A 40,596-nucleotide genomic window follows, 5' to 3' on the forward strand; every position below is an offset into this window, starting at 1 on the left:
TCCCACGCACCGAACGCCACATTGGGTGCGCAGGACGCAACCAACGCCACATTGGGGCGCTCGGCGCAGGCTCGATGGCGGCCGGCTCACTCCACCCCCACCGGGTCGCAGTCGATGCCGTACGCCCGGGGCCGCACCACCGGCAGCCACCGCGGGTCCCGCCAAAACGGCGCCGCCGCCAGCCGGACCACGTCGACCTCCACTCCCGTTCGGATCGCGTCGCAGGACACCGGCACCCCCGTGCGGTGGTCCAGCACCGACAGCACGTCCGGGGTCGAAGCCACCGGTGACCCGTCGCGCAGCGCCAGCAGGTACTCGTTCTCCATCTCCAGCCGCAGGAGGGCGCCGTCGCGGTGGTCGGCCAGCGTGACGCTTCCGCGGCCGAACCCCGGGCTTCCGTGCTGCCCCGGGCCGAGGTGCCGCGCCACCTCCAGGACCCTCCCGCGAGCCAGCACCGACCCCGCCAACGCCGCTTCGAGCGCGTCTCGCGGCGGGCTCTCCCCCGCCGCCAGCACCCGGCGGCCCAGCTCCAAAGCGCCGCTCGTCGTCCCAGGGACCGAGCACCCGGCCAGCTCGCCGGCCGGGATCGGGGCCAGCGCGAACGCCGCCCAGCCGCCGGAGCCGGCCAGGAACGCCCGGGTGCCGCGTTCGATGACCACGTCGGATCCGGCCGCCAGTACCACCACCTGCCCGCCGGGCTCCGCCAGCGCCGCCGGGGCGACCCCGCGGCCGGTCGCCGCCACCGAGAACTGGTCCAGCCGGGGCAGCCCGCGGCCGGAGAGGTCGGCGTCGACGTACCCCAGCCCGAGCTGCTCGGCGACGACCAGCGGCAGCAGCCCGTTGAGGCCGCCGATTTCGATGGACATCAGCGCGTCGGCGCGTTCGCCGGTCCAGCGTTCGACGGCGGCCACCGCGGCCGCGAACTCGCCGCCGCCGGGCAGCTTCTCGGTGAACGCCGCCGTCGCGCCGACCACGCCGATCGGCACGACCCGCGCGTCCGGCGGCAACTGGCCGGCCGGACGCACGAAAAGCGACCGGCCGTCGGACAGCAACCGGCGCAGCAGCACGGCGGCGGTCACGGTGTCCCCGCCGCCGCCGGACCCGAGCAGGGCCACCCCGCGCTCGAGGGCGGCCACGTCACCAGCGGTGATGCGCATGACTGACCACAGTAGACGAGCTCAGCGCAGGGCGTACCCACCGTCGGGGTAGAGCGTCGACCCGGTCGTGTAGGTGCTGCCGAACAGGTACAGCACGGCGTCGGCCACTTCGGACTCCTTCCCGACGCGGTGCAGCAGCGTGTCCGCGCGGTACTGCGCGAAGCTCGCCTCCCGCACGTCCGCGGGCCGCCCGGCCCACAGGTTGCCGTCGATGGTCCCCGGCGCGACGACGTTCACCCGGACCGGGGCCAGCTCGACCGCGAGCCCGCGGCCGAGCCCTTCGACCGCCGCGTTGCAGGCGACGTACGCGGGTGCCGCACCCGGCGGCCGGACGCTCGCCGCCCCGGACATCAGCACGATGGACGCGTCGGGAGCCAACCGCGGCGCCGCGTGCTTGACGGCGTGGTACTGGCCCCAGAACTTCGTCACGAACGGGCTGGCGGCGTCGGAGTCGCTCAGCTCCCGCAGCGGCCCGACCGTGTACGACGCGCCGGGTGTGAAGAGGTGGTCGACACGGTCGAGAGCGCCGAAGAACGCGGCCAGCGAGTCCTGGTCGGTGCTGTCGACCACCTGCCAGGTGCCGCCCACCTCCTTCGCCGCCGTCGCCAGCTTCTCCGGCGTCCGCCCGCCGAGGTGGACCGAAGCACCCGCGGCGGCCGAGTGCCGGGCCACTTCCAGCCCGATGCCGGAACCGCCACCGATGATCACGACGTGCTTCCCGGCCAAGCTCATCCGATCTCCTCCACGGGGACGAAGTCGTGCGGCAGCCCGAAAGCGCCCGGCCCGAAGGTGTCCAGTGCCTCCGGCGTGCGCATCAGCGGCGGGGTCGAGATGCCGACGACGGTGACGCGCTGGCCGTACCGCAGCGTCTCGGTGGTGATCGGCTCGGCCGTCGCGGCCTCCAGCACGCAGATCAGGTCGGGCACCACGCACCGCACGGAACCGTCCACAGTGGCCAGCAGGTTCTCGTTCTGGAACAGGATCTCCAGCTTGTTCGAGCCGTCGAACGACACCGCCGCAGCGCGTCCGCGGGCGAAGCCTGCCTCCGTCCGGCGCTCCACATCGGACACCTTGCCGCGGAACAGCACGCGCAGGTGCTGGTACGGCGTCGAGCGCAACGCCGTGGCCAGCCGGTCGACCGGGTCCTCGTTGCGTTCACGCGCGAACCGGATCGTCCGGCCCACCGTCAAGGCCAGCGAAAGCGTTTGCGGCACGGCGGTCCGCTTGACGTCGGCGCCGCTCATCGCGTACTCGGCGATGTGCGCGACGCCGCCGAGCCGGATGGTGACGCCACGGGCCAGCCACTCCATCCGCTTGTTGTCCGCGCCGGTGTCGATCACCGTCGTCTCGCCGCGTTCACCGCCGATCGCCATCGGCGACCCCGTGACGCCGTAGACGCCGAACGTCTCCATCTGCAGCTCGGGGAAGGCCCGGCCCATCCCGTCGGCGTCGACGACGGGCAGCCCGAGCCGGGCACCGACGATCAGCGGGATCATCGAGTTGATGCCGCCGCACTCGATCGGCATCGTCGCGTCCGCGCGCCGGCCGAGGTGCTTCTCCAGCGTCCGCAGCGCCAGCACGGGTTCGGCGCCGTTGGGCAGCTTCTCGTGCACCACGGTCGGCGCGCCCATCTGCGCGGTCGGGATCACCAGCGCGTCGTCGTCCACTTCGGACGGGTCCAGGATCGTGATCGGCCCGTGCTCGCGGATCGCCTCGCGCACGAGCAGCCGCCCGACGTACGGGTCGCCGCCCCCGCCGGTGCCGAGCACGGCGGCGCCGCGGGCGAGGTCGGGCAGGTCGGCCTCGGTCAGGGTCCAGCTCACCCGGTCACCCCGATCGGGTCGATGTCGTAGCCGAAGTACCGCGGCCCGGCGAGCGCGATGCCCTCCGGCGTGTGCCAGCGCGGGTCGGCGGGTGCGGCGATGACCGTGACGCGCTGGCCGAAGCGCAGGCCTTCGGTCGTGACGGCTTCCCCGGTCTCCCGCTCCAGCGTGCAGATCAGGTCGGGGACTGACGCCTCGACGACGCCGTCGCGCTCGGCCACCAGGTGCTCGTTCTGGAACCGCAGCACCAGCTCGGCGCCGGTGTCACCGTCCATTCCGGACAGCCGGGCCTCGCCGCGGGCGAAGCCGGTGACCGTCCGCCGCGCGACGTCGACGACCTTGCCGGTGAACAGCCGGCGGCCACCCAAGCGGGAAACGACCCGCGCGACCGGATCGGCGTGCTCCTCACGCGCCGCCCGGACCAGCGCGCCCAGCTCGGCGCAGAGGCTGAGCGTGCCGGGCACCAGCGACTCCCGCGCCTGGGACCCGGACATCGCGTAGTTGCTGATCATGGCCGAACAGCCCATGTCGATGGTCGCCGAGCGGGCCAGCCGCTCGGCCCAGCGGTTGTCCACTGTGTCCAGTACCCCGCGGTTGCCCTTTTCGTCCGCGATGGACATCGGAGTCGCGCGGATGCCGTACAAAGTCGGCAAAACCATTTGCAGCTCGGGGAACGCGCGGCCCATGCCGTCGGCGTCGACCAGCGGCAACCCGAGCTGCGCGGCCGCGACGACCGGGATCAGCGAGTTGACCCCGCCGGCCTCGGCGCACGCGATGTGCGTCAGCTCCTTGCCGAGGTAGCCGGCGAGCGTGCGCGCGGCCAGCCCCACCTGCTCCGCCGACGGCAGTTTCTCGACCATCACCGTCGGCGCGCCCATCATCGCGACCGGCAGCACGACGGCGTCGTCCGGCACCTCCGCCAGGGGCACCAGCGGCACCGGCCCGTGCGAGCGGACCGCGGACAGCGCGAGCAGCCGCCCGATGTACGGGTCTCCCCCGCCCCCGGTGCCGAGGATCGCCGCGCCGCGCGCGATGTCGTGCAGGTCGTTCTCGGTGATCTCGCGCATCACGCCCCCAGCTGCAGGTCGCCGACGGCCTTGGCGCGGATGCGCGTGGCGTTGCCGGGCAGGTACGGGATGGGCACCTCGTCGAAGTCGACGATGCCGACCGACGCCGGCGACGCACCGGCGGCGACCGCGCGATCGATGGCCTCCTGCTTCGCCTCCTCGACGACGGCCTCGCGACGGCCGGGCTCGATCACGTAGACGCGGTCGACCTCACCGCCGATCTGGGCGATGGCCGCGCCGATCGCGTTGGCCACGGCGTAGTTCTCCGGCCGGTGCACCTCGCCGCACCCGGCCAGCTCGTCCGGCAGCAGCACCGAACCGCCGCCGACCGCCACCACCGGCAGCGGCTCCGCGGACGTCCGCATCCGTTCGACCACATCGGACACGTCGGCGGCGATCTTGTCCAGCGCCGCCCGGACCAGCCCGCGGTCGAGGTGGGCGACCAGTGAGGCGTCCCCGATGTCGGCTCGGCCCGCCGCGACCGCGATGTCGGTCGCGGTGAGCGTGTCCCCGCCGAAGACCAGCGCCTTCGACGTCAGTTCGTAGCCGACCGAATCCGGGCCCACCGTGACGTTCCCGCGCACCCGGCTGCCGCCGCCGATGCCGATCGAGAGGACGTCCGGCATCCGGAAGTTGGTGCGGATGCCCGCGACGCTGACGTCCGTGGTCGCCTCGCGCGGGAACCCTTGCCGCAGCACACCGACGTCCGAAGTCGTGCCGCCGACGTCGACCACCGCGCAGGTGTCCAAACCGGACAGCACGGCCGCGCCGCGCATCGAGTTCGTCGGCCCGGACGCGAAGGTGGCCACCGGGTACCGGCGGGCGAAGTCGACGTCCATCAGCGTGCCGTCGTTCTGGCTCAGGTACAGCGGCGCGGTGATGCCCGCGCCGGTGACCGACGCGGACAGCCCGTCGACGATGTGCGCGGCCAGCTCGCGCAGCGCCGCGTTGATCACCGTCGCGTTTTCCCGCTCCAGCAAGCCGATCCGGCCGATCTCGTGGGACAGCGAGATCGCGACGTCCGGCAGCTGCGCGCCGATGATCTCGGCCGCGCGGGCCTCGAACTCGGCGTTGACCGGGGAGAAGACCGAGGTGATCGCGACGCTGCGCACCCCGGCTTCCCCCATGTCGTCGGCGGCCTTGCGCAGCTCGCTCTCGTCGAGCTCCGCGATGTGGCGGCCGTCGAACTCGTGTCCACCGTGGACCAGGTAGCTGCGCCCCGACACCGCGTCGACGAGCCGCTGCGGCCAGTCGACCATCGGCGGCAGCGACGCCCCGGCCGGCAGGCTCAGCCGCACGGCCGCGGTCGGCGCGAGCCGGTGGGCCTCGACGAGGGCGTTGATGAAGTGCGTGGTGCCGATCATCACCGCCCGCACCGCCGCCGGGTCGAACGCGCGTTGCCGCTGCAGGCCGTCGATCGCGGCGACGATGCCCGAGGTGACGTCCGCGGTGGTGCTGGTTTTGACCGAGGCGAGCACCTGACGGCCGTCGAGCAGGACAGCGTCGGTGTTGGTGCCGCCGACGTCGATGCCGATGCGCACGAAGATTCTCCTTGGAGGACTCAGACGACGGGAGCGGGCTGGGCGTCGGCGGTCCGGCTGCTGCCGATCCCCCGCACCAGGCCGAGCTTCCCGGCGACGACGTACAGGACGAAGGCCACGACGAGCGAGTTGATGCTCGGCAGGCCCCACTCGACGAACTCGCCGAAGAGCGCGGCGGCGACCCAGACGACGAGCGTCGCGGGCACCCACACCGGGGCGTCTTCGGGCACCGTGCCGCGGGCGCGGGCGGATTCCAGGTCACCGCGCCACTTCTTCACGACGAAGTACTCCGCGACCATGATCCCGGCGATCGGCGGGAACGCGACGCCCAGCACGGTGAGGAAGTCGGTGAACTTCGCCAGGATCCCGGCCGCGGCGAGCACGCTGCCGGCCAGGCCGAGCACCGCCGTGACGAGCCCGCGGTGGGCCTTGCGGCCGGACACCGTGCCGATGAAGTTCACGACGCCGAGGCCCGAGGAGTACAGGTTCCAGTCGTTGATCTTGATCGTGCCGGCGATGACGATCAGCAGCCCGACCCAGCCGACCGACGACGTCACGATGGTGGTGATGCCGGCGCTGCCGACGGCGTGCGCGAGCAGGACGCCGGACAGGCCGATGACGTACTCGCCGAGCGTGATCCCGACGAGCGTCTGCTTGACGACGTCCGAAGTGGACCGGTTGAAGCGGGTCATGTCGGGCGTGATCACGGCGCCGACGATGAAGCCGCCGGCGACCAGCGTGGTGCCCTGCAGCAGGCTCAGCGACGGGCCGGGCGGGGCCGACGAGACGAGCGCACCGAGGTCGTGGCGGGTCAGCTCGGAGATGATCGACCAGCCGACCAGGATCAGGAACGCCGGCACGGTCAGGTACGCCGTCCAGGCCATGGAGTGGAAGCCCCGCACCACGATCGCGGTGACGAGCAGGCCGAACAGCAGCGCCCAGCCCCACTCCGGCAGGCCGCCGATGAGCGCGACGAGACCTTGGGCGGAGACCGCGGACTGGATGCCGAACCAGCCGATGAGGCTGATCCCGATGGCGAGCCCGATGAGCGCCGAGCCACCGCGGCCGAAGCCGGTCCAGCGGGCGATCATGGACGTGGACAGACCTTCGCGGACGCCGATGACGCCGACGAGGATCGTGATGAGCTCCAGGATGACCGAGCCGAGCGTGAAGGCCAGGACCGCGTTCCAGAAGCTCATCCCGAAGCCGACGGTGGCTCCGAGCAGGAACTGGGACAGCGCGGACACCTGGCCGAACCGCTGGACGGCGACCGACCACCACGAGTACCGGGCGTGGTCCGACACTCTGGTGAGGGCATAGTCATCGACACCGACTGTTGAGGCCACGCCGACCTCCTTATCCGGGAAGGGAAACAGTTCCCCGCACCGTAGGCAGCGGTCCCGGCGGCGTCACCGTGCGATGTGCACAGTCCCTGCCTGACGACTGTGCATTCAGCCCAGGGGGTCCAGCCCGGTCAGCGTGGCACTTTCCGCCCACAGGCGCCCGGCGGCGGCGTCGTCGGTCAGGTTCGCCCAGCGCTCTTCGAGGCGGGGACGGCCGCGCAGGCCGAACACGCGCGGGCCCCACAGCTGCCCGCCGGTGACGTCCGGGCCGAGCACCGCGCGGACGGCGGGCCGCGCGCCGGCGTCCTTGCCCTGCAGCAGCAGGCTCGCGGGCCGGCCGCGCAGCCACTGGCCGCCGGTGCGGACGTGCACCGGCGGGCGTGACGGCGTCAGCGAGTCGAGCGCGCCGCCGGGGTGGGCCACCACGCTCAGCCGCTTCGAACCCGCTGCGCGCAGCCGCCGGTCGAGTTCGAAGGCGAAGAGCATCTGCGCCAGCTTGGACCGTTCGTAGGCGCGCTTCGGCTGGTAGTCGCGCTCGCTCTGGAGGTCGGCGAAGTCGAGGCTCGCGGACTTCGCCGCGAAGCTGCCGGTGGTGACGATGCGCGCGTCCGGCGCCAGCCGCGGCATCAGGCGGGCGATCAGCGCGAAGTGGCCGAGGTGGTTGGTGCCGAACATCAGCTCGTGGCCGCTGGGAGTTTCGCGCCGCGGCGGGTGGTCCAGCATCACCCCGGCGTTGCAGACGACGGCGTCGAGCTCGCCGGGGTCGACCGCTTCGAGCGAGGCCAGGTCGGCGAGGTCGAGCGGGACGTGCTCGAGTTTCGCGCCGGCGACCTGCGAGCGGATCGCCGCGGCCGCCGTCTCGGCCTTCGCCGGGTCGCGGCTGCCGATCACCACCTCCGCGCCCGCGGAGGCCAGCTGCTCGGCGGTGAAGTAGCCGATCCCGGCGTTGCCCCCGGTCACCAGCACCCGCATCGGCGTCCCCTCCCCGTGCCAAGCTGTCCGCCATGGACAACGCTACCGGCTACCGGCGGTCGGCCGGCTCGGCCCGCGGCGAGGCCCGGCGCCGGGAGCTGCTGGCGAAGATCACCGACGACGTCGCCGAGAACGGTCTCGTCGACTTCTCGCTGCGCCGTGCGGCGCGGTCGGCCGGGACGACGCACAAGGTGCTGCTCTACCACTTCGACGGCGTCGAAGACCTGCTGCGGCAGGTGGTCTTCGCGTTGCGGGAACGACGGATCGGCAACGCGCTGACCGCGGTCGCCGCCTCGTCGTCGACACTGGCCGGCCGCGTCCGCGCCGCCTGGGAGAGCCTCCGCGACGAGGAGTCGGAGCTGCGGCGCGTCCTCGACCAGGCGATGGGCCTGGCGATGTACGACCCGGGCCGGTACGCCGCGCTCGGCCGTGGCGCGTCTCAGCAGTACCTGCCGACGCTGGTGTCGTTCTGCCCGCCCGGCTGGCCGGAGCAGCGGAAGTTCGAGGTCGCTTCGATGCTCCTCGCGACCCTGCGCGGATTCCTCGTCGACCTGCTGACCAGCGACGACGGCTCCGGCGCCGAGGCCGGGTTCGCGGCGTTGCTGCGCGCGGTCGAACGGGAGGAAGCGGCTCCCTGATCCTCGACAGTTTGCGAACCACGTGGTTCACTTCTGCTCGGGGGACTTCACTGGGAGGCCGGGATGCAGGTCGAGCTGTCCGCGGGAACCGTCGAGTACACCGACACGGGCGGGCCGGGCCCGGTCGTCGTCTTCGTCCACGGCCTGCTGATGGACGGCTCTCTGTGGGACGGCCCGGTCGCCGCCCTGGACGACCACCGCTGCGTGGTCCCGACCCTGCCACTGGGCGCGCACCGGGTGCCGATGCGTGCCGGCGCCGACCTTTCGCTGCCCGGCATCGCCGCTCTGCTGGCGGAATTCCTCGAGCGTCTCGACCTGCGGGACGTCACGCTCGCCGGCGTCGACACCGGGGGCGCGCTGGTGCAGCTGCTGATGGTCGCGGGCGAGCCCCGGATCGGCCGGGTGGTGCTGGCCTCGTGCGACGCGTTCGACAATTTCCCGCCCGGGCTCACCGGCAAGACGCTGTTCCTGACGGGGAAGCTGTCGCCGGGCCTGTTCGGGCTGTTCATGCAGCAGATGCGACTGCGTGCGGTCCGCCGGCTGCCGATCGCGTTCGGCTGGCTGACGAAGCGGGGTGACGCGGCGTCCGCCCGCTGGATCCGGCCGGTGCTCTCGCAAGCGGGTATCCGCCGCGACACGGTTCGCGTCCTGCGCGCGGCGGCCGCGTCGCCGGGGATCCTGCTGGACGTGGCCGAGCGGCTCCCGGCCTTCGACCGGCCGGCGCTGGTGGTGTGGGCGCGCGAAGACCGCGTGATGCCCCCGGAGCACGGTGAACGGCTGACGGCGTTGCTGCCGAAGGGAAAGCTCGTCGAGGTGGACGACAGCTACACGCTGGTTCCGCTGGATCAGCCGGCGGAGTTCGCGAGGCTGTTCCGGGAGTTCACAGCCGGCTGAGGCCGTGCAGGATGCGCTCCATCAGTTCGAGGCTCGGCCGGTTCCCCGATCCCTTCCGGGCGGTGTTGTGCACGGCGACGATCCCCCGGTCCGCCAGGTCGGACAGCAGCACCCGCGCCACCCCCAGCGGGATCCGCCGCCGCGCCGCGACCTCGGCGACCGACTGCGACGTCCGGAGCAGCGCGCAGATCTCCGTCTCCTCCTGCGTGCTCCCCCGCACGACGGCCCGCCCGCGCTGGGTGATCGACACGAGCGTCTCGATCGGCAGGTCCCGGGTCGGGCGTGTTCGGCCATGGGTGCGGAAGTACGGGCGGACCATCCCCGCCCCGCCTTCTTCGAGCACGGACCCCCAGTGCACAGCCAGCTCCTCACGGCGATTAATCCTTGTCGGCGATTATTTGACCTAAAGATCGAGTAGGCCGCAATCGACCGAACAGAGCAACGCCGGAAGATCAGCAGGTCAGCGCACCGACGGCGGGGCGGTACTGCCGCGAAGGACTAGTCGTGTCCCGAGAATCGACGGCGATGTCGCGATTTTTCCGCCGGACAACCTCGCCAGGAGCAGTCCGCCCGCCCAAGCGCCGAGCTCGGCCACGGGCTGCGCGACCGTGCTCAGCTCGAGCAGGTCGGCGAGGTCGTGATCGTCGAACCCGAGCACCGAGACATCCTCCGGCACCCGCAGCCCGGCCCGGCGCAGCGTCCGCAGCGCCCCGAACGCCATTTCGTCCGACGCGGCGAACACCGCGGTCGGCCGGCGGGGCAGGCCGAGGAGGGTACCCATCGCCTCTTCCCCGCCCGCGACGGTGAAGCCGCCGCCGGTCTCGAAGGCCGGCTCCGGCTCGCGGCCGTCCTCGCGGCACACCGCGTGGTAGACCTCGCGATAGGCGGCCAGGCGCCGCAGCGGCGTCGTGAACCCGAGCGGAATCGGCGGGCGCTCGCCGATGAACGCGATCTCGCGGTGGCCCAGCTGGACGAGGTGGCGCATCGCGGTCACCGCCGCCCCGTGGTCGTCGATCCCGACGGAGTCCCCGCCGGGTTCCTCGGTGCCGATCGTGACGAGCGGGACGTCGAGCGACCGCAGCAGCTCGCGTTCGGTCTCCTTCAGCGGCAGGGAAAGCACCAGCACGGCGTCGACCCGGCGGCGCAGCGGGAGGCCGGCGAAGAACCGCGCGCGGCCCGGCTCGTCGCCGAGGTTGTAGAGCAGCAGGCTGATCCCGGCGTCGCGCAGGACCCGCTCGACGCCGGAGATGAGGCGCGCGAAGTACCAGCGGTCGACGAAGGGCACGATCACGCCGACCGTCCCGGTCCGACCCGTGGCCAGGCTCGACGCGGCGGGCGAGATGGCGTACCCGAGCTCCGCGGCGGCCGCGAGCACCCGCGTCCGCGTGCTTTCCGCGACGCCGGGCACCCCGCGCAGGGCCCGTGACACGGTGGCCGCCGAGACGCCCGCCAGCCGCGCCACGTCGTCGAGCTTCTCCGGCATCCCCGACGCCCCTTCGTTGCAAGCGCTTGCAGCCATCCGAGGTCCTGCCATTGACAGTGCCCTTGATCAAGGCTAATCATCGATGCAAGCGCCTGCAATCCGCCGCTTGTCCGGCAAGGAGGCCGTCATGCGCCAGCTCCTCCCCTTCACCGGCGCGGCCCTGCTGGCCGCCACCGCGCTCAGCGCGTGTTCCTCCGCCGGCGGGCTGACGATCAACCTGTACATCTCGCCCGAGGACCACCTCCAGACCGTGGTCGACCGGTGCACGCAGGAAGCCGCGGGCCGCTACAAGATCGTCTACAACAAGCTGCCGCGCGGCGCGGACGGCCAGCGCGAGCAGATGGTCCGCCGGCTCGCCGCCGGCGACACCTCGCTGGACGTGCTCGGCCTCGACGTCACGTGGGTCCCGGAGTTCGCCGAAGCGGGCTGGGCGCAGGAGTGGACCGGCGCGAGCGCGGCGGCGGCCACGCAGGACGTGCTGCCCGGGCCGCTCGCGACCGCCAAGTGGAACGGAAAGCTCTACGGCGCGACGAAGAACACCAACGTCCAGCTGCTCTGGTACGACGACCGGATCACGCCGTCGCCGCCGAAGACGTTCGACGAGCTCATGACGCAGGCGCGGCAGCTGAAGGCCGCCGGGAAGCCGTACCAGGTGGTGTTCACCGGCGCGCAGTACGAAGGGCTGGTCGTCTTCTACAACACGCTGGTCGCCTCCGCGGGCGGCCACATCCTCTCCGACGACGGCAAGTCCGTGGTGATGGACGACGGCGCGGTGCGCGCGCTTTCGCTGTTGAAGACGCTCACCACGGCGGGGATCACCGACCCGTCGCTGACGAACCAGAAGGAGGACGACATCCGCCAGGCGTTCCAGCGCGGCCAGGCGGCGACCGAGCTCAACTGGCCGTTCGTGTATGCCTCCTACGCCAAGGAGAAGCCGCAGGACCTGGCCCACTTCAAGTGGACGCGCTACCCGTCGGTGGTCGCCGGTCAGCCCAGCCGCGTCACGATCGGCGGGTTCAACCTGGCGGTTTCCACGTATTCCCAGCACAAGCCGGAGGCGTTCGAAGCGGCGCTGTGCCTGCGCAACGCGACTTCGCAGAAGTACCAGGCCCTGGTCGACGGCATCCCGCCGAGCATCGCCTCGATTTACCGCGACAACGCGCCGTTGGACCCCGCGAAACCGGCGGACCCTCAGTCGAACCCCACGATGGCCGACCAGTACCCGATGAAGGGCGACATCCAGGCGGCCCTGACGAACGCGGCGGTCCGCCCGCTCACCCCGGCCTACCAGAACCTGTCGACGGTGATCTCGAAGGTCCTGTCACCCCCGGCGGAGATCGACGTCGAAGCAACGGCAAGCGAACTGCGCGAGCGGTTGACGGACGCGCTGAACTCGCGGGGCATCATCCCGTAGGAATTCCCGCCGGGGCGGGGACGGCGCTCGGCCCCGTCCCCCACGCACCACTTCCTGTTCATGAACTATTCAGTGGGCCTGGGGACGTTCTCGGGCGCACCACCTCTGAACTGCTCTTTTGCGTCTATTGGGTCCGATCGCGTCCGGGCCTGTCTGGACATCTGACGGCCTGTAGACGGCCTGACTTCTCGCTGCCCGTGTGCTTGTCTGGCCTGGTGGCAGCCCTCCCCCGTCTTCCTCATCCCCCTGCCGTTAGCGCCGGAGGGCCGGTGTCAAGGGTGGACGCTTGCGTCCATCGCGCAGCAACGCCGTGGGCGTCCTTGATACCGGTCGGCCGGTGTTAACGATCACCAACGAGGGATCGGTTCACCCGATCGTGGCGCTGAACGTCGTAACACTGATCGACTCGGCGGCGTCTCTGGGCGTATGCGCACGGATGGATCGACCATCTCCCGGCGGCGCGCGTACGCAGCCGACCCTCCGCGGGCCGCCCAGTGGCCGAAGCGGAACGGCAGGCCTTCCGTGTCACATGAGGGCGGGCCCGCCGCACGGGTGGTGACGTGCGCGCCCGTCGCAGGCAGCGCACCTATATCCCATAGAGCCAAATTCGACAACGCTACATATACAGAGAACACCGACGAACTGGAAGATCATTGCGAGCATATTTTTCGGGAAACTATCCACTAACCCACTCTGAACACCAGCGACTGTGGGAGTCAGCGACGGTTGTATTCGATGCGAACGCACTCCTAAACCTCTATCGATATTCCCCGGACCTGCGACAAGAATTCATAAGCATCCTAAATTCCGTTGCAGACCGACTCTGGACACCCTATCAGGTCGCTTCAGAGTTTCACGAGAACAGGGTCGACGTCATCAGGACTCAGAATAATCTAATAGCGGAGATACTCAGAACACTGGACAAGTCCTTTAGTTCATTCAATGGCAAGCTGAGAGAACACAAGAAGAACGCCTTTCTTGACATGACCAAGATCGAATTAAAGGTCGGAAACTTTATCGAGAAACTCAAAGCGGAAATCCAGAAAGAGTACTCTTCAAAGTTCGAAGCCCACGGTTTATCGCCTCAAAATGACAGCCTACTTCAATCCATCGGGATGCTATATCAAGACAAGGTGGGGGATCCATTCACAGAGGACAAACTCAAGGAAATATTCCAGGAGGGCGAAATAAGATATGCAAGCCAGGTTCCCCCCGGATTTCTTGATGCACCAAAAGGCGACGACCGCAAGTACGGCGATCTCATCTTATGGAAGGAGATGCTCCGCTACGCCGCAGCAACGAAGGTTGACATCTTGTTTGTAACCGATGACGCAAAGGAGGACTGGTGGTGGAAGTCTCAAGGAGAGACGATTGGCCCTCTTCCAGAATTGAGACATGAATTCACCCGAGAAACCGGTCAGATATTCTACTCATACAGTCCGGTTGCATTCATTGAGAAGATCGGGAAAAGTATCGATGCGAACATCGCCACAAGTCTTCTGGACGAGGTTGCCAATACAAGTCGCATGACCTCGGAAAATCGCTCACCGAAGTACGTCACCTCCGGCACAAAGGAGATTGACGGCATCGCCCGTGGGCGAGCCATCTCGAAGCGATACCTTCAGATAAGAGATCTTGAACGAAGCTTGGACGAGTACCGTTCCAGGCTCGCTCAAATTGACGGCAAATTGTCGGCCACGCATAGAAACTACGATCAAATCGAAGCCGACTTCAATAGTACTCTCTTGAACCTAGGTCGACTTGACCGCGAGATGGAAACACTGGAGCCGCATACTACTGAAGCTTACGATGCCATCGAATATCGCGAATCACTTACCTACAAACTAGACAAGCTTAGGACCGACAAGAAAACGCTTCAATCGATAATCGACGATCTTATCCAAGCAAGGGGGGCATACTTCAACGGTATGAGCAAGATCCAAAATGAGCTATCTTCAGAAGAGTTCAAGCATCTAACTTCAGAAAAGCCCAAGGGGCGAAAAACGGAGGATATCAACATGACATCGAGCAATAGCACCGAGCAGAACATTCCATTTTAGCCCTGGTGCAAGAAAACCCGAAATCGACGTCATATTCACACTCTTCCCGTGAAGGAACCAAGGCACTCGCCTTACGCACCGACCGCCTAGGTGGCCGTTAACGGCCTTCGCGAGCGCGGGCCTCGACTACGTCGAACGCCGGGACGGCATCCACGCCATGAGGCACTTCTTCGCCTCGACGATGCTCGCCAACGGCGTCTCGATCAAGGAAGTCGCCGAGTACCTGGGCCACCACGACCCGGGCTACACACTCCGGATCTACACCCACCTCGTCCCGTCGAGCCACAAGCGGGCTCGGGCCGCCACCAACCGGGTGTTCAAGCCCCGCCGGCCGCAGCAGACGGCCCAGGATTCCGTGACGGCCTGACGACGGCCTGGCGGGGCAAAAAGCAACAAAACAGCAGGTCAGAGGCGTATCGGTTTCTTGTTCATGAATTCTTCGATGCCCAGCGGCCCCAGCTCCCGCCCGATGCCCGACCGCTTGATGCCACCGAAAGGCAAATCCGCCTCGGACCCGCCCGACTTGTTCAGGTAGACCATCCCCGCCTCGATCCGCCGGGCCACCCGCACCGCCCGTTCGCGGTCCGTGCCGAACACGCTCGCACCCAGGCCGAACGGCGTGTCGTTGGCCAGCGCGATCGCCTCCTCCTCCGTCTCCGCGCGGAACACCAGCACCACCGGGCCGAAGATCTCCTCGTGGTAGGCCGCCATCTTCGGCGTCACGTCGGTGAGCACCGTCGCCTCCAGGTACGCGCCCGGGCCGGGGACGCGGCGGCCGCCCGCGCGCAGTGTCGCGCCCTCGTGGATCGCCTTCTCGACCTGGGCCGCCACCTCGTCGGCCGCCGCGATCGAGGCCAGGGGCGGCAGCGTCGTCGCCGGGTCGGCCGGGTCGCCCGGTACGTAGTACTCCGCGACGCGCTTGGCCAGCCGGTCGACGAACTCGTCGTAGAGCTCGCCCAGCACGATCATCCGCTTGGGCGCGTTGCACGACTGGCCGCAGTTGCGCATGCGGGCGGTCGCGGTGACCTTGACCGTCTCGTCCAGGTCGTCGGTGTCCAGCACGATCAGCGGGTCGGACCCGCCCAGCTCCAGGACGCACTTCTTGAGGTTCCGCCCGGCCTCGGCCGCAACGGAGATCCCGGCCTGTTCGCTGCCGGTCAGCGAGACGCCGACCAGGCGCGGGTCGGCGAGCATCCACGGGACCTGGCGGCTCGACGCGAACACGTTCACGTACGCGTCCGCGGGCACGCCGGCGTCCCGCAGCACGCTCTCGATCGCCGCCGCCGAACGCGGGCAGATCGACGCGTGCTTGAGCAGGATCGTGTTGCCCAGCACCAGGTTCGGCGCGACGAAGCGGGCGACCTGGTAGGCCGGGAAGTTCCACGGCATGACGCCGAGCAGCGCCCCGATCGGCTCCTTCGTCAGCACGGCTTCGCCGCCGCGGATCGGGAGGGGCTCGTCGGCCAGCAGATCCGGGCCGCGTTCGCCGTAGTACCGGAAGATGTCGGCGACGACGCCGACCTCGCCGCGGCCCTCGTTGATCCGCTTGCCCATTTCGAGGGTCATGACCGCGGCCAGCTCGCCGGCGCGTTCGGCGAACAGCTCCGCCGCGCGCAGCACGATCGCGGCCCGCTCGCCGACCGGCCGGGCGCGCCAGGCCGCGAACCCGCCGTGGACGCGGCCGATCGCGGCGCGGACCTCCTCGTCGGTCGCGTTCGGGATCTCCTCCACGAGTTCACCGGTGGCGGGGTTGGTGACGGAATACATGGCGGTCTCCTCTGCCCACGGTCGCCTACTGCATACTGTATACAGCATGGGACGGACAACCGACACCCGCGCGGCGGTACCACGCACGGCGTGATCGACTATCGTTTTCGCATGACGCTGGAGATCACCGGCGGAACCCCTTTCTCCGCCCTGGCAACGAATAGCTGGACCCGGCGCTACGCAGGTGGCGCGGTCACGTTCGGTTGCCCCGGGCGCATGTACGAACGCGCACCCCGGGTCTGGGGCGGCCGCGGTCTCGGCCTGCCCGAAGACGAGCTGCCGGCCTTCGCCGGCCAGCTCAAGCGCGTCATGAAGCACGAAACGTACTGGCTGGCGCGAGCGGAGTGCCCGGACCGCCGGGCGGGCGACGCCACGCGCTGGTCCCCAGGCCGCTACGACGACGAAGACGGCTTCGTCTACTTCGCCGGACCGTGCACCCACGGCGACCCGTGGCCGGGGTACCGGCCGGCGCGGAGCTTCACGATCGCCTTGCCCCAGGTCCGCGGCCTGCGCATCCGCGTCGCCGCCTACCTGGCCGCCGGCTGACCCTAGCGCCCATCAACCGGAGTGGCGCCCTGCCAAACGTCTTGAATGAGTCATTCAAGACCTCCGAAGACCTGAATAACTCATTCAAGACGTTCGAATCCGGCCGCGGCGGTCGGGCAGACGACATGAAAGGGTCGTTCATGTCGTCCCACGAGGTGAAAGACTCGTTCATGACATCGCCGCGCCGTGCCGCCCGAGCCGGAGCCCTCGCCGCAACCTTCAGCGGCATACCGTCGACCGCCCACGCACTCTTCACCGGCCGCGACCTGCTCGCCGCGACCCGCGCCGCCGGGACACTCCTCCCCGGCCGGCGCGACCGGCCCGGCGTCGCCGCCGGGCTGGTCGCGCACGTCGTCGTCTCGGCCGCCTGGACCGGGGTCCTCGCCGCGATCGCCCGCCGCCACCGTCTCGGACTGCTCCGGGGCGCGGCGGCCGGGCTCGTGATCGCGGCGCTGGACCTGGGCGTAGCCGGCCGGGCCTACCCGGCCGTGCGGGCGCTTCCCCGCGCCCCGCAGGTCCTGGACCACCTGGTCTTCGGCGCCGTCACCGGCGCCCTCCTCGACCGTCCACACAGGACGGATCAGGGCACCACCTGGACGACGTCACCGGGGTGCAGCGAGTTGTAGAACGTCACCGCTGCCGCGTGCGAAAGGTGCACGCACCCGTGCGACTTCACCTTCAGGCTGCCCTGGTGGAACGCCACGCCGGTGTTCGTGAAGAACACCGAGTACGGCATCGGCCCGTTGTACTGCTTGCTGTAGTGGTCGATGTCCTTGTACTGCACGTGGAACGTCCCGACCGGAGTCGGGTACTTCGCCAGCCCGACGGTGATCGGGACGCCGCCGTAGGTGACGTTCCCGGCGCCGTCCGTCAGCCACGCCGTATTCGAACTGCGCTGGACACAGGCCTTCGCGGCGGCGTCGCACGGCGTCGATGCCGCTTCGGCCGTCCCCGCGAACGCCAGGGTCCCCGCCATCGCGGCGACCCCGCCCAGTAGTGCGGTCATCCTCCGGTTCATCGTGTGCCTCCCGTTGTCGTTCGGCTACAGAAAGGAGGATGCCCCGTTTTCCGATCAACGAACCGGGGATCACTCCCGCGGTTGCGACAGCCGGAGGAATTCGTTCTGCTCGCGGTCGTAGCGCTGGGTCAGGCCGTTGCCGTAGCGGTCCCACCAGTTCGCCGTGTGGCCGCCCTGGCGGGTGGTCGTGTCCCCGTAGATCTGGCGGTCGTACTCGATGCGCGCGTCGTGGAACTCCTGCTGGAACTGCTCGGGCGTGAGGCCCTGCGCGTGCTGGACCGCCGCGTCGCTGATCGTGTTCGAGCTGCGGACGATGTCGTCGCCCGCCATGTGGTTGAGGATCGCGCGCACCCCGCCGGCGCCGCGCATGTGCGCGCCGGACATGACCGCGGCCTGCGTGCCGGGATCGGTGAAGTTGAGCGCGCCCGCGGTGCGCGCGTTGGCTGTCATCAGGTCGGCGACGACGGCGCGCTCTTCCGCGCTGCCGATGCCGTACTGCTCGCGCGCCGCGATGATCCGGTCGTAGCCGTTGTGCATGTTCTGCCGGAAGCCGTACGCCTCCGGTACGCCGCCCTGCTCCCCCGTCGCGCCTTCGGAGCGCATGATCGAGTCGACGACCCGCGGGTCGAGCTGCTGCGGCGCCGCCGCGGCCGCCGCTCCCCCGCCACCGCCCTGGGCGGCGTCTTGGCCACCGCCGTAGGCCTGCGCGACGTCGGAATCGGCCGCGTTGTACCCGTTCGCGGCCGTCTGGACGTTCTGGTTGACGTTCGTGATCAGGCTCAGGAACTTCTGCAGCGCGCTCCCCAGCGAAGAGTGCAACGCCGAGTTCGCAGCGGCGACCCCGCTGCCGATGCCGGCGAACGACAACGCGTCCAGCACCAGGCCCTCCAGGTCGCGGGTGGTCGACAGGAAGGACGACCCGACTTCTTCGACCGCCTTGGCGACCGTCCCCATTTCGGTGGTTTCGGCGCGGTAGGCCCCGGCACTCATGCTCTGCTCCCTCCGGACACCGGCTGTGCGCGTCGAGAATTCCCCACCGGACGATCCCGGCACACGGCCGAATTACCCACTGACCGAACCTCGCCTGTCGTTCATCTTCAGTTCACGCGGGGTTCTCCTGGCGCGGTATCAGACCTCCATGACTCCCCAGACGCTCGACACGATCGCGTCCGAACAGCTCGACCTCCAGCTGCACATCGTCGAGGACCGGCTGCGCCAGGACTACGCGGACCTGGACCGCACGGCCGCCCACACCCTCGTCGAACGGGAACGGACCCGGTTCGCCTCCGCGCGGATCCACGCGTTCGTCCCGATCCTCGTCGAACGGGCCGTCCGCGAGTCCCTCGAGGAACCGCCGGGCCGCCACCGGCGCTAAAGTCGGGAGATGGACAAGCCCCAGGACGACCCGGACGTCGTGGACGGTGAGATCGTCGACGAGACGCCGACCGCCGCACTGGCGATCCCTTCGCCGCCGCTGCCGGACCCGGACTACAGCGAGGGCGGGGTGCCCAGCTTCGACTTCGTCCGAGACAAGATCGAGAACCGCTACACGACGTCGGTGGGCGCCACCGAGCTGGCGGGGCTGGGCACCGAGAACACCGCCGAAACCCTGGACAAGCAGATCGCCGACCGCGACCAAGCCGCCAAGGACCGGCTGGCCGAGATCCGCCGCTCGATGCGCGGCGAGTGACTCAGCCGAAGATCGCGACCGGATCGCCGGTGTACCAAGCGTTTTCGATCCGCACCCGGCGCATGGCCCAGCGGTCGCCGTCGCGGACCAGCGTGACGTCGTAGCGGTTCTTCAGCAGCGCGTGCCGGCCGTGGTCGTCGCTCAGCAGGTGCTGGGCCTCGACCAAGGCCGTCAGCCGCGCGGTGTCGCCGTCCACCGTGACGCGCGGGTTGGTCACCTGGTGCGTCGTGTCGACGCGGCCCTCGAACAACGCGAGGATCGTGTCGACGATCGCGTCCCGGCCCGTCATCAGCGGCGGCTCCGCACCCCAGCGCGCGGCCGCCGGCCGGAAGTCCAGCTCCGCGTCGGCGGCGAACGACGACGCGAACAGCTCCCGGTCCTTGAGGTCCTGGCCGAGGCCGAAGCGGTACAGCGCGTCGATGATTTCGGCGCGGTCGCGCGGATCCGTGGTCATGTCCCCAGCCTCGCCACGCCCGCGAAGCCGATCAACGCGCTTCTGTGCCACGATCGTGAAGCAGGAGTTGACGATGGAGGGGCGGGATGGCCGAGACCCGCGAGGTCGAGTCGTTCCTCGCGCTGGCCGAGGAGCTGCACTTCGGCCGCACCGCGGAACGGCTGCGTGTGTCGACCGCCCAGGTCAGCCAGACGATCCGGAAGCTCGAACGGCGGATCGGCGCGCCCCTGTTCACCCGGACCAGCCGCCGCGTCGAGCTGACGCCGCTGGGGCGGCAGCTCCTCGCCGAGCTCGGGCCGGCGTGGTCGGCGGTCGGCGCGGCCCTGGACCGGGCGGCCGAGGCCGGCCGCGGGGTCACCGGCACGCTGCGCGTCGCGTTCGGCGACGCCGCGGGCGGGCAGCTGCTGGCCGGGGTGGCCGAGCTGTTCCGGCGGCGGGCGCCCGGCTGCGCGGTCGAGTTCCGCGAGGTGCGCCCGGCCGAGATCCTGCCGTGGCTGCGGGAGGGCGAGGTGGACGTCGTGCTCGCCGGGCTCCCGCTCGACGACCCCGGCCTGGTCACCGGGCCGGTCCTGGTGCGGGAGGCGCGCTTCCTCGCCGTGGCGGCGGGCCATCCGTTCGCGCGGCGCGACGCCGTCCCGGTCACGGACCTCGCGCGGGTCACGGTGCTGCGCTGCGCGCTGCCGGACCCGTGGCTGGACGACCACGCTCCCGGAGCGACGTCGCGGCCGCGCGCCGGGCTGCAGGAACTGCTCACGCTGGCCGGCGCCGGCGAAGGCGTGCTGCCGGTCGGCGCCCACATCCGGCGCTACTACCCGCGGCCCGACGTCGCGTACGTCCTGCTCGACGGCGCGCCCCGGCTCGAGTGGGCCCTCTTCTGGCGCGACGGGTCCGCGACGGCCCGCGTGCGCGCCTTCGCCGAAGCGGCGGCCGACCTGGTCCGCGAACCGGCCTGACGACCGTCCCCGACGGGACAGCACACGTATCCGGCGGGACGACACGGCGGAAGCCCCGTGCCCGGCCGTGTCGTCCGCCCGAGTACGCGTCTCGTCCGGCCGGGGCGGGAGCTGGTCAGCCCGGCAGCCAGCGCATCTCCACCGGCTGGCACGCGGCGATCGCCGTCAGCCGGTTCGGGAACACCCGTACCCGGCCGGCGAGTCCGGTCAGCCGCACGACCCGGTCGGCCACGGTCCCGGGCCTGACGATCAGGCAGCCGGCTATCCCGCGGTCCCGGCAGCTTTCCACCGCCGCGAGCAGTCCCCGGGCTCCCTGCGCCGACAAGAACTCCAGCGTCGTGAGGTCGAGCACCAGCAGGCGCGGTCCCGGCAGCTCGCAGATCGCGGCTTCGATCAGCGTCGTCCACCGCAGCACGGTGGCGATGTCCAGCTCACCGCGGAGCTCGACGACCAGCGCACCGCTGATCCGCTCCGCGACGGCTTCTTCCCGCTCGCGCATCGCGCGCCTCCCCGGAGCCGGATCGGGGCCGGCTCCCGGCCATCGTCCCACTCCCGCGCGGTCGCGGCCGTCCCGATGGCGGACGGCCCAACCGGCGCGGCCGTCCGGCTCAACGTCCACTGTGGAGACTCAGCCGCACCAGCCACTCCCGCAGCACCGTCACCTCGGCCGCCGTCAGCTCGCCCGGCACCGTCTCCGGCAACCGGGCGGCGAGGGTCGTCGCCGTCACCGCGAGGTCGCCGGGCTCCGGCGACGCGTCGGCCAGCACACCGGACAGCACGCTTTCCCGCACACGGACGGAAAACCCGGGGTCCGGGTAGAGCTCCGGCCGGGTGATCATCGACAGCGCGACGCCGGCGTTGGCCGCCATGACCATCTGCGCGGCGAGCGGCGGCGGCACCTTCAGCCGTCCGGCGGCCGCGCACCGCTCCAGGACCGCGAGCAGCAGGCCGTGCGCCTCGGCGGCCGCGCCGGGCGGCGTCGACAGGCCCGAGTACATCAGGCGGTAGTGGTTGGGGTTGCCGACCGCGAAGGCGACGTGGTTGTCCCAGCCGTCACGCAGGTCGCGCACCGGGTCGTCCGACGGCTCGGCGGCCCGCTTGCCGGCGAGGTACTTCTCGAACCCGAGGTCGACGACGGCGGCGAGCAGGCCCTCCTTGTCGCCGAACTGCCGGTACAGCGCCGGCGCGCCGACTCCGGCGGCCTCACAGACCGCCCGTGTGGAGAAGTCGGCCTCGGCGGAGTGCGCCAGCAGGTCGGCCGCCGCCTCCAGAATCCGCGTTCTCACGTCCACGACAGGGACGCTACCAGCGGATATCATCGATATCAAGCAGGAGGTAGCGTCGGTTCGCGGACTGTGTTAGCGTCGATTACACATTAACGACAACGCCGATACCGAAGGACTCGCCATGCCGTTCGCCAACTTCAAGGTCCCCGCCGGCACCCTCACCCCGGAGCAGAAGGAGCAGCTCGTCACCCGCACCACCGACCTGTACGCCGAGATCTACGGCGACCGCGCCCGCGCGAACACGATGGTGCTGGTCGAGGAGGTCGCCGACGGCGGCTGGGGCATCGGCGGCGACGTGCTCACCCTCGCGAAGCTGCAGGCCGGGTGACGTCAGGCTTCCGTAACCCTCGCGTGGAATCATCGGTACGCCGCCGAAGTTGCACAAGGGGCAGCACCACACGAGGAGAAGGAGTGACGCCGTGAGCACGTCAACCGAAAGGGCCGTCCTGGCCGGCGGCTGCTTCTGGGGAATGCAGGAGCTGTTCCGCCGTCAGCCTGGGGTGATCTCGACCCGGGTCGGTTACAGCGGCGGCGACGTCCCGAACGCCACCTACCGCAACCACGGCACGCACGCCGAGGCCATCGAGGTGGTCTACGACCCCGCGCGGACGACGTTCCGCGACCTGCTCGAGTTCTTCTTCCAGGTGCACGACCCGACGACGAAGAACCGCCAGGGCAACGACATCGGCCTGAGCTACCGTTCGGCGATCTTCTTCGAAAACGACGAGCAGAAGCGCGTCGCCGAAGACACGATCGCCGACGTCGAGGCGTCGGGGCTGTGGCCCGGCAAGGTCGTCACCGAAGTCAGCCCGGTGGGCGACTTCTGGGAGGCCGAGCCGGAGCACCAGGACTACCTGCAGCGCATTCCGAACGGGTACACCTGCCACTTCGTGCGCCCGGGCTGGAAGCTTCCCAAGCGCGAGAAGACCGCCTGACACAGTCGTACCAAGAAGGCCCCTTCGCCCACGGCGAAGGGGCCTTCGCCGTTCGGACGCGGGAAAGATCACCCGAACGGCGGTGAGCCGCTTTCCGTCCTGAGTGGACGGTCAGCCGATCGAATCCCAATAGCGGGAAATGTCCTTTTTGGGAGTTATTGCGTCCGGTAGATAAGACCGTACGTTAGTCGCTTGTTCACGAGGCTCCGGCACCGGATTCTGATTTCCGTTCCACAGCACCACCTCTCGTCCCCATGACCCGGCCCGGCCTCGACCCCGGGCCTGGTTCACCCTGCCCGGAGGGAATTCCTCGATGGATCTGAGACGTCCTGTCGTCTTGGCAGCAACCGGCGTACTCGTCGGCGCGCTGTGCATCACCGGCACCGCCCAGGCACAACCCACCCCGAACGCCGCACCGGACGCCGCCCCGACCGCCCTGGCCCAGGCCACCACCGCGGCCGCCGGTCTCGTGGCGAGCAGGCCCGCCGCGCTGCACGCCAGCGCGGACGACGTCTTCCTGGCCCAGAAAGCGATTTCCGCCACCAACGGGCTGCAGTACATCCCGTACGAGCGCAGCTACAAGGGCCTGCCGGTCGTCGGCGGCGACTTCGTGGTCGCGACGAACTCGACGGGCCAGGTGCTCGGCACCTCCGTCGCACAGGACCAGACCATCAACCTCGCCACCACCGGCGCGAAGATGACGAAGGCCGCGGCCGAGGCGACCGCCCGGCAGCAGCTGTCCGCCGTGGACAGCGTGAGCCCCGCCCAGCAGGTCGTCTACGCGCTCGGCTCGCCCACGCTGGCGTGGAAGAGCACCGTCGTCGGCCGCGACGCCGAGGGCCCGAGCCGGCTCGACGTCATCGTCGACGCCGCCACCGGCAAGGTGCTCAAGACCCAAGAGCACGTCATGAACGGCGACGGCACCAGCGCGTACAACCGCCCGAACCCGGTGCACCTCGACACCACGCAGTCCGGCAGCACGTACTCGCTGAAGGACCCGAACCACCCCACCGAGTCCTGCCAGGACGCGGCCAACAACACGACGTTCAGCGGTCCCGACGACGCGTGGGGCAACGGCAACGCGACCAGCCGCGAGACCGGCTGCGTCGACGCGCTCTTCGCCCTCCAGACCGAGAACAAGATGCTCTCGCAGTGGCTGGGCCGCAACAGCTTCGACGGCAACGGCGGCGGCTGGCCGGTCCGCGTCGGCCTGAATGACCAGAACGCCTACTACGACGGCACCCAGGTCCAGATCGGCAAGAACACCAACGGCCAGTGGATCAGCTCGATCGACGTCGTGGCGCACGAGCACGGCCACGGCATCGACGACCACACCCCGGGCGGCATCTCCGGCGCCGGCACCCAGGAGTTCGTCGCGGACGTCTTCGGCGCCTCCACCGAGTGGTTCGCGAACGAGCCCTCGGGCGGCGACGTGCCGGACTTCCTCGTCGGCGAGACGGTCAACCTGGTCGGCTCCGGCCCGATCCGCAACATGTACAACCCGTCGGCGCTGGGCGACAAGAACTGCTACGACAGCTCGGTCCCCAACGGTGAGGTGCACGCGGCCGCCGGCCCGGGCAACCACTGGTTCTACCTGCTGGCCGAAGGCACCAACCCGACCAACGGGCAGCCGACCAGCACGACCTGCAACAGCTCCACGGTCACCGGCATCGGTGTCCAGAACGCGGTGAAGATCTTCTACAACGCGATGCTGCTCAAGACCTCCAGCAGCTCGTACCTGAAGTACCGCACCTGGACGCTGACCGCGGCGAAGAACCTGTTCCCGGGCAGCTGCACCGAGTTCAACACCGTCAAGGCGGCGTGGGACGCGATCAGCGTGCCGGCGCAGTCGGCCGACCCGACCTGCTCGGCGACCGGCACCGTCACCGTGTCCAACCCGGGCAACCAGTCGACCGTCACCGGCACCGCGGTGAACCTGCCGCTGTCGGCCTCGGGCGGCACCGCGCCGTACACCTGGACCGCGACCGGCCTCCCGGCCGGCCTGTCGATCAACGCCTCCACCGGCACGATCTCGGGCACCGCGACCACCGCGGGCACCTCGAACGTCACGGTGACGGCGAAGGACGCGGCCGCCAAGACCGGCACGGCGTCGTTCAGCTGGACCGTCGGCACCACCACCGGCTGCTCCGGCCAGAAGGTCGTCAACGGCGGTTACGAGTCGGGCAGCGGCAGCTGGACCGGGACCACCGGCGCCATCGGCCAGTGGGGCTCGCAGGGTCAGGCCGCGCACGGCGGCACCTACAGCGCCTGGCTCGACGGCTACGGCTCCACCCACACGGAGTCCGTCGCGCAGTCGGTGAGCATCCCGGCCGGCTGCCACGCCAGCCTGACGTTCTACCTGCACATCGACACCGCGGAAACGACCACCACGACCGCCTACGACAAGCTGACCGTCACCAACGGCAGCGCGACGCTGGGCAGCTACTCCAACCTGAACAAGGCCTCCGGGTACGCCCTCAAGACGATCGACGTCTCGTCGGCCGCCGGCGGCACCCTGGCGCTGAAGTTCACCGGCACCGAGGACAGCTCGCTGCAGACCTCGTTCGTCATCGACGACGTGGCTGTCACCCTGAGCTGAAGCTGAACCGCTGAAGCGGGGAGACCGGGCTTCCGGTCTCCCCGCTTCTCCGTTTCCGGAGCAGAATCGCCCCATGGACACCGAAGAGCTGCGCGCGACCCAGGCCCCGCTGAAGGACAAGTACCGCGAGCAGCCGGAGAGCGCACTCGTCACGCTGCACGCCGACGCGGAGCTCGACGGCCTCGGGATCTCCTGCAAGGTCGAGACCGGCCGCGCGGTCGTCGAGGCCGGCTTGCACCCGGCCACCGGCGGCGACGGCAGCCTCGCCTGCTCGGGCGACATGCTGCTGGAGGCGCTCGCCGCGTGCGCCGGGGTGACGCTGCGGGCCGTGGCGACCTCACTGGGCCTCGAGGTGCGCGGTGGCCGCGTGCGCGCCGAAGGGGACCTCGACTTCCGCGGCACCCTCGCCGTCGCCAAGGACGCCCCGGTGGGCTTCCGCGCGATCCGGCTGTCGTTCGCGCTGGACACCGACGCCTCCGAAGAACAGCTCGCCACGCTGAAGAAGCTGACCGAGCGCTACTGCGTCGTCTTCCAGACGCTGCGGACGCCGCCGGAGTTCGCCGTCACGCTGTCCGCGAACTGACCGGGCTCAGGGAGAAACCCGGAGGACAAAGCGGACGCAGTTGCCCTAGCTTGGCGGGGTCACCGAGAGGGGAACCGCCATGCCCGAACCGGACAGTGCCGTCCAGGTGCGCGGACTCGTCAAGACCTACGGGTCGACCCGCGCGCTCGACGGCGTCGACCTCGACATCCCGGCCGGGCGGGTGCTCGGCCTGCTCGGCCCGAACGGCGCCGGGAAGACGACCACGGTCCGCATCCTGACGACGCTGCTGCGGCCGGACTCCGGCGAGGCGCACGTGGCCGGGTACGACGTCCTGACCCAGCCCGACGAAGTGCGGCAGCGGATCGGGCTGTCCGGCCAGTACGCGGCGGTCGACGAGAACCTCACCGGGTTCGAAAACCTCTACATGGTCGGGCGGCTGTACGGCCGGCGGAAGTCCGCCGCCCGGTCGCGCGCCCGGGAGCTGCTCGCGCGGTTCGCGCTCGAGGAGGCCGCGGACCGGCCGGCGAAGGGCTATTCGGGCGGCATGCGCCGGCGGCTCGACCTGGCCGGCGCGCTGGTCGCCGAGCCGACCGTCGTGGTCCTCGACGAGCCGACCACCGGCCTGGACCCGGGCGGGCGCCTCGACACTTGGGGCGTCATCAAGGAGCTGGTCGCGGACGGCACGACCGTGCTGCTGACCACCCAGTACCTCGAGGAGGCCGACCAGCTCGCCGACTCGATCGTGGTGATCGACCACGGCCGGGTGATCGCGCGCGGTACCGCCGACGAGCTCAAGGCGCAGATCGGCGGCGAGCGGCTGGAGCTGGTCGTCGCCTCGGCCGCGGACCTGCCGGCGACGCTGGAGGTGCTGCGCGAGGTCGGGACCGGCGAGCCGTCCGGCGACGACCACACGCGGCGGGCGGAGATCCTCGTCGACACCGGGCCGAAGGCGCTCATCGAAGCCCTGCGCCGGCTCGACGGGCAGGGCATCGCCGTCCAGGACGTCGCCCTGCACCGGCCGACGCTCGACGACGTGTTCCTGTCCCTGACCGGCCACGGCGCCGAGACCGCGCCGGCCGAGGAGGTGGCGAAGTGAACGCGATCGCGAAGGGTATTTCGGACGGCGGCATCATCACATGGCGCAACCTGATGAACGTCCGCCGCAACCCCGACTGGCTGATGGCCGCCACGCTGCAGCCGATCATGTTCGTGCTGCTGTTCGCGTACGTCTTCGGCAACGCGATCGGCGGCGAGTCGGGCGGCGCGGCCTACCGCGAGTTCCTCATCGCGGGGATCTTCGCCCAGACGGTGGCGTTCAACTCGGCGTTCACCGTCATCGGCTTCGCCAACGACCTGCAGAAGGGCATCATCGACCGGTTCCGTTCGCTGCCGATGTCCCGGATCGCGGTGATCCTCGGCCGCACGACGTCCGACCTGGTGGTCAGCGTCGTGGCGCTCGTCGTGATGTCGCTGTGCGGCCTGATCGTCGGTTGGCGCATCCGCGGCAGCTTCTGGGACGCGCTGCTGGGCTACCTGGTGATGCTGATGTTCGCGTGGGCCCTGTCGTGGGTGGGCGCGCTGATCGGCCTGGCGGCGCGCAGCGTCGAGGTGGCCCAGAGCCTCGGGCTGGTCTGGATGTTCCCGCTGAGCTTCATCTCGTCGGCGTTCGTCCCGACGCAGACGCTGCCGGCGTTCCTCAAGGCGATCGCGGACTGGAACCCGTTCACGGCGGTGATCAACGCGACGAGGGACCTGTTCGGCAACCGGTTCGGGCCGGCGCCTTCGGGGTGGCCGGCGGAGAACGCGGCGCTGTACGCGATCCTGTGCTGCGTGGCGATCATCGCTGTGTTCGCGCCCTTGGCGACGGCGAAGTACCGGCGGGTGGCGAGCAAGTAGCACTGTCCGAAGTGGACCTCAGTCGAGGTCCTCTTCGGACAGCTCCACGATCGGGATCACCCGCTTGACCTCCCTGGCCTTCGCCCGGTGGTCGGCCAGGAACGGGTACTGCGCCTCCAGCTCCGCCCACGTCCGCACGTAGTCCGCGCCCAGCAGCGGCAGTGCCTCAGCCGCGAACTCGCGCCCGTCCACCTCCGCCGTCACCCGCGAGTCGGCCTCGAGGTTCAGGTACCAGTCCGGATGCTTCGGCGCGCCGATGTTCGACGCCACCACCAGCAGCCGGTCGCCGTCGCGGTGGTACATCATCGGGACCGTGCGCGGCTCGCCCGTGCGGCGGCCCGTCGTCGTGAGCAGCAGCAGCCGCTCGCGGTGCATGCCCTCGACCTCGCCGCCCGCCCGGAACTGCTCGATCACGCGGCGGTTCGTCGCCTGGACGTCGACGGTGTCCACGGTCACTGGTCGTAGTAGCGGGTCGGCGGGGGCTCCTGCGGTGACCGCTGCCGCGTCGGCGCCGCGGGTTGCTGCTGGGACCGGCGCCGGTGCAGCGTGCGGGCGCTCGCCGCCATGCTGTTGACCACCGCGGCGATCACGAGCCCGATGACGAGGTTGATCGCGGCCGTGGCGATCTTCGCGCTCGGCGCGACGGTCAGCGTCAGCGGCAGGACCACCGCGATCAGGGTCACCAGGACCATGATCCAGCCGAAGAACTGCGACGGCGCGGGCGTGGCGACGCTGAGCAGGTGCATCAGCCCGGTGGCGAGCAGGGCCACCGCGGCGGCGACCAGCGCGTACGTCGTGGTGCTCGCGTTGCCCCAGACGCCTTCGCCTTTTGGGGCCAGCACTTCGACCTCGAAGACGCCGCGCGCGATCAGCAACCCGACCACCGCGAGCAGGGCCGCGATCACCGCCGTCGCCACGCCGCCGGCCCACAGCCGGCGCGCGTCGATCCCCGGGCGGACGTCCTGGGGCTGGTTCCCGTAGTAGTCGGACATCAGAGCCTTCCTGGGTCGGCTGCCTCTCGGGGTCGATTGTCCCCTGTTTCGGCTCCGGCCGCGCGACTTGCGCTGGAGCGCACTCCAGCTCGTACCGTCGAGGCCATGAGCACCGCACAGCACAAGATCGGATCGAGTTTCGGCGCCACCACCACGGCCGCCGAAGCCGTCGCGGGCATCGACCTCACCGGCAAGCTCGCCGTCGTCACCGGCGGCTACTCCGGGATCGGCCTCGAGACCACCCGCGCGCTCACCGGCGCCGGCGCGCACGTCGTCGTCCCGGCCCGCCGCCGCGCGACCGCCGAGGAGGCCCTCGCGGGCATCGACGACGTCGAGGTCGACGAGCTGGACCTGGGCGACCTCGGCAGCGTGCGCGCGTTCGCCGAGCGCTTCCTGGCCACCGGACGGCGGATCGACCTCCTCATCGCCAACGCGGGCGTGATGGCCTGCCCCGAGACGCGCGTCGGCCCGGGCTGGGAAGCCCAGTTCGCCACCAACCACCTCGGTCACTTCGCGCTGGTCAACCGGCTGTGGCCGGCCGTCGCCGACGGCGCCCGCGTGGTCTCGCTGTCCTCCCGCGGGCACCACTACTCGCCGATCCGCTGGGACGACGTCCAGTTCGAGCGGGGCTACGACAAGTGGGCGGCCTACGGGCAGGCCAAGACGGCCAACGTGCTCTTCGCCGTCCGGCTCGACGAGCTGGGCGCTTCCCGGGGCGTCCGCGCGTTCGCGCTGCACCCCGGCGGGATCATGACGCCCCTGCAGCGGCACCTGCCGAAGGAGGAGATGATCGAGCGCGGCTGGATCGACGAGGCCGGCACCTTCCTCGTGCAGTTCAAGACGCCGGAGCAGGGAGCGGCGACCACGGTCTGGGCCGCGACGTCACCGCAGCTGGCCGGGCTCGGCGGCCTGTACCTCGAGGACTGCGACGTCGCCGAGCTGTCCCCTCCGGACGCCGAGGGCATGACCGAGTCGGGCGTCCGCCGGTACGCCGTGGACCGCGAGGAGGCCCGTCGCCTGTGGACGCTGTCGGCGGAGCTGACCGGCGTGGACGCTTTCGCATGATCTTTTGACGTTTGCCGGTCACGCCATCTGGGTACACCGCGGCCGTGGCCGACGACGGCGGGAGAACGGGGAACGCGCCGATGAGCGACGCGGACGACGTCACGTGTGCCCGGTTCGCCCTCGGCGAGTTCGCCGTCCGACCGCGCCCCCTCGACGAACGTCCGCCGGACCTGCTGGCCGGGCGCTACGAGGTCGGTCGGCTGATCGGCAGCGGCGGCACCGCGCGCGTGTACCGCGCCTACGACCTCCGGCTCCAGCGGGAGGTCGCGGTCAAGATCTACGACCTGGACGTGGTCGCGCTGGACCAGCGCCGCCGGCTGCGCGAGATGAGCATCCAGGGCAGCATCACCCACCCGGGCGTGGTCGCGCTGCTCGACAGCGGCACCGACCACGGCCGGACGTACCTGGTGATGCAGCTGGTCGAGGGCGAAAACCTGGCGGAGCGGCTGCTGAGTGGCGCGATGCCGGCAGCCGAGGTGACGGCGCTGGCCGACGGGCTCGCCGAGGCGCTCGCCCACGTCCACGCGCTGCGGGTCGTCCACCGGGACCTCAAGCCCGCCAACGTGTTCCTGTCCGCGGACGGCCCGCTGATCGGCGACTTCGGCATCGCCCACGCCCTCGACACGACGCACATCACCGGCACGGGCGTGGTCCCGGGCACGGCGGCGTACCTGGCGCCCGAGCAGGTCGGCGGCGAACCCGCGGGCCCGCCGGCGGACGTGTACGCGCTCGGGCTGATCCTCCTGGAGTGCGCGACGGGCCGCCGCGAGTACCCGGGCACGATGATCGAGGCGGCGATGGCCCGGTTGACCCGGCCGCCGCGGGTGCCGGAGGATCTGCCGCCCTCGCTGGCGCACACGCTGCGCCGGATGACCCAGCGCGAACCGGCCGACCGCCCGACGGCGGCGGAGGTGCGGCAGCTGCTGCACGCACCGGCCCCGGCGCCGACGTTGCCGTGGGCGAGCGGACGGTTCGCCGCGGCGGGGGTGCTGCGAAGATGGCACCGCGCGGCCCCGGCCGGCCGCGGAGTACGTGGCCGGCTCGGCGGGGTGGGCCGCCGCCAGGCAGCGGTGGACGACAGCGGGCAGGTCGGCGCTGCGTCGATCGCCGGAGAGCCTGGCAAGTTCGACGGAGCGGCAAGCGACCCCAACCGACCCGAACGCGCCACCGACCACCACCAGCCGAGCGATGGCTCACGGGCGGGCGCGGCAGCGATCGCCCGAGAGTCCGGCCAGTTCGCCGGCACGGCAAGCGACCGCGGCGGGCAGGCACCCGCCACCGACCACCAGCCGAGCGACAGCGGGCAGGCGGGCGCGGCAGCGATCACTCGAGAGTCCGACCGGTTCGACAGCGCAGCAAGCGACCCCGGCCGGCGCGAACTCACCACCGACCACCACCAGCCGAGCGACAGCGGGCAAGTGGGCGCGGCAGCGATCGCCGGCCGGCACAGCCCGTCCACCGTGCGCGACACCGGCGTTCCGCACCAGTCCCGACCCAGCGGCCCCCGCAAGATCCTCACCGCCGTGGGTCTCTCGCCGGCGAGCCACCCCGCCCAGCGCCGCCGGTTCACCGCGGCCGCCGGGCTGACCGCCGCGGCCGTCGCCGCCGTTTCCGCCATGGTGCTCTCCGCTCCGGAACCCGGCGCCGGGACTTCGACCCCCGCCCAGCCGCCGGCGCCCAGCTCTTCCGCTCCCACCCAGGCGCCGCTCGCCGGATCCGGGACGCCCGACCCGGCGGGCCCGGGCGCGACCGAGTCCGCCGAGCTCGAACCCGCCGCCGTCACGCACCAGCCCCAGACCCGGGCCCAGCCCCAGACTGAGCCGAAGCCCGGCAAGCCACCGAAGCCCGAGACCCACGGCAACGGCAACGGCAGGACCAAAGGCAAGGGTCCGGGCCACGACTAGGACCACCGGCCGGGCCGGACAGGGCCCAACGGCCCTGGTGCCGGAAACCCATTCCGAATAGACCGTAAGTCGTCACGAATTGTTTCCCCGAATTCGAACTCGAAGCAATAACGACCGGTAACCGGAACTCGCCCCGCCCCGACACACATCACGTGTCCGCACCGGGTTTCGCGCCGGGCACCACCGCCGGGAATCCCTGTCCCGGCCGGTTCGCCGACTTTCCGGAGGTCTTGATGAGTGTCCACGCTGCCCTGGTGCGGCCGGTTTTCGGAACACCGCGCGGACGGCACGCCAAGCCCGGCCCCGCGTGGCCGCGCGTGGCCGTCAGGACGCTCTTCCTCTTGTGCGCGGTGCTCTCCGCCGGTGCCGTCGCCGGCGCCGGCTGGCCGCCCGTGCTGCTCGTCGTGCCCGCCGCCGCGCTCGTGCTGCTCGTCGCCGGCGTCGTGAAACTGCGGACCGCGGCCCGGAAGATCGACTCCATCTTCACCGAAGAACTGACGAGGGAAACGCCTGCCGAAATCCGCGAGAGCATCGAGATCTCCTGACTGCAGATCATTTCCCGGTCGCCACAAAACCGCTCCTCGGCAAAGGGTCAAGGACCAGGGATGGGCCTCTCGCCCGGTTTCCCTTTTGATCAACGGAAAAGCGGTCGGAACCCGCATCGGCCGGACGTTCGGGTCCACCAGGGCCGAGCTACGGCAGGTAAGGCCGGAGGGTCGCCGCGGTCACCCGGTCGAGAAGCCGGTCCGACAGGACGCGCGTGAGACGGGTCAGGAAAGCCGCGTCGCGGCCGATCGTGTAGCGCGTGCGCGGACGCCGCGCGGTAGCGGCCTTGGCGACGATCGATCCGGCCTCGTCCGCCGGCATGCCCGCCCGCGTGAACCGCTGCGAATGGGCGACGACGGCCCGCACGAGCCCGCCGTACCGCTGCTGGTGTTCGGCGGTCATCTTCTCGGCGAGGCCGGTGGCGGTGGCGGCGCCGCGGTCGCCCATCTCGGTCCGCACCGCGCCGGGCTCGACGACCACGACCTGCACCCCGTGCGGGGCGAGTTCCCGGCGAAGGGAGTCGCTGACCGCTTCGAGCGCGAACTTCGTCCCCGCGTAGGGCCCGTACGTGGCCATCGCGACCTTGCCGCCGACCGAGCTGATGTTCACGATCCGGCCCCGGCTGCGGTGGAGGAACGGCAGCAGCGCCTGCGTGACGGCGACGTGCCCGAACAGGTTGACGTCGAACAGGCGCCGCCATTCGGCCAGCGGAAGGGTTTCGACGGGCGCGTTGACCGAGATGCCCGCGTTGTTGACGAGGGCGCGCAGCGGGCGGCGGTCCGGGTCGGCGGCGACGCGGGCGGCGAGAGCCTCGACGTGCTCGGGTCGCGTGATGTCGAGGAGCACCGGCTCGACGCCGGCGGCCCGGATCGCGTCGCCGTCGGTTTCGCGGCGGACGCCGGCGAGGACGTGGTAACCGCGGGCGGCGAGCTCGTGGGCGGTCGCCGCACCCAGGCCGGTCGAGGCGCCGGTGACGACCACGATCTCGTTCTGATGTGACACTGTCATATGAACCAGTGTGCGCAACTCGGGTGACACTGTCAACTATGCTCGGCGCCATGGTGACGCGAGCTGAAGCCGCCGCTGCGACCCGGAGCGCCCTCGTGCGGGCCGCCTCCGAACTCCTCGACGAGGGTGGCCCGGACGCGGTGACGCTCCGCGCGGTCGGGGCTCGCGCCGGCGTCTCGCGCGGCGCGCCCTACGGGCACTTCGAGGACAAGCAGCACCTGCTGACCGCGCTCGCCGTCGACGCTTGGAACTCGGTGGCGGACGAGGTGGAACAGCTGCGGGCCGACCTCGACGCGTCCCCCGGCGCCCGGCTCGAGCGGGGCCTGCTGGCGCTCATCAGGGTCGGCCGCCGGCAGCCGCACCTGTACGCGCTGATGTTCAGCACCCCGGTGGGCGGCGACCCGGTGGCCGCCGCGGCGGCGGCCCGCGTGGAGAACGAGTTCCTGACGCTGGTCGCCGCCGTGGTCGGCGATACCGGCGCGCGCCGCTACGGCGCACTGCTGATGTCGAGCGCGCACGGGATCGCCGGGCTGGAGCTCAGCGGCCACCTGGCGAAGGAGAAGTGGACGGTCGACGGCGACGAGCTCGTGCGCATGCTGGTCGCCGCGATCCGCCCGGCTGATCACCCGGCCGGCTCGTAGAACTCTTCCAGCGCGGCGCGGGCTTCGTCGTGTCGGGAACCGCCGCGTCCACCGGATCTGGCCGGCCACGACACGGGCGAGGCGGCGTGCGCCTCGGAGCGCCGGCGCCTGGAAGCGGTCGTGGCCCGCCGGGACGAGCGGATAGCGCAGCTGCGATGGGACGGGCAGCCAGCGTGACGGACGTTCAGCACCTGCGAGTGGTCACCGCAGGTCCAGCCACAGGATGCGGAGCCCGACGTCGCCGTGGTCGGGGTGGCGGAACGCGCCCGGTGCCGTGCCGATCGTCACGAACCCGAGGTTCTCGTACAGCCGGATCGCCGCCGTGTTCACCTCGACGACCGCGTTGAACTGGATCGCCGCGAACCCGCTTCCTCGGGCCCAGGCGACCAGGTCCGTGGCCAGGGCACGGCCGACCCCCGTGCCCCGCGCCTCCCTCGCGACCATCAGGCTGCCCGAGGCGACGTGACTGCCGGGCCCGGGCCGGTTGGCGTACATGTTCGCGGTCCCGGTCACCCGCTCCCCCTCCACCGCGACCACCACCCGGGCCGGCGGGTCGAGCAGCCACGTCCGCCGGGCCTCGGGTTCGGTCATGGCCGGGTCGTAGGCGAACGTCCGCTGCTCGGTGACGACGTCGTGGACGATCGGCCAGATCCGCGGCCAGTCGCCGTCGCGGGCGTCGCGGATCACGCGCGCACCGCCGCGCAAAGTTGCGGGACCACCGTCTCGATGTCCTCGCGCAGCACGAAATCCGCCTCTTCGTCATACGGCGTGGGCTGGTGGTTGACGATCACCAGCGTCGCACGGGCCTGCAGCGCGATCGTGCACAGCGACGCCGCCGGCTCCACCTGCAGCGAACTGCCGACGGCCAGGAAGACCTCGCTCGCCGCGGCGACCTTCCGCGCACGGGCGAGGACTTCGCCGTCCAGCGTCTGTCCGAAGAGGACGATGTCGAGCTGGAGGATCCCGCCGCACTCCGGGCACCGCGGGTCTTCCTCGCCGCGCTCCAGCACTTCGGGGGTCGGGAGCCGCACCGGGCAGGACGTGCACCGCGTGGTGTGCATGGTGCCGTGCAGTTCGAGGACCTTCCGCGCGGCGAGGCCGGCTTTCTGGTGCAGGCCGTCGACGTTCTGGGTGAGCACGCGCACGGCGGCGCCCGAGCCGTCCAGGTCCGCGAGGGCGCGGTGGGCGGCGTTCGGCTCGGCCCGCCAGGCGGCGTGGCCGGCGTAGCTGCGCCAGAACTCCCGGCGCACTTCGGCGTCGGCCCGGAAGTTCTCGAGCGTGAAGGCGTTCACGGCACTCGGCGAGCGCGTCCAGACGCCGTCGGGCCCGCGGTAGTCGGGGATGCCGGACGCGGTGGAGATGCCCGCGCCGGTCAGCACGCCGATCAGCCGGGCACCGCGGATCCGGTCGATGAGGTCCATAGCCCGCAAGGCTAATGACCCGGGAGCGCGGCGACGACCGGATTTACCGGCACGGCGGTTCAGTCCTTCCGCAGCCGCAACGCCAGATCGGGGCACGCGGTGGGCCTCCGCCACCAGTCCCCGGACCGCGACGCCGACCGTCGGGTCCACCAGCCCCTTGGTCAACCGGGCCGCGCGCAACGCCGCCTCCGACGCCTTCGCCAGCGGCGCGCCGCCCCGGACCTGGTGCCCGGCCCACCCATCCCTGACTGTCCACAAAGGACACCTACCTTAGGAGGTTGACACCGAAAAGCCATTAACCCACTCTTTCCGTTGTCCGCCGGAGGTTTCCTGGTGTTCACGAACCGGACCACAACAGGGCACGCAGCGGCCCCGTGGAGTGGACATCATGAGGCGCCCTCACCCGCCACCGTTGGAGGACCCATGATCCGCAAGCGGATCTTCGCCGCGTTCGCCGCCGCCACCCTGGTCACAGCCGGTGTCGTCACGGCGGCCGCCGTCACCGGAACGGACGAGCCCGCCGCCATCCGGCCGACCGCCTCGACCGTGCCGGCGTTCGACCACATCGTCCTGGTGATGTTCGAGAACAAGAAGTACTCCTCGATCAACGGCAGCTCCAGCGCGCCCTACTTCACCACCCTCGCGTCACAGAGCGCGAAGTTCACCAGCTCCTTCGCGATCACCCACCCGAGCCAGCCCAACTACGTCGCCCTCTTCTCGGGCGCGACGCAGGGCGTCACCGACGACTCCTGCCCCGCCAACCTCGGCGCGAAGGCCAACCTCGGCCAGCAGCTGATCGGCGCGGGCAAGACCTTCAAGGGCTATTCCGAGGCCATGCCCTCGGACGGCTACACCGGCTGCTCCAGCGGCACCTACCGGCGCAAGCACAACAGCTGGGTCGACTTCTCCAACGTCCCGGCCGCCAGCAATGTCCGGTTTTCCGCCTTCCCGTCCGACTTCACCCAGCTGCCCACCGTCGCTTTCGTGACGCCGGACATGTGCAACGACATGCACGACTGCTCGATCGGCACCGGCGACACCTGGCTCAAGAACCACCTCGACACTTACGCCCAGTGGGCCAAGACGCACAACAGCCTGCTGATCACCACCTTCGACGAGGACAGCGGCACGTCGGTGAACCAGATCTTCACCAGCTTCACCGGCGCGCACGTCAAGGTCGGCAGCTACACCGAGTCGATCAACCACTACACCGTGCTGCGCACGATCGAGGCGTCCTACGGCCTGCCGGGCATCGGCGGCGCCGCGAGCAAGTCGCCGATCCTCGACGTCTGGCAGTAACCGCGTGTACCTCTCCACCATCGGCCGCCGAGAGCACGGCGCGAAGGGCAAGCTCTCGGCGGTCGGCGCGAACGTCTTCGCGCTCGGTGCCGTCAGCCTGGTCACCGACGTCTCTTCGGAGATGGTCACCGCGGTGCTGCCGGTGTACCTCGTGCTCGGGCTGCACCTCGGCCCCGCGGCGTACGGTCTGGTCGACGGCCTCTACACCGGCGCGACGGCGTTGCTGCGGATCGTCGGCGGGTACGTCGCCGACCGGATCCGCCGACGCAAGGTCGTGGCCGGCGCGGGCTACGCGCTCTCCGCGGTGGCGAAGCTCGGCCTGCTCGCGGCCGGGGCGTCGGCGGCCGCGATCGGCGCCGTCATCACCCTCGACCGCACCGGCAAGGGCCTGCGGACGGCGCCGCGCGACGCGCTGATCACCCTGTCGGCGCCGGAGCCGCTGCTCGGCCGCGCCTTCGGCGTGCACCGGGCGATGGACAGCATGGGCGCGTTCGCCGGGCCGCTGGTCGCGCTCGCCGTGCTGGCCGCCGTCGGCGCGACGGACCCCGAGGCGTTCGACGCGGTGTTCGTCGTCAGCTTCTGCGTCGCCGCGATCGGCGTGCTGCTGCTCGTGCTCTTCGTCCGCGACCACCGCACTCCGCGGCCCGCCGACCCGGTCTCGCCCCGCGCCGCCGCGGCCCTGCTGCGCGGCAGCGGCGTGCGGCGCCTGCTCGTGGCGGCCTGCGTGCTCGGGCTGGCGACGGTCGGGGACGGGTTCGTCTACCTGCTGCTGCAGCACAAGGAAGACATCGCGACCGGCTGGTTCCCGCTGCTCGCGGTCGGCACCAACCTCAGCTACCTGCTGCTCGCCGCGCCGCTGGGCGTGCTGGCCGACCGGGTCGGCCGGCTGCCGGTCGTGCTCGGCGGCTACGGCGCGCTCGCGCTCGTCTACCTGCTGCTGGCCGGGCCGGTGTCCGGCTGGCCGCTGTTCGCCCTGGCACTCGCGTTGTACGGCGCGTTCTACGCGGCGACCGACGGCGTCCTGATGGCGCTGGCCGGGCCGCTGCTGCCGGAGTCGTTGCGCACCACGGGAATTTCCCTGGTGCAGACGGCGCAAGCGCTTGCGTACTTCGCGTCGTCCGTCCTCTTCGGACTGGCCTGGCAGTTCTGGGGCGCCGGGCTCGCGATCGGCGTCGCGGCAGGCGCGGCGGTGGTCGCGATCGCCGTGACGTTCGTGGTTCTCTCCCCCAGGAAGGTGGCCGCGTGAAAGCACGCATCCTGATCGCGGTCGCCGGCGTGCTCGTGCTGGCCGGAGCGGCGGTCGCGTACGTCGGCTTCGCGAGCGCGCGCGGCCACGACGTCGCGGCGACCGGCGTCGTGAGCCTCTCCCCCGGCCCGCGGCTGCTGTTCCGCAGCACCGCCGACGCCGACCGCGGGCACGTCGCCACGGTGTCCGTCACCGACCCCGGCGGCCCGCGGACCGTGTCACCGCTGTCGTGCAGCCGGGTGTACGCCGCCGGCGGCACCGGGCTCTGCCTGCGCCCGGACGGCGACCTGACCACCTACCAGCTGGCGGTGCTCGACGCGGGTCTCGGAGTGAGCCGGGAGATCCCGCTGGTCGGGCTGCCCAACCGGGCGCGGGTGTCGGCGAGCGGCCGGATGCTCGCGTGGACGGTGTTCGTCACCGGCGACTCCTACAACGGCGGCATGTTCTCCACCCGCGCCGGCATCCTCGACACCGCGACCGGCGACCTGGCCGGGACCCTGGAGGATTACGCGGTGACGCTCGACGGGAAGCCGTACCAGGCCGCGGACCTCAACTTCTGGGGCGTGACGTTCACCCGCGACGACCGCCACTTCTACGCGACGATGTCGACGGCCGGGCACCGCTACCTCGTCGCGGGCGACTTCGCCGCGCACACGATCCGGACGCTGGGGGAGAACGTCGAGTGTCCGTCCCTTTCCCCGGACGGGACCCGCGTGGCGTTCAAGTCCGCTGTGGACGATGATCCCGCGAAGGGCTGGCGGCTGTCCGTGGTGAACCTGACGACGTCGAGGGTGACGCCGCTGGCCGAGACCCGCAGCGTCGACGACCAGCCTGCGTGGCTCGACGACCACACGATCGGCTACGGCGTGCCCCGCGGGCCCGGCCACGCGGACGTCTGGTCGGTCCCGGCCGACGGCTCCGGCGCGGCCCGGCTGCTGATCCCGGAGGCCGAGTCCCCCGCAGCGCTCACCGACGCTCGTACCGGGTGATGAGCACGCCCTTCGTGGTCGTGACGCTGCCGGTGAGCGTGAACTCGGTGAGCGGCGCCGGTCCCTCGAACAGGCGCCGGCCGGCGCCCAGGGTCAGGGGGTGGATCAGCAGCGTGTAACGGTCGACCAGGCCGGCGGCGTGCAGCGAGTGCACGAGCGAAGCGCTGCCGATGACGGACAGGTCGTCGCCGGGCCGGGCCTTCAGATCCGCGACGGTCTTCTCGGCTTCCCCGGCGAGCAGCACGGAGTTCCGCCAGGCCCCGGCGTCCTCGAGGGTCGTCGAAGCGACGTACTTCGTGACGGCGTTCATGTGCGTGGTGAAGGGGTTGCCGTCCTCGCGCCCGGCCCACACGCCGAGGAAGTCTTCCCAGGTCCGCCGCCCGAAGAGCAGGTCGCCGGCCCGGCTCATGCCCTGGCCCATCTCCCGGGCCAGGACGTCGTCCTGGTACCGGGTGCCCCAGCCGCCGTGGGCGAAGCCGCCGCGGGTGTCCTCGTCGGGCCGGCCGAGGCCCTGCACGACGCCGTCGAGGGTGACGCTCATGGTGACGCTGATCGAACGCATGGGGGTCCTTTCGTCCAGGTGGCCGGTCACCTCCTGAACGAACGGCGGGGCCGCGGATCGACAGCGGGGTCAGTCCATTTTGCGCAGGCCGTCGAGGATGCGGTGCATCAGCTCGTTGTCCGGAGCCGCGAACGCCAGCCGGGGCACCAGGAACCGGCCTGAGGACGGTCCGGTCGGCGGGATCGTGCGCGGCACCCGCCACGGCAGCCGGTCCGGGGACGAGTCGCGGCCGGTCTGTTCCGGGATCGGGAGGGTCGGCAGCGCGATCGTGCCCGCCTCGGCGATCCGCCGGTCCGCCTGTTCGAAGCGGAGGCGGGCCTGGATGCCGGCGACCGTCCAGTCCGGCTCGGGGTCCGGCTCCCGGTCGACGGTCGCCCGGCGAGGCCGGCGAGGCCGGCGTTCGAGCGTGATGGCCCAGGCCGCCGCGGCGAGCACCGGCAGCAGCAGGCCCGCGATGATGGCGAAACCGGACAGGTCCGCGGCCATCAGGAGGCCCCGGCGACGGGTAGCAGCATGGCGTTCACTTCCGGACTTGCGGGTCTTCCGAAGCATGGCCGACACCTGGATATTCGACGTGAACGAATGTTTCGCGGACCCCGGATCCCCATCATGAACGACCGGTGTCGCTCCCGCAAGCGGCCGAACGGGGTGGTCCGTCCGGACGGTGAAACCGCAGGTGGGAGCCGGTTTCAGGGTAGCGGCAACGGGCCCCTCACCAGGTAGTACGGGCACCGGCGGCGTCCGGTTCACTTTCTTTTCGTCGCCTCCGACGAGCGCCCCAATGTGGCCTTGGTTGCGTCTGACGCACCCAATGTGGCCTTCGGTGCGTCAGACGCACCGAAG

The 40,596-nt window shown here is 70.8% G+C and carries 45 protein-coding genes; 23 read left to right on the forward strand and 22 right to left on the reverse strand.

Translation table 11 applies throughout. The annotated features are described in order from the left end of the window. Positions 1 to 86: 86 nt before the first annotated feature. The 7 genes from AB0M83_RS37815 to AB0M83_RS37845 form a co-directional block, all read right to left on the reverse strand. Positions 87 to 1,157 carry a DUF917 domain-containing protein gene (locus tag AB0M83_RS37815; protein WP_364524792.1) on the reverse strand — a complete coding sequence of 357 codons (1,071 nt, stop codon included), beginning with the start codon at positions 1,155 to 1,157 and terminating at the stop codon, positions 87 to 89. Between the two features lie 21 nt (positions 1,158 to 1,178). Beyond that, on the reverse strand, positions 1,179 to 1,889 hold the full coding sequence (locus AB0M83_RS37820; protein ID WP_364524794.1) for an SDR family oxidoreductase: 711 nt from the start codon (positions 1,887 to 1,889) through the stop codon (positions 1,179 to 1,181). Next, the gene (locus AB0M83_RS37825) at positions 1,886 to 2,980 is read right to left on the reverse strand and encodes a DUF917 domain-containing protein (protein WP_364524796.1); all 1,095 of its coding nucleotides are present in this window, start codon (positions 2,978 to 2,980) and stop codon (positions 1,886 to 1,888) included. The genes AB0M83_RS37820 and AB0M83_RS37825 overlap by 4 nt, the downstream gene beginning before the upstream one ends. Then, positions 2,977 to 4,047 carry a DUF917 domain-containing protein gene (locus AB0M83_RS37830; RefSeq protein ID WP_364524799.1) on the reverse strand — a complete coding sequence of 357 codons (1,071 nt, stop codon included), beginning with the start codon at positions 4,045 to 4,047 and terminating at the stop codon, positions 2,977 to 2,979. Before AB0M83_RS37830 ends, AB0M83_RS37825 begins: the two co-directional genes overlap by 4 nt. Continuing rightward, on the reverse strand, positions 4,047 to 5,588 hold the full coding sequence (locus tag AB0M83_RS37835; protein ID WP_364524801.1) for a hydantoinase/oxoprolinase family protein: 1,542 nt from the start codon (positions 5,586 to 5,588) through the stop codon (positions 4,047 to 4,049). The genes AB0M83_RS37830 and AB0M83_RS37835 overlap by 1 nt, the downstream gene beginning before the upstream one ends. A gap of 20 nt (positions 5,589 to 5,608) precedes the next feature. Beyond that, entirely contained in the window at positions 5,609 to 6,934 is a 1,326-nt protein-coding gene (locus AB0M83_RS37840) for a cytosine permease (RefSeq protein WP_364524803.1), read from the reverse strand. A gap of 105 nt (positions 6,935 to 7,039) precedes the next feature. Next, positions 7,040 to 7,903 (reverse strand): SDR family NAD(P)-dependent oxidoreductase, encoded by an 864-nt coding sequence (locus AB0M83_RS37845; protein WP_364524805.1) that lies wholly within the window; start codon positions 7,901 to 7,903, stop codon positions 7,040 to 7,042. A gap of 32 nt (positions 7,904 to 7,935) precedes the next feature. Between AB0M83_RS37845 and AB0M83_RS37850 the strand changes: the two genes are divergently transcribed. Together AB0M83_RS37850 and AB0M83_RS37855 are read left to right on the forward strand one after the other, a co-directional pair. Beyond that, the gene (locus AB0M83_RS37850; protein ID WP_364524807.1) at positions 7,936 to 8,541 is read left to right on the forward strand and encodes a TetR/AcrR family transcriptional regulator; all 606 of its coding nucleotides are present in this window, start codon (positions 7,936 to 7,938) and stop codon (positions 8,539 to 8,541) included. A 63-nt stretch (positions 8,542 to 8,604) separates the two neighbouring features. Next, on the forward strand, positions 8,605 to 9,435 hold the full coding sequence (locus tag AB0M83_RS37855; protein ID WP_364524809.1) for an alpha/beta hydrolase: 831 nt from the start codon (positions 8,605 to 8,607) through the stop codon (positions 9,433 to 9,435). Here AB0M83_RS37855 and AB0M83_RS37860 read toward each other — a convergent pair. Both AB0M83_RS37860 and AB0M83_RS37865 read right to left on the reverse strand, forming a co-directional pair. Continuing rightward, positions 9,422 to 9,793, reverse strand: coding sequence for a DUF742 domain-containing protein (locus tag AB0M83_RS37860; protein WP_364524812.1), 372 nt, complete (start codon positions 9,791 to 9,793; stop codon positions 9,422 to 9,424). The two genes, AB0M83_RS37855 and AB0M83_RS37860, sit on opposite strands and share 14 nt — an antisense overlap. A 102-nt stretch (positions 9,794 to 9,895) precedes the next feature. Beyond that, on the reverse strand, positions 9,896 to 10,954 hold the full coding sequence (locus tag AB0M83_RS37865; protein WP_364524814.1) for a LacI family DNA-binding transcriptional regulator: 1,059 nt from the start codon (positions 10,952 to 10,954) through the stop codon (positions 9,896 to 9,898). 91 nt (positions 10,955 to 11,045) lie between these two features. Between AB0M83_RS37865 and AB0M83_RS37870 the strand changes: the two genes are divergently transcribed. The 3 genes from AB0M83_RS37870 (at position 11,046) to AB0M83_RS37880 (ending at position 14,759) form a co-directional block, all read left to right on the forward strand. After that, the gene (locus tag AB0M83_RS37870) at positions 11,046 to 12,332 is read left to right on the forward strand and encodes an ABC transporter substrate-binding protein (RefSeq protein WP_364524816.1); all 1,287 of its coding nucleotides are present in this window, start codon (positions 11,046 to 11,048) and stop codon (positions 12,330 to 12,332) included. 653 nt (positions 12,333 to 12,985) lie between these two features. Beyond that, positions 12,986 to 14,392, forward strand: coding sequence for a PIN domain-containing protein (locus tag AB0M83_RS37875; RefSeq protein ID WP_364524818.1), 1,407 nt, complete (start codon positions 12,986 to 12,988; stop codon positions 14,390 to 14,392). A 148-nt stretch (positions 14,393 to 14,540) separates the two neighbouring features. Next, entirely contained in the window at positions 14,541 to 14,759 is a 219-nt protein-coding gene (locus AB0M83_RS37880) for a tyrosine-type recombinase/integrase (RefSeq protein WP_364524880.1), read from the forward strand. A 38-nt stretch (positions 14,760 to 14,797) separates the two neighbouring features. Here the strand turns inward: AB0M83_RS37880 and AB0M83_RS37885 are convergent, their stop codons facing one another. After that, positions 14,798 to 16,159 carry an NAD-dependent succinate-semialdehyde dehydrogenase gene (locus AB0M83_RS37885; RefSeq protein WP_364524820.1) on the reverse strand — a complete coding sequence of 454 codons (1,362 nt, stop codon included), beginning with the start codon at positions 16,157 to 16,159 and terminating at the stop codon, positions 14,798 to 14,800. 111 nt (positions 16,160 to 16,270) lie between these two features. Between AB0M83_RS37885 and AB0M83_RS37890 the strand changes: the two genes are divergently transcribed. Beyond that, positions 16,271 to 16,705 (forward strand): hypothetical protein, encoded by a 435-nt coding sequence (locus AB0M83_RS37890; protein ID WP_364524822.1) that lies wholly within the window; start codon positions 16,271 to 16,273, stop codon positions 16,703 to 16,705. 170 nt (positions 16,706 to 16,875) lie between these two features. Further along, the gene (locus AB0M83_RS37895) at positions 16,876 to 17,331 is read left to right on the forward strand and encodes a hypothetical protein (RefSeq protein ID WP_364524824.1); all 456 of its coding nucleotides are present in this window, start codon (positions 16,876 to 16,878) and stop codon (positions 17,329 to 17,331) included. On the opposite strand, the gene AB0M83_RS37900 is transcribed toward AB0M83_RS37895, so the two are convergent. Together AB0M83_RS37900 and AB0M83_RS37905 are read right to left on the reverse strand one after the other, a co-directional pair. Continuing rightward, positions 17,286 to 17,723 (reverse strand): L,D-transpeptidase, encoded by a 438-nt coding sequence (locus tag AB0M83_RS37900; RefSeq protein ID WP_364524826.1) that lies wholly within the window; start codon positions 17,721 to 17,723, stop codon positions 17,286 to 17,288. The two genes, AB0M83_RS37895 and AB0M83_RS37900, sit on opposite strands and share 46 nt — an antisense overlap. A gap of 69 nt (positions 17,724 to 17,792) precedes the next feature. Continuing rightward, positions 17,793 to 18,713: a hypothetical protein gene (locus tag AB0M83_RS37905; RefSeq protein ID WP_364524828.1), complete on the reverse strand. Its 921-nt coding sequence runs from the start codon at positions 18,711 to 18,713 to the stop codon at positions 17,793 to 17,795. A 148-nt stretch (positions 18,714 to 18,861) separates the two neighbouring features. Between AB0M83_RS37905 and AB0M83_RS37910 the strand changes: the two genes are divergently transcribed. Beyond that, positions 18,862 to 19,098, forward strand: coding sequence for a three-helix bundle dimerization domain-containing protein (locus AB0M83_RS37910; protein ID WP_364524830.1), 237 nt, complete (start codon positions 18,862 to 18,864; stop codon positions 19,096 to 19,098). 9 nt (positions 19,099 to 19,107) lie between these two features. Further along, positions 19,108 to 19,413 carry a hypothetical protein gene (locus tag AB0M83_RS37915; protein ID WP_364524832.1) on the forward strand — a complete coding sequence of 102 codons (306 nt, stop codon included), beginning with the start codon at positions 19,108 to 19,110 and terminating at the stop codon, positions 19,411 to 19,413. Position 19,414: 1 nt separating this feature from the next. Here the strand turns inward: AB0M83_RS37915 and AB0M83_RS37920 are convergent, their stop codons facing one another. Next, positions 19,415 to 19,867 carry a nuclear transport factor 2 family protein gene (locus AB0M83_RS37920; protein ID WP_364524834.1) on the reverse strand — a complete coding sequence of 151 codons (453 nt, stop codon included), beginning with the start codon at positions 19,865 to 19,867 and terminating at the stop codon, positions 19,415 to 19,417. Positions 19,868 to 19,953: 86 nt separating this feature from the next. On the opposite strand from AB0M83_RS37920, the gene AB0M83_RS37925 reads away from it, so the two are divergent. Then, complete coding sequence (locus AB0M83_RS37925; RefSeq protein WP_364524836.1) at positions 19,954 to 20,820, forward strand: LysR family transcriptional regulator; 867 nt, start codon at positions 19,954 to 19,956, stop codon at positions 20,818 to 20,820. 115 nt (positions 20,821 to 20,935) lie between these two features. Here AB0M83_RS37925 and AB0M83_RS37930 read toward each other — a convergent pair whose 3' ends face one another. Both AB0M83_RS37930 and AB0M83_RS37935 read right to left on the reverse strand, forming a co-directional pair. Then, the gene (locus AB0M83_RS37930; RefSeq protein WP_364524838.1) at positions 20,936 to 21,319 is read right to left on the reverse strand and encodes an STAS domain-containing protein; all 384 of its coding nucleotides are present in this window, start codon (positions 21,317 to 21,319) and stop codon (positions 20,936 to 20,938) included. A gap of 109 nt (positions 21,320 to 21,428) precedes the next feature. After that, positions 21,429 to 22,112, reverse strand: coding sequence for a TetR/AcrR family transcriptional regulator (locus AB0M83_RS37935; protein WP_364524840.1), 684 nt, complete (start codon positions 22,110 to 22,112; stop codon positions 21,429 to 21,431). A 115-nt stretch (positions 22,113 to 22,227) separates the two neighbouring features. On the opposite strand from AB0M83_RS37935, the gene AB0M83_RS37940 reads away from it, so the two are divergent. The 6 genes from AB0M83_RS37940 to AB0M83_RS37965 all read left to right on the forward strand — a co-directional run bounded on the left by AB0M83_RS37940 (position 22,228) and on the right by AB0M83_RS37965 (position 28,080). Then, positions 22,228 to 22,434 (forward strand): 4-oxalocrotonate tautomerase family protein, encoded by a 207-nt coding sequence (locus AB0M83_RS37940; RefSeq protein WP_284742587.1) that lies wholly within the window; start codon positions 22,228 to 22,230, stop codon positions 22,432 to 22,434. Between the two features lie 91 nt (positions 22,435 to 22,525). Continuing rightward, positions 22,526 to 23,041, forward strand: a complete 516-nt coding sequence (gene msrA / locus AB0M83_RS37945) for a peptide-methionine (S)-S-oxide reductase MsrA (RefSeq protein WP_364524842.1) — start codon at positions 22,526 to 22,528, stop codon at positions 23,039 to 23,041. Between the two features lie 313 nt (positions 23,042 to 23,354). Beyond that, a complete protein-coding gene (locus AB0M83_RS37950; protein ID WP_364524844.1) occupies positions 23,355 to 25,640 on the forward strand; it encodes a M4 family metallopeptidase in 2,286 nt (761 codons plus the stop codon). 73 nt (positions 25,641 to 25,713) lie between these two features. After that, on the forward strand, positions 25,714 to 26,223 hold the full coding sequence (locus tag AB0M83_RS37955; protein ID WP_364524846.1) for an OsmC family protein: 510 nt from the start codon (positions 25,714 to 25,716) through the stop codon (positions 26,221 to 26,223). A gap of 79 nt (positions 26,224 to 26,302) precedes the next feature. Next, complete coding sequence (locus AB0M83_RS37960; RefSeq protein ID WP_364524848.1) at positions 26,303 to 27,280, forward strand: ATP-binding cassette domain-containing protein; 978 nt, start codon at positions 26,303 to 26,305, stop codon at positions 27,278 to 27,280. Beyond that, the gene (locus tag AB0M83_RS37965) at positions 27,277 to 28,080 is read left to right on the forward strand and encodes an ABC transporter permease (RefSeq protein ID WP_364524850.1); all 804 of its coding nucleotides are present in this window, start codon (positions 27,277 to 27,279) and stop codon (positions 28,078 to 28,080) included. Before AB0M83_RS37960 ends, AB0M83_RS37965 begins: the two co-directional genes overlap by 4 nt. An 18-nt stretch (positions 28,081 to 28,098) precedes the next feature. Here AB0M83_RS37965 and AB0M83_RS37970 read toward each other — a convergent pair whose 3' ends face one another. Together AB0M83_RS37970 and AB0M83_RS37975 are read right to left on the reverse strand one after the other, a co-directional pair. After that, positions 28,099 to 28,536, reverse strand: a complete 438-nt coding sequence (locus AB0M83_RS37970; RefSeq protein ID WP_364524852.1) for a nitroreductase/quinone reductase family protein — start codon at positions 28,534 to 28,536, stop codon at positions 28,099 to 28,101. Beyond that, complete coding sequence (locus tag AB0M83_RS37975; RefSeq protein ID WP_364524854.1) at positions 28,533 to 29,072, reverse strand: DUF6069 family protein; 540 nt, start codon at positions 29,070 to 29,072, stop codon at positions 28,533 to 28,535. The genes AB0M83_RS37970 and AB0M83_RS37975 overlap by 4 nt, the downstream gene beginning before the upstream one ends. A 105-nt stretch (positions 29,073 to 29,177) precedes the next feature. Here AB0M83_RS37975 and AB0M83_RS37980 point away from each other — a divergent pair, with 105 nt between their 5' ends. From AB0M83_RS37980 to AB0M83_RS37990, 3 genes are all read left to right on the forward strand, one after another. Then, positions 29,178 to 30,137, forward strand: a complete 960-nt coding sequence (locus AB0M83_RS37980; RefSeq protein WP_364524856.1) for an SDR family NAD(P)-dependent oxidoreductase — start codon at positions 29,178 to 29,180, stop codon at positions 30,135 to 30,137. 80 nt (positions 30,138 to 30,217) lie between these two features. After that, the gene (locus AB0M83_RS37985; protein ID WP_364524858.1) at positions 30,218 to 32,041 is read left to right on the forward strand and encodes a protein kinase; all 1,824 of its coding nucleotides are present in this window, start codon (positions 30,218 to 30,220) and stop codon (positions 32,039 to 32,041) included. Positions 32,042 to 32,274: 233 nt separating this feature from the next. Then, entirely contained in the window at positions 32,275 to 32,586 is a 312-nt protein-coding gene (locus AB0M83_RS37990; protein ID WP_364524860.1) for a hypothetical protein, read from the forward strand. A 148-nt stretch (positions 32,587 to 32,734) separates the two neighbouring features. Here the strand turns inward: AB0M83_RS37990 and AB0M83_RS37995 are convergent, their stop codons facing one another. Beyond that, entirely contained in the window at positions 32,735 to 33,595 is an 861-nt protein-coding gene (locus AB0M83_RS37995) for an SDR family oxidoreductase (protein ID WP_364524862.1), read from the reverse strand. A gap of 50 nt (positions 33,596 to 33,645) precedes the next feature. Here AB0M83_RS37995 and AB0M83_RS38000 point away from each other — a divergent pair, with 50 nt between their 5' ends. Then, positions 33,646 to 34,236, forward strand: coding sequence for a TetR/AcrR family transcriptional regulator (locus AB0M83_RS38000; protein ID WP_364524864.1), 591 nt, complete (start codon positions 33,646 to 33,648; stop codon positions 34,234 to 34,236). A gap of 201 nt (positions 34,237 to 34,437) precedes the next feature. Here the strand turns inward: AB0M83_RS38000 and AB0M83_RS38005 are convergent, their stop codons facing one another. Further along, a complete protein-coding gene (locus tag AB0M83_RS38005; protein ID WP_364524866.1) occupies positions 34,438 to 34,923 on the reverse strand; it encodes a GNAT family N-acetyltransferase in 486 nt (161 codons plus the stop codon). Next, positions 34,920 to 35,657 (reverse strand): Sir2 family NAD-dependent protein deacetylase, encoded by a 738-nt coding sequence (locus AB0M83_RS38010; RefSeq protein ID WP_364524868.1) that lies wholly within the window; start codon positions 35,655 to 35,657, stop codon positions 34,920 to 34,922. Before AB0M83_RS38010 ends, AB0M83_RS38005 begins: the two co-directional genes overlap by 4 nt. Before the next feature lie 423 nt (positions 35,658 to 36,080). Between AB0M83_RS38010 and AB0M83_RS38015 the strand changes: the two genes are divergently transcribed. From AB0M83_RS38015 to AB0M83_RS38025, 3 genes are read left to right on the forward strand one after another with little or no spacing between them, the layout of a single operon-like run. Beyond that, positions 36,081 to 36,956, forward strand: a complete 876-nt coding sequence (locus AB0M83_RS38015; protein ID WP_364524870.1) for an alkaline phosphatase family protein — start codon at positions 36,081 to 36,083, stop codon at positions 36,954 to 36,956. Between the two features lie 4 nt (positions 36,957 to 36,960). Further along, positions 36,961 to 38,202, forward strand: coding sequence for an MFS transporter (locus tag AB0M83_RS38020; RefSeq protein WP_364524872.1), 1,242 nt, complete (start codon positions 36,961 to 36,963; stop codon positions 38,200 to 38,202). Next, positions 38,199 to 39,191 (forward strand): hypothetical protein, encoded by a 993-nt coding sequence (locus AB0M83_RS38025; RefSeq protein WP_364524874.1) that lies wholly within the window; start codon positions 38,199 to 38,201, stop codon positions 39,189 to 39,191. Before AB0M83_RS38020 ends, AB0M83_RS38025 begins: the two co-directional genes overlap by 4 nt. Here AB0M83_RS38025 and AB0M83_RS38030 read toward each other — a convergent pair. Together AB0M83_RS38030 and AB0M83_RS38035 are read right to left on the reverse strand one after the other, a co-directional pair. Beyond that, complete coding sequence (locus AB0M83_RS38030; RefSeq protein WP_364524876.1) at positions 39,169 to 39,753, reverse strand: dihydrofolate reductase family protein; 585 nt, start codon at positions 39,751 to 39,753, stop codon at positions 39,169 to 39,171. The two genes, AB0M83_RS38025 and AB0M83_RS38030, sit on opposite strands and share 23 nt — an antisense overlap. Positions 39,754 to 39,822: 69 nt before the next feature. Further along, positions 39,823 to 40,305, reverse strand: a complete 483-nt coding sequence (locus AB0M83_RS38035) for a hypothetical protein (protein ID WP_364524878.1) — start codon at positions 40,303 to 40,305, stop codon at positions 39,823 to 39,825. Positions 40,306 to 40,596 lie beyond the last annotated feature (291 nt).

The organism is Amycolatopsis sp. NPDC051106, from assembly GCF_040682775.1.
Classification (GTDB): Bacteria; Actinomycetota; Actinomycetes; order Mycobacteriales; family Pseudonocardiaceae; genus Amycolatopsis.

Coding starts and splice junctions, on each gene's coding strand:
- AB0M83_RS37815 (WP_364524792.1), bottom strand. CDS start 1,157: ATGCGCATCACCGCTGGTGACGTGGCCGCCCTCGAGCGCGGGGTGGCC.
- AB0M83_RS37820 (WP_364524794.1), bottom strand. CDS start 1,889: ATGAGCTTGGCCGGGAAGCACGTCGTGATCATCGGTGGCGGTTCCGGC.
- AB0M83_RS37830 (WP_364524799.1), bottom strand. CDS start 4,047: ATGCGCGAGATCACCGAGAACGACCTGCACGACATCGCGCGCGGCGCG.
- AB0M83_RS37845 (WP_364524805.1), bottom strand. CDS start 7,903: ATGCGGGTGCTGGTGACCGGGGGCAACGCCGGGATCGGCTACTTCACC.
- AB0M83_RS37850 (WP_364524807.1), top strand. CDS start 7,936: ATGGACAACGCTACCGGCTACCGGCGGTCGGCCGGCTCGGCCCGCGGC.
- AB0M83_RS37855 (WP_364524809.1), top strand. CDS start 8,605: ATGCAGGTCGAGCTGTCCGCGGGAACCGTCGAGTACACCGACACGGGC.
- AB0M83_RS37865 (WP_364524814.1), bottom strand. CDS start 10,954: ATGGCTGCAAGCGCTTGCAACGAAGGGGCGTCGGGGATGCCGGAGAAG.
- AB0M83_RS37870 (WP_364524816.1), top strand. CDS start 11,046: ATGCGCCAGCTCCTCCCCTTCACCGGCGCGGCCCTGCTGGCCGCCACC.
- AB0M83_RS37885 (WP_364524820.1), bottom strand. CDS start 16,159: ATGTATTCCGTCACCAACCCCGCCACCGGTGAACTCGTGGAGGAGATC.
- AB0M83_RS37890 (WP_364524822.1), top strand. CDS start 16,271: ATGACGCTGGAGATCACCGGCGGAACCCCTTTCTCCGCCCTGGCAACG.
- AB0M83_RS37895 (WP_364524824.1), top strand. CDS start 16,876: ATGACATCGCCGCGCCGTGCCGCCCGAGCCGGAGCCCTCGCCGCAACC.
- AB0M83_RS37900 (WP_364524826.1), bottom strand. CDS start 17,723: ATGAACCGGAGGATGACCGCACTACTGGGCGGGGTCGCCGCGATGGCG.
- AB0M83_RS37905 (WP_364524828.1), bottom strand. CDS start 18,713: ATGAGTGCCGGGGCCTACCGCGCCGAAACCACCGAAATGGGGACGGTC.
- AB0M83_RS37910 (WP_364524830.1), top strand. CDS start 18,862: ATGACTCCCCAGACGCTCGACACGATCGCGTCCGAACAGCTCGACCTC.
- AB0M83_RS37915 (WP_364524832.1), top strand. CDS start 19,108: ATGGACAAGCCCCAGGACGACCCGGACGTCGTGGACGGTGAGATCGTC.
- AB0M83_RS37920 (WP_364524834.1), bottom strand. CDS start 19,867: ATGACCACGGATCCGCGCGACCGCGCCGAAATCATCGACGCGCTGTAC.
- AB0M83_RS37925 (WP_364524836.1), top strand. CDS start 19,954: ATGGCCGAGACCCGCGAGGTCGAGTCGTTCCTCGCGCTGGCCGAGGAG.
- AB0M83_RS37930 (WP_364524838.1), bottom strand. CDS start 21,319: ATGCGCGAGCGGGAAGAAGCCGTCGCGGAGCGGATCAGCGGTGCGCTG.
- AB0M83_RS37940 (WP_284742587.1), top strand. CDS start 22,228: ATGCCGTTCGCCAACTTCAAGGTCCCCGCCGGCACCCTCACCCCGGAG.
- AB0M83_RS37950 (WP_364524844.1), top strand. CDS start 23,355: ATGGATCTGAGACGTCCTGTCGTCTTGGCAGCAACCGGCGTACTCGTC.
- AB0M83_RS37955 (WP_364524846.1), top strand. CDS start 25,714: ATGGACACCGAAGAGCTGCGCGCGACCCAGGCCCCGCTGAAGGACAAG.
- AB0M83_RS37960 (WP_364524848.1), top strand. CDS start 26,303: ATGCCCGAACCGGACAGTGCCGTCCAGGTGCGCGGACTCGTCAAGACC.
- AB0M83_RS37975 (WP_364524854.1), bottom strand. CDS start 29,072: ATGTCCGACTACTACGGGAACCAGCCCCAGGACGTCCGCCCGGGGATC.
- AB0M83_RS37980 (WP_364524856.1), top strand. CDS start 29,178: ATGAGCACCGCACAGCACAAGATCGGATCGAGTTTCGGCGCCACCACC.
- AB0M83_RS37985 (WP_364524858.1), top strand. CDS start 30,218: ATGAGCGACGCGGACGACGTCACGTGTGCCCGGTTCGCCCTCGGCGAG.
- AB0M83_RS37990 (WP_364524860.1), top strand. CDS start 32,275: ATGAGTGTCCACGCTGCCCTGGTGCGGCCGGTTTTCGGAACACCGCGC.
- AB0M83_RS37995 (WP_364524862.1), bottom strand. CDS start 33,595: ATGACAGTGTCACATCAGAACGAGATCGTGGTCGTCACCGGCGCCTCG.
- AB0M83_RS38000 (WP_364524864.1), top strand. CDS start 33,646: ATGGTGACGCGAGCTGAAGCCGCCGCTGCGACCCGGAGCGCCCTCGTG.
- AB0M83_RS38010 (WP_364524868.1), bottom strand. CDS start 35,657: ATGGACCTCATCGACCGGATCCGCGGTGCCCGGCTGATCGGCGTGCTG.
- AB0M83_RS38015 (WP_364524870.1), top strand. CDS start 36,081: ATGATCCGCAAGCGGATCTTCGCCGCGTTCGCCGCCGCCACCCTGGTC.
- AB0M83_RS38030 (WP_364524876.1), bottom strand. CDS start 39,753: ATGCGTTCGATCAGCGTCACCATGAGCGTCACCCTCGACGGCGTCGTG.
- AB0M83_RS38035 (WP_364524878.1), bottom strand. CDS start 40,305: ATGCTTCGGAAGACCCGCAAGTCCGGAAGTGAACGCCATGCTGCTACC.